Source organism: Peribacillus cavernae, assembly GCF_003989135.1.
Classification (GTDB): domain Bacteria; phylum Bacillota; class Bacilli; order Bacillales; family DSM-1321; genus Peribacillus; species Peribacillus cavernae.
The window spans coordinates 1-49,015 of sequence record NZ_RYZZ01000049.1 but is presented as its reverse complement, the minus strand read 5'-3'; the positions used below and the strand labels follow the sequence as shown (position 1 = coordinate 49,015).

Below are 49,015 nucleotides of genomic sequence, written 5' to 3'. Positions count from 1 at the left end.
GAGCCAGGATCAAACTCTCCGAAGAAATGTCTGATTGCTCATTACAATTTTTTGAAGTGTTTGCTCACTTTTAAAATAAACGTTGGCGCTTTGTTTTGTTCAGTTTTCAAAGAGCAATTATTTCGGCTAATCAAAAAGTATAAGTAGATATTTTCTGACCGTTCCTCTCGGAAGCGACTTTAATAATATATCATATTCTATTAATCAAGTCAACAAGTTATTTATCCTTTTTTTGCTGACTTAGTTATTATATCGACTTTTTTTTCTGAAATCAAGGCTGAAAAATAAATTCGCAATTTTAAATTATATTTTTAAGAAAATCACAAAAGCCCGTTGTCCACAACGGGCTTTTGTGATTGATTAGAGTGCTTCTTCAATGAATATCTCCCTGTTTTTTCCCAGGTGGATGATTTCTCCGGTATCCAGGAGCTTGACCATCGGCCTCGTTGGGCCATTGGACTCAATGAAGATAATTTCGGCTGTATATCCGTTTGATAGCTTAACCTTGCTTCCAATTGAAAAGTTTGTAATTCCTGATAATAATGTTTTGACCGCGCTTATATCGAATTTCCCAAAGTCATCTTGTAAAATCATCTCCATTACTTTAAAAGGAGATTGCTTTATCCGGTAGTTTCTCTCGGATGTCATGGCATGATATACATCAGCTACTGCGACAATCCTCGAGAATGCATGAGGTGACTGCCCCCTTCTTCCGGAAGGATATCCGCTGCCGTCCAATCTCTCATGATGCTGGAGAATTGCATATTTCACAGCCTCCTTTAGGAGAGGACTGTTCTGGAGCATTTGAAGGCTGTAAATCGGATGCCTTTTCACTTCTTCAAATTCCTCAGAAGACAGGCTTGTTTTCTTTTCGAGGATTGTTGGCGGTACTTTCGCCATCCCACAGTCCACCAGACAACCTGCCATAACTATCTGAAACATATCACCCTGTTCATAGTTTAAATTTTTTGCAAGATAACCGCTTATCAAGCCAACAGAAATCGCATGGTGGAATAGATAATCAGCTTTTGTACTGTAATGATGAAGCAAGAAAAGTTGTGACTGGTTTTGCATTACCTTATTGAATAAGGGGATAATCAACTCCCTTACTTTTGACACTTCGATTGAACTTCCTGCCTGCCAATTCCTGAACAGCTTTTTATAGCTTTGAACAGTTCTCAAGTAGGCTGAAATGAAATGGGAATCGTCCGCTTCCTTTTCCTCTTCTTCGTCTTCGATCATTTCTTTCGGAACAAACGGCAGGCCGTTGATTAATGTTTTCTCAACACTAACTTCCGCAATCAAAAAAGCTTTTAATACTTCCAAACGATCATGATTTATGATTGTTTTACTGGCCATAATTGGACGGTTGGCCAAGCCAGGTATATCCTTTGCGAGGATCGTGCCTTCTACTAGATCATCTGTTTTAACACGCAAACTGCCCACCCCTGTAACAGCTTAAATTTTAATGATTACCATAATATTACTGTACTTTCCTAATAAATTCTAGTTCAAATAGAACAAAAGCGCAAGCGCCTAAAAGGAACGTTGACTAACATCCGCCACGTCCTGTGGCGAACGTCGGCGTCAGCACATCCTGTGCAAGTCCGACAAGCATAAGACGAGCAGCTGTATGGGGAGCGGTTTTCTCCCCATCAGATGATTGGCTTATGACCTCGAGGCCGACTAAAATTGCCACGTCCTCATGTCTTCGTCGGCACTAGCACGTCCTGTGCGTCGGGGCTAGGCGCTGGAGCTGGATGTAGATAATCAAAATTAAGTTATCCACATAAAATTCAATCTATAGTTTCCTTTACAGTAAAAAAGGAAGCATCCAAATAGGATGCTTCTTTTTATTCCCCATCTTCGTTTTCGTCTTCAGTGGTGGATTCTTCTTTATCGGCAATTTCATCCTTGAAAGGCTCTACAGGCTGCGTTTCTTCGATTTCATTGAGGATTTCTTTTTCTTCTTCTTTTTCAACCATTGCCACCGTAGATACATATTCATTATCACTTGTCTCGAGACGGATCAATTTGACACCCTGTGTGTTTCGTCCTGTTCTCGAGATATCGTTTACATCCATTCGGATTAGGACACCGCCTGCAGTGATCAGCAATAAATCCTCTTCTCCAGTCACCGTTTTAACTGCAACAAGTTCCCCATTTTTTTCTGTTACATTACATGTTTTGATTCCTTTTCCGCCGCGGCTTTGAATACGGTATTCTCCAGCAGGGGTACGCTTGCCAAACCCGTTTATCGTAACGATCAGCACTTCAGAATCCTCTTCCAGGATTTCCATGCTGACGACTTCATCGTTGTTGCGCAAGGTAATCCCTTTAACTCCGGTGGCTGTACGGCCCATTGAGCGGACATCCGTTTCTGGGAAACGGATCAGCATACCGTGTTTTGTTCCGATAATCATATCTTTCTTTCCATCCGTTAAGCGAACAGAGATTAATTCATCCCCTTCACGTAATCCTAAAGCGATCAGCCCATTGTTGCGGATGTTTGCAAAAGAAGATAGCGGAGACCGTTTTGAAATGCCTTCTTTCGTGGTAAAGAACAGGAACATATCATCGCCAAATTCCTTGACTGGAATAATCGCATTTACCCATTCGCCTTTCTCGACTTCGAGAAGGTTAATGATCGGCAATCCTTTAGCCGTTCTTCCATATTCGGGAATTTCATATCCTTTGGCACGGTATACCTTTCCTTTATTTGAAAAGAAAAGCAGGGTATCGTGCGTCGAGGTGGTAAGGAGATGTTCTACAAAGTCATTCTCATTTGTACCCATTCCCTGAATTCCCCTACCGCCGCGTTTTTGGCTGCGGTACGTCGATACTGGCAGGCGTTTGACATACCCGTTGTGGGTTAGCGTAACAACGATGTTCTCAACGGGAATAAGATCTTCATCTTCAATATTTTCTAGTCCGCTGACCACGATTTCTGTACGGCGCTCATCATTGAAGCGATCTTTGATTTCTGTAAGCTCTTCACGAATAATAGCTAGGACCTTTTCATCATCAGCCAGGATTCCTCGCAATTCAGCGATCAAGGCTACCAGGGATTGGTATTCTTCCTCAATTTTCTCGCGTTCCAGGCCTGTCAACCGCTGTAAACGCATGTCAAGGATAGCCTGTGCCTGTTTTTCAGAAAGGTTGAATTGTGTCATCAATCCTTCTCGCGCAATATCCGTTGTCTGTGAACTGCGGATTAAGTTGATCACTTCGTCTAAATGATCAAGAGCGATACGCAAGCCTTCTAAGATGTGGGCTCGAGCTTCCGCTTTACGAAGCTCGTATTCTGTTCTGCGCCGAATCACAACTTGCTGGTGATCAAGATAGTACTGTAAACATTGCTTTAAATTCAATACTTTTGGCTGGCCTTCTACGAGCGCTAACAGGTTGATGCCAAAGCTTGTCTGCATGGCTGTATGTTTATAAAGGTTATTTAACAATACATTCGCATTTGCATCCCTGCGTACTTCGATAAAAATGCGCATACCGTTTCGATCGGATTCATCACGGAGATCTGTAATTCCCTCAATACGCTTGTCACGGACCAGTTCGGCAATTTTTTCAATCAGCCGTGCTTTATTGACCTGATACGGTAATTCATTAACAATGATTACCTGTTTCCCGTTTGACTTTTCTTCAATCTCGACTTTTGCCCGCAGGGTAATCGAACCTCTCCCTGTTTCATAAGCCCTTCTAATTCCGCTGCGGCCTAAAATGAGGCCAGCCGTTGGAAAATCAGGACCTGGAATGACTTCCATCAGCTCAGGAATGGAAATGTCCGGGTTTTTGCTGACTGCCAATACCCCGTCGATAATTTCACCCAACTGATGAGGCGGGATATTCGTTGCCATTCCTACTGCAATCCCTGAAGAACCGTTTACTAAAAGGTTAGGAAAACGGGCAGGGAGAACAGCTGGTTCTTTTTCCGAGCCATCATAATTTTCTTTGTAATCAATGGTGTCTTTATTAATATCACGGATTAGTTCCATGGATATTTTAGACATTCTCGCCTCGGTATAACGCATCGCTGCAGCAGGGTCTCCGTCGACGGATCCGAAGTTGCCGTGGCCATCTACAAGCATATAGCGATAGTTGAAGTCTTGCGCCATGCGCACCATTGTCTCGTATACAGCTGAATCACCATGCGGATGGTACTTACCGATCACTTCTCCGACAATACGCGCTGATTTTTTATAGGCTTTATCAGACGTCATCCCTAAATCATTCATCGCATATAAAATACGGCGGTGAACCGGTTTCAATCCATCTCTTACGTCAGGAAGGGCGCGCGAAACAATGACACTCATCGCATAATCTAAAAATGAAGTGCGCATTTCATGGCTAAGATTTATTTCTTGAACGTTTGGTTTCTCTATTTCAGACATGGAGCAACCTCCTATTAGAAGTGCATTTTAGACAGGGAAGACACCAAACATCTACCCTGTTTTCGATTAAACAAAAGAAAGTAAAACTTCTTGAACTTCGAAAGGTGTTCAGCGCAAGCAGCCTAGCCCCTCGAGGGCATAAGGCAATCACAGCAAGAAGGGAAGAACGCCTTCTTGCTGGATTGCCTTATGCTTGTCGGACTTGCGCAGGATGCGCTGACGTCGACGTTCCTTTTTACAAGGCGCTTGCGCTTTTCTTAGATATCCAGGTTTTTAACATAGATTGCATTTTCTTCAATGAATTCCCGCCGCGGCTCTACCTTATCTCCCATGAGCATATCAAAGGTTGAATCGGCTTCAATGGCATCTTCTAGTTTGACTTGAAGAAGAGTCCTCGTTTCCGGGTTCATTGTGGTTTCCCAAAGCTGTTCCGGATTCATTTCCCCTAACCCTTTATAACGCTGGAGTCCTGGCTTGGGCTGGCTGGGAAGCTGAGCTATGATCTCATCAAGCTGGCGGTCGTTGTAGGCATATTCTATTCGTTTGCCCTGCTGCACTTTGTATAACGGAGGCTGAGCGATGTAGATATAGCCGGCATCGATGATTTGTCTCATATAACGGAAAAAGAAGGTTAATAATAACGTTCTGATATGCGCACCATCTACATCAGCATCGGTCATGATAATAATTTTATGATATCTCGCTTTCGAAATATCAAATTCCTCACCGATTCCCGTGCCAAGGGCAGTGATAATTGTACGAATTTCCTGGCTCGAAAGGATTTTATCCAATCTTGCTTTTTCTACATTGAGGATTTTCCCTCTAAGTGGCAGGATAGCCTGGTTGTGCCGGCTGCGTCCTTGTTTCGCAGATCCTCCGGCCGAATCACCTTCAACGATATACAGTTCACTGATAGATGGATCCTTAGAAGAACAATCAGCTAATTTACCAGGCAAGCTTGAAATCTCTAAGGCGCTTTTTCTTCTCGTTAACTCACGGGCCTTCTTGGCAGCCAAACGGGCTCTTGCCGCCATTAACCCTTTATCAACAATTTTTCTAGCAACTGAAGGGTTTTCAAGCATGAACGAATCCAGTTTTTCAGATAATATCGAATCTGTGATCGTACGAGCCTCTGAGTTTCCGAATTTCGTCTTCGTCTGGCCTTCAAATTGTGGGTCCGGGTGTTTAATCGAAATAATCGCCGTCAGGCCTTCACGTACATCTTCACCCGAAAGATTTGCATCATTATCTTTAACAATGCTGTTCTTTCTTGCATAATCGTTGATGACACGAGTCAGGGCCGTTTTAAAGCCTGATTCATGGGTTCCCCCTTCGTACGTGTGGATATTGTTAGCGAAGGAGTAAAGATTAGTTGTATAGCCTTCATTGTACTGAAGCGCAATTTCGATCGATATTCCTTCTTTTTCTCCTTCGATGGAGATTGGCTCTTCATGGAGAGCTTCTTTGGTACGGTTCAAGTGTTCTACATACGACTTAATACCGCCTTCATAGCAATATTCGTTGGAACGCTCTTTTTCTTCACGCTTATCTTCAATGATGATCTTGATTCCCCTGTTTAAGAATGCCAACTCCCTTAATCGGGTAGCGAGGGTTTCATATTCAAACTCAAGCGTTTCGGTAAAGATTTCACCATCCGGCGTAAAATGGATCGTGGTTCCGGTATGGTCTGTTTCTCCAATGATTTTCAAGTCTTCCTGCGGGACTCCACGTTCGAATTTTTGATAATAAACATTGCCCTCACGATGGACAAATACCTCTAATACGGTGGAAAGGGCATTAACAACAGAGGCCCCTACTCCATGCAGCCCACCGGATACCTTGTAGCCGCCACCTCCGAACTTACCGCCCGCATGCAATACTGTCATGATTACTTCCACAGCTGGGCGTCCCATTTTTTCATGGATGCCAACGGGAATTCCACGTCCATTATCAATGACAGTGATACTGTTATCACTTTCGATAATGATTTTGATTTCATCACAAAATCCAGCCAGAGCTTCATCAATACTGTTATCGACGATTTCCCAAACCAAATGGTGAAGACCCCTGGCAGAAGTGGCACCAATATACATTCCTGGTCGCTTACGTACAGCCTCTAAACCTTCCAATACCTGTATCTGGTTTTCATCATAATCCATGGCTTGAGCTTCTCTTTGTTCCATTGCCACACCAACCACCTACACTTTTCTATTGGCATATTATACCGATTGTAAAGATTTCTAACAATCCAGTTCCTCTGAAATCTATGATCCATTGATCAAAATCGTTTTTTGCTGTGAACGTTTCTTTAAAGTAACCGATGCAAGGGGTGAATAATATATATGTTTATTTGTAACGACAATTGATTTTATTGACCCTTTTGCCAGATTAACTGTCATTTCTTTTTTTCTATCGAGAAATTCCCGCATGATAAAAGATGATTGGAGGATCTGTTTATCTAAAATAGCAATAACCTCATCGGTTTTTACAAGTATGTCCTCACCAATATGGAGATACATCGATTCACCTCGTCATTTGATCTTTGATAAAGTGAGAACTTCGATCAGTACAGGCTCTTCATCCCCACTGATGCAAGTCAAACAAACCGGGCTCGGCGTGCAGGATGTGCCAGTGAAGACGCCGCATAATTAGCATTCGTTTCTTCCTAGTTGTCCTTCACCTGAACGTTTAATTGCTCTAAAACTTGAAGAGAAGGTCTTACTGCCCGTTAATGCGGGACAAACTGCCCTGATCCACGAAAAAGGATGAAGCTTCACGCAATGTCTGGTGATCAATGCCTTCCACTGAGGTCGTAGTAACAAATGTTTGAACCTTTCCCTGTATCGTGTTTAGGAGATGAGATTGACGGTAATCATCTAATTCCGACAATACATCATCTAGGAGCAATATCGGATATTCGCCTATTTCTGCATGGATTAATTCTATTTCAGCAAGTTTCAAAGAAAGGGCTGTCGTGCGCTGCTGACCCTGGGAACCAAATGTTTGGACATCGCGCCCATTCACAAAAAAAACCAGGTCATCTCGATGAGGACCTATCAGTGTTACGCCTCGTTCTATTTCCCTCGTTCTAATTTTAACAAAACTTTCTTGGTATTCTTCTATCATTTTCGTCAAATCTGCGGATTCTGATACATCAAGCGATGGTTTATATTGAATTTCAAGCACTTCCAGTCCTCTTGATATCCCAGAGTGGATTGGTTCTGCCCATGCCTGTAGCAACGAAAGAAACTGATATCGTTTTTTAATAATTTTCGCAGCATATTGAACTAATTGTTCCGTTAGGACATCAAGCATCGCCGTATCGGTTTGTTTACGGGTTTGAAGAAGTTTTAAGTAATGATTTCTTTGTTGTAGTATTTTTTGATATTGACTAATATCATGAAGGTAAACAGGAGAAACCTGGCCAATTTCCATGTCGATGAAACGCCGTCTAACCTGAGGACTTCCTTTTACCAGGTGAAGATCCTCAGGTGCAAACATCACTACATTCATGTTCCCGACATATTGGCTTAATCTTTGCTGTTCGATATGGTTGCTTTTAGCTTTCTTACCTTTTTTGGAAATGACCAATTCTAACGGAATAGACGTATTTCTCTTTCTTACCCTGCCTTCTATTTTAGCATATTCCGCGTCCCAGCGAATAAGATCTTTGTCATTGGATGTCCGATGGGATTTTGCCATCGCTAAAACAAAGATCGATTCCATCACATTTGTCTTGCCCTGTGCATTTTCGCCAAGGATGACATTTACTTTATTTTCAAAGGCGACGTCCAGATCCTGATAATTTCTGTAATTCTTCAGCCTGATATTTTCTATATACATAATAGGTTCTTCCCTTTATGAGCGCATGATCAAAAAATTTCCGACCTGTGGGATTTCTATTTTATCTCCTTCTCTAAGCTTTCTTCCTCTTCTTACATCCAGTTCTTGGTTAACAAATATTTCGTGCTCACTTAAAAACCACTTTGCCATGCCGCCGCTTTGGATGATGTCTGCTAATTTCAAAAATTGGCCGAGCGTAATGTATTCAGTATCAATCTGAATCTTATTCATCGCATTTCACTCATTTCTAAAAGTAGTCTCCAATACTTTATTTTACTAAATATTTGAGATTAATACAAAAGCAGTGTATTTCTTTCTTGGGAAATTCTCGTTTAGCAGAAATGGGCTAATCAGTATGTCCGAACCGGCAGGATTAATTGCAGCATTGTTTCGTCATGCAGAGAGCGGATCACGAATGGACGCATGGCGCCGGTGAAGTTGATTTTTATATCAGTGCCCTCTAATGCTTTTAAAGCATCCATCACAAATTTGGCGCTAAAGGAGATTTTTAGTTCCTCGCCTTCTATCGATCCCGCCTGTACTTCTTCGACGACTTTCCCGATTTCTGGAGTGTTTGAGGATATCTCAATGATGCCTTTATCGAATGCTGTCAGCTTTACAACGTTGTTCCTGCCCTCTTTTGCCAAGAGCGAAGCACGATCAATCGCTTGCAAAAAATCTTTTACCCGGACGGTAACATCCGTTTTGCTGTCGGTTGGAATCAGTTTTGATGTATCCGGATAATTCCCTTCAAGTAGCCTTGAGAAGAACAATAAGTTTTTTGCTTTAAACAGAACTTGGTTTTCGGTAATGATAATTTCGATCAATTCAGTGTTATCATCGATAATTTTACTCAATTCGTTTAAGCTTTTTCCAGGAATCACTACGTTGTAGCTTCCATTCACGCCGTTTTCAAGAATGGCTCTCCTCATTGCCAGCCGATGGCTGTCTGTTGCAATACAGGATAATTCCCCGTTTTCCATCTTGAAGTTTACACCTGTCAAGATTGGGCGTGTTTCTGACGTGGACACTGCGAACACTGTCTGGCGGATTAATGTTTTTAATAAGTCGGCGGGCAGCTTAAAAATATTCTCCTCCTCAATTAAAGGCAAATGAGGATATTCCTCTGCATCAAGGCCATTTAAATTAAATTGAGCTCTTCCGGAACGGATTACAGTTTGAAAGCTATTTTGCACATCTATTTCTACCATATCCATTGGAAGTTTCTTTACAATTTCACTAAAGAAACGGGCGTTTAATACAATGCCGCCTGTTTGTTTAATTTCAACCAGTTCGTTTCCGGCTTCCTCTACAGGTATAAATGACTGGATTGAAATATCTGAGTCGCTTCCGGTTAATGTGACACCTTCGTTTCCAGCCGTGATTTTAATTCCGGTTAATATCGGAATCGTTGTTCTGGACGTTACGGCTTTCATTACTTCTTGAACACTGTGAACTAAACGATCCCGCTGGATGATAAATCGCATATATAACTCCCCCAATTCGTAATATTTAATGGCCTGATGACATAGAATATTAGTTATTATTTTTTTAAAAAAGTAGTAATAGTAGTAATAGGGCCTGTTAGTATGTGGATAACCCCAAAAGCCGTAAGGAAAAACAGTCTATCCACATGTGGATAGACTGTGTGTAAGTATAAGCTCGTTATTAACACTATTCAGGTTTAGTCATACCTTTAATTGATCCTGGATATCTTTTACTTGTCTTTGCAGTTGGGAATCAGTTTGCAACAGCTTTGAAATTTTGTCATGGGCATGGATGACTGTTGTGTGATCGCGCCCGCCAAACTCATCCCCTATCTTCGGAAGCGATGAGTCTGTCAATTCCCTTGATAAATACATCGCAATTTGCCTCGGAAAGGCAACGGACTTCGTTCTTTTTTTTGCTTTAAAATCCTCAAGCTTAACGCTGTAATGCTCTCCGACAGTCCTTTGGATATCAGGGATCGTGATGATTTTCGGCTTTGAGCTTGGAATGATGTCTTTTAGTGCCTCCGCGGCAAGGTCGGCATTTATATCTTTATTTATTAAGGAGGAATAAGCGACAACCCGGATTAAAGCACCCTCCAGTTCACGGATGTTGGAATCGATTTGGTTGGCAATATACAGCATGGCTTCATTCGGAATATCGAGCCCTTCCGCTTTAGCCTTTTTGCGCAATATCGCTATCCTTGTTTCTAAATCCGGTGGAGTTATATCCGTGATGAGACCCCATTCAAAACGAGAGCGAAGGCGATCCTCAAGCGTCGGGATTTCTTTTGGAGGACGGTCACTGGAGATCACAATCTGCTTGCTTTCCTCATGCAATGTATTAAAAGTATGGAAAAATTCTTCCTGGGTTTGTTCTTTCCCAGCTAAAAATTGAATATCATCAATCAGAAGAACGTCAACACTTCTGTATTTATTTCGAAAAGCTTCCGCATTGTTATCTCGAATGGAGTTAATGAATTCATTCGTGAATTTCTCTGAAGATAAATAGACGACTTTTGCCGAAGGATTATGCTCCTGGACATAGTGTCCGATCGCATGCATTAAGTGAGTTTTTCCAAGGCCTACGCCTCCATAGATGAACAGTGGATTATAGGCCTTCGCAGGGGCCTCGGCTACAGCGAGAGATGCTGCATGGGCAAAACGGTTGCCTGATCCAATGACAAATGTATCAAAGGTATTTCTCGTGTTCAACATATGCTGCGGAAAATCATTTTGATCGACAGCCTGTTTTTTTGCTTTTTTTAACGGAGCAGGCAAATCAAAGTCATTTTCCCCGAGGTTTGGAGGAATGATGAATTTAACTTCAAGTTCTTCCCCGGTTAACTCGACTAATACAGTGGAAATAAGATGGGAGTATCTCTCTTCCAGCCAGTCACGCGCAAACTCGTTAGGTGCCGTCACTGTCAGGATATCCCCTTGCAGCTTGTGTGCTTTAGTGGATTTCAACCAAGTCTCAAAGCTTGGTTTACTAATTTTCTTCTCGATTTTACCAAGCGCCTGATTCCATAAAGCGTCGATATTCTCCAATATAGTCCCTCCTTTTCGAGATATTCTATAAAAAGATAAACAAAAATCTGGCTATACAAAAGTCAGCCCCACAGAAAAGAAGTACGTTCTTCAGGTAATTTAGATCCCATGCATATAATGCAATATTTATGCAAGATTTTTTAACAGTGCGTATAAGCCAGTATAATTATTCACCAATAGTTATACAGAAAAATATATAATAAGGAATAAAAGCGTCTTTTCGACAATATCTACTGTTTGTGGACAAATTAATCTACAACTCTTGAATAAACTATCCACAAGTTATTAACATTCTGTGGATAATCAAATCTGTTGATAAAGTTATTAAGAGTGAAAACACAAATATAATATCAGATATTTGCCTTACTTGCAATGGCTTTTAAAAGTTTATCCACAAGACGCCCAGCCTGTGGGGAAAACTTTTCCACAACCAGCTACTATGTGTAAAACTTGTCAAAGTGAGTTGTGGATAGTGAGAAATATGTCGAAAAACTATCCACAGGACCTGAAATGATTTACTGGAAGAACTTTTTGTATGGGATGTCTGGAAGGCTTCGTTTTTATGTGTTTGATTTTTCTTTTAATCTTACTGAGTAAGCTGCGGCATTTTTTTAAAAGAGAGGTTGCATTTTTCAATTATCCTCTATATAATCATAGGGACTGTCTGTAATTGTTATTCCTCGAGGGAGGTGTCATATAATGAAAAGAACTTATCAACCAAATAAGCGCAAGCACAGTAAGGTTCACGGTTTCCGTAGCCGCATGAGCACAAAAAACGGACGTAGGGTATTAGCTGCACGCCGTCGCAAGGGCAGAAAAGTATTATCTGCGTAGACCACTGAAAAGTCTCAGTGGTCTTTTTTTCCATAATGGTTACCTGTTGCAGGAGGAAGGGCGTCCTTCCCCTGACAAGTTTGAATATGTAAAGCTAAACCCAATTTATTTTATTGAGGGTGTAAGGATGAAAAAGAAACTAAGGATCAAAAAGAATGATGAATTCCAGGATGTGTTTCGAAAAGGGGAATCATTCGCCAACAGACAATTTGTTGTCTATGTCCTTGAAAAACCAAATCAGGAGTATTTTCGAATTGGTCTTTCCGTTAGTAAAAAAATTGGGAACGCTGTCGTAAGAAACCAAATCAAAAGATACATAAGACAATCTTTTTTAGAGTTAATGGAAGATGTAAAGAATGGCAGCGATTATGTTGTAATCGCAAGGAAGCCGGCAGCCGAAATGACCTTTTTCCAGGTGAAAAGCAGTCTGGTGCATGTTTTGAAACGTTCGCAGGCTTTAATGTTCAAAACCAGAAAAAAGTAATGTCACCTTTTTTTTTGAAACCAATCTATTTTTCTTTCGTATATCCGAGTATAAAAAAACGCACTGCCTCTGCACTTGGCGATATAGACAGTTCTATATAATATTTAGATGAATTGTAAGATGACAGGAGGAAAATACGGTTGAAAAAACGAATATTACTCATTATCGGACTTGTTTCCATGATGCTCGTACTGACGGGATGTATGGAGGTAAATAAGCCGATCACGCCAGATAGTACAGGGTTTTGGAACGAATATATCGTCTATCCATTATCGGTGCTGATCATCTCTGTTTCTGAATTTTTGGGTGCAAGCTACGGATTTGGGATCATTGCCGTAACCATCCTGGTTCGCCTTGCCATCCTGCCGTTAATGATTAAACAAACAAAAAGTTCCAAAGCGATGCAGGCCGTCCAGCCGGAGATGAAAGAGCTCCGTGAGAAATACAGCTCAAAGGATGCGGCTACCCAGCAAAAGCTGCAGCAGGAAACAATGGCCTTATTCCAAAAATATGGAGTCAACCCATTGGCAGGCTGTTTTCCGTTATTGGTTCAAATGCCGATATTAATCGGATTTTATCATGCTATCAGCCGTACCAGGGAAATTTCAAACCATAGTTTTTTATGGTTTGACCTTGGCGATAAAGATCCTTATTACATCTTGCCAGTCATTGCCGGGATTACAACATTCATCCAGCAAAAAATCACCATGGTCGGAATGGACAGCAACCCTCAAATGGCCGCACAGATGTCAATGATGCTATACATCATGCCGATCATGATCGTTGTTTTCGCTGTTAACTTCCCTGCTGCCCTTTCCTTGTACTGGGTAGTCGGTAATATATTCATGATCGTTCAAACCTATTTCATTAAAGCACCGGACCTGAAAAAAGCAGCTGCCGGAAATGTGGGGGGAGCAACGAAAAAGTGAAACAAATAACTGCTACAGGACAATCTGTCGAAGAAGCAGTAGAATCAGCTTTAGCTACGTTGAACACCACGAGAGACCGTGTGGAAATTGAAATAGTCGATGAAGGAAAAAAAGGATTTTTCGGCTTGTTCGGAAGCAGGCAGGCGGTTGTAAAGGTTACTTTGCCGCCTGATGCAATCGAGGAAGCAGTTAAGTTTTTAAAGGACGTCAGTGACAAAATGGCCGCCCCCGTCCAGGTGGATGTGATCCGGGAAGGAAAAAACGTCATCTTTCAGCTATCTGGCGAAAAAATTGCGCTTTTGATCGGAAAAAGAGGACAAACTTTAAACTCTTTGCAGTATCTGACACAGCTGGTGACCAACCGTTACTCCAGGCAGTACCTGAATATCACGGTGGATGCCGAAGATTACCGACGGCGCCGGAATGATACACTTATCCAGCTGGCGGAAAGAATGGCTAACAAAGCGATGCGGACTGGAAAGGAAGTTTCCATGGAACCAATGCCTCCATATGAGCGAAAGGTGATTCATACCGCTTTAATGAATTACCCGAAGATCAAAACGACATCAAATGGAACTGAACCGCACCGTCATTTAGTGATTACACCAACTAAATAAGTACAAAAAGCTCCCGATGACGCTGTCATCGGGAGCTTTTTGTGCTGGATGAAATAGAATTGAGAGATATAAACAATAGGATGATTGGAGAAATCAGGCTAACAGGCTTGGTTGTTATTCACATGTGGATAAGTTAAAATAGAATGGCATAAACATATTGGGTTTTTATATGTGGATAACTATTGAAGGGTTATCTGCTTTTTTTCAGGTTAAGACTATGATACTCTAGTCATTTAGGACAAAAGGCCGTTAAGCACTTTGTCGCGCATTAACGGACATTTAGTCCCCCACTTCAAGGCCACAAAGTCTAAGTGGGGGAAAATTGTCCGTAAATTCCCGATTTGTTCAACTAACCATCAGTGGGGAATAAAGAAAATCTCCACTGATAGAAGTTTCACTTTATATAGATAAGATGTTTGCAAGAGAGGTGAAATCTATGGAGTACGATACAATAACGGCCATATCCACTCCTATGGGCGAAGGTGCGATTGCGATTGTCCGTATCAGCGGAGATGAAGCGATCACGATCGCAGAGAAAATATACAGGGGACCAAAAGCGAAAAGTCTCATCAAGGCCGATTCGCATACGATTCATTACGGTCATTTAGCCGACCCCAAAACCGGAGAAACAATCGAAGAGGTCATGGTGTCAATCATGAAGGGCCCGAAAACATTTACCCGTGAGGATGTAGTCGAAATCAATTGCCATGGCGGAATGGTTTCGGTAAATAGAGTTCTGCAGCTCATACTTGCTCAAGGTGCCCGTCTTGCAGAGCCCGGCGAGTTCACTAAAAGAGCTTTCCTGAATGGCCGGATTGACTTATCCCAGGCAGAGGCTGTTATGGATTTAATCCGCGCCAAAACAGACAGGGCGATGAATGTAGCATTAGGGCAGATGGAGGGGCGTTTATCGAAGCTGATCGGCACTCTCCGCCAGGAAATCCTCGAGACACTCGCACAGGTCGAGGTCAATATAGATTATCCAGAATATGACGATGTAGAAGAAATGACACACCGCCTGTTCATGGAAAAAGCCCGCTATGTTCAACAGGAGATTGAGAAATTGCTCCAGACTTCTCAGCAGGGAAAAATTTTACGTGAAGGTCTGTCAACCGTAATTATCGGCAGGCCGAATGTAGGAAAGTCTTCCCTGCTAAACAGCCTCGTGCATGAAAATAAAGCAATCGTAACCGACATTCCCGGGACAACCCGTGATGTGATCGAGGAATACGTAAACGTTCGCGGTGTGCCGCTCAGGCTCGTGGATACGGCAGGCATCCGTGAAACGGAGGATATTGTCGAAAGAATTGGCGTTGAGCGCTCAAGGGCTGTTTTGAAAGAAGCAGATTTGATTCTGCTGGTATTGAACTATTCCGATGATCTTACACCCGAGGACGAAAACCTTTATCAAGCCGTAATGGGCATGGATGTGATCGTGATTGTCAATAAGACAGATTTACCGGGAAAAATTGATATAGAACGCGTGAAACGGTTATCCGAAAGTCATAGAGTCGTAACTACATCGTTATTGGAGGATCAAGGAGTCGACGAGCTGGAGGAAGCAATTGCAGATCTGTTCTTTCAGGGCAATCTAGAAGCTGGGGACATGACATATGTATCTAATTCACGACATATTGCTTTGTTAGGCCAAGCTCTGCAGGCTGTCGAAGATGCGATTACAGCAATCGAAGCGGGAACACCGGTCGATTTAGTGCAAATAGATTTTACAAGAGCCTGGGAGCTGTTGGGCGAAATCACTGGAGACAGTGTCCATGAAAGTTTGATTGATCAATTGTTCTCACAATTTTGTTTAGGAAAATAAGGATTAAGGAGGGGTAAGGATGCAATACGATGCAGGTAGCTATGACGTGATTGTAATCGGCGCTGGACACGCTGGAAGTGAGGCTGGCCTTGCTGCTGCGCGGGTCGGTGCAAAAACCCTGATGTTAACGATAAATTTGGATATGGTGGCTTTCATGCCGTGCAATCCTTCCGTAGGGGGCCCGGCAAAGGGGATTGTCGTAAGGGAAATAGACGCGCTTGGCGGAGAGATGGGTAAGAATATCGATAAAACGCATATTCAAATGAGAATGCTCAATACCGGCAAAGGGCCGGCTGTACGTGCATTAAGGGCTCAGGCGGATAAGCTTTTATATCAACAGGAAATGAAAAAAACGATTGAAAACGAACCAAATCTAACTCTCATGCAGGGAATGGTAGAACGTTTGCTTGTCGAAGACGGTGTATGTACGGGGGTTGTCACGCAAACCGGTGCCGCTTATAAAGCGGAAACAGTTGTGATTACGACAGGGACTTTCTTAAGAGGGGAAATCATTTTAGGAGAGCTTAAATATTCAAGCGGCCCTAACAATCAACAGCCTTCCATCAGACTTTCCGAGCATTTGGAGGAGCTGGGTTTTGATTTGGTCCGGTTTAAGACAGGAACGCCACCCCGTGTCAACAGCCAGACGATTGATTACAGCAAAACAGAAATCCAGCCTGGTGACGAGGAACCGAGAGCTTTCTCGTATGAAACGACAAAATTCATCACCGACCAGCTTCCATGCTGGCTTACGTATACGAGTCTCGAAACGCATCAAATTATTGATGACAATCTCCATCGTTCACCGATGTACTCTGGAATGATCAAAGGTACGGGCCCGAGGTACTGCCCGTCTATAGAAGATAAGCGCCGGCTATGCGATCGAATACGATGCGATCATGCCTACACAGCTGTGGCCGACATTGGAAACGAAAAAGGTAAAAAACCTGTATACAGCTGGGCAAATCAACGGGACTTCCGGTTATGAAGAAGCTGCTGGACAAGGGTTGATGGCCGGAATTAATGCAGGATTGAATGCACTTGATAAGGAAGAACTAATTTTGGGCCGTTCAGATGCCTATATCGGAGTATTAATTGACGATCTTGTCACAAAAGGGACGAACGAACCGTATCGTCTGTTAACTTCACGCGCAGAGTACCGCTTGCTGCTGCGCCATGATAACGCCGATCTTCGCTTAACGGAAATCGGTCATAAAATCGGCATGATCAAGGAAGAGCGCTATCAGAAGTTCCTTGTAAAAAAAGCGGCAGTTGAGGCGGAAAAGGCAAGGCTTAAATCAATCATTATCAAACCGAATGAACAGACACAGGAACTGGTTAAAGAGAACGGCGGAACGGAATTAAAGGATGGGATACGCGCCGCTGATTTAATAAAACGCCCTGAAATGAACTATTCGCATATCAGGATGCTTGCACCTTCCGAAACCGAGCTTGATAGCGAAGTAACCGAACAGGTTGAAATCCAGATAAAATATGAGGGATATATCGAAAAGTCGCTTCAGCAGGTTGAACGCCTCAAGAAAATGGAGAATAAAAAGATTCCTGAAAATATTGATTACGATGCGATAAATGGTCTTGCAAACGAAGCCCGCCAAAATTTGAAAGAAGTACGTCCGCTTTCAGTCGCACAGGCTTCCCGGATTTCAGGGGTAAATCCCGCTGATGTCTCCATTTTGCTTGTGTATTTGGAGCAAGGAAAAATTGCTCGGATTTCGCATGCGAATTGAGATAACCTTAACCAGGGGTTCTATCCATTGTGGAGATAACCGAATACAAAAAAGGATTGAAAAACCTTATGAATAAAGAACAATTCCAACAGCTGTTACTGGAGAAAGAGATTACGCTTTCTCCTTTCCAGCTTGAACAATTCGAAACGTATTATCGGCTGCTCATTGAGTGGAATGAAAAAATGAATCTGACGGCGATTACAGATAAAGAAGAGGTATATGTAAAGCATTTCTATGATTCAATCAGTGCCGCTTTTTATTTCGATTTTAAAAAGCCTTTAAGAATTTGTGATGTGGGAGCAGGAGCCGGGTTTCCGAGCATACCTTTGAAGATTTGCTTTCCGGATCTCCATGTCTCGATTGTTGATTCCCTAAATAAAAGAATTTCTTTTTTAGAACATCTTGCAAAACAACTGCAGCTTGTAAGTGTTTCCTTTTACCATGACCGTGCCGAGACATTTGGTCAAAAGCCTAAACATCGCGGGGTATATGATATCGTTACAGCAAGAGCGGTGGCAAGGATGTCTGTGCTGAGTGAGCTTTGCCTCCCGCTCATTAAGGAAAACGGAATGTTTATTGCCATGAAGGCATCGAGTACAAATGAAGAAATGGAAGCGGGCACTAAGGCGATTACAACGCTGGGCGGAAAAGTAGAGCAAATACATCATTTCCTTTTGCCAAAGGAAAATAGCGAAAGAAACATTATTTTTATTAAAAAGGTAAAGCCAACTCCGAAAAAGTATCCGAGAAAACCCGGAACTCCAAATAAAATACCGATTGAATGACAAACGGAGATCATGTATGGCTTGGTAACCGAAAGGATGATTGCTGCAGGAAATTTTAATTTCCTCTAGCGCATGCCTCCATTTTCTTTTACTATAAAAGGTAGGGGTTTTTCGGTCGGCTTATAAACAGATGTGTAACTTTGTCAAAGAGTCAAGCAGGATTTGTCGCTTGCATAGAGAATATGTAATGTGGGAGTTTCTTAAAGGTGGTGTAGGGAGATGAAGCATCCTTTTTCGCGATTCTTTGGTTTAGGCGAAAAAGAAGAGCAGCAAATTGAAGTGGAAATGGACACACCGAGCAACAATAATGAAGAAATAAAGAAAATTTCCATCTCCAATATTGTGCCGAATCGATATCAGCCAAGAACAGTATTCAATGATGAAAAGATCGCTGAATTAGCACAAACCATTCATACACATGGCATCATCCAGCCGATTGTAGTAAGGGAGTATGAAAAGGGACAATATGAAATTATCGCCGGCGAGCGCCGTTTTCGCGCCATGCAGACATTAGGCTGGGAAACAGCTCCGGCTATTGTAAAAGATTTCAACGACACTGAAACGGCTTCAGTTGCACTTATAGAAAACCTGCAGCGTGAAGAACTTTCCCCGATTGAAGAGGCTACTGCGTACGGAAAGCTGTTAGATCTTCATAGCCTTACACAGGAAGCATTGGCACAACGGCTCGGGATCGGCCAATCCACAGTGGCCAATAAGATAAGACTCCTTAAACTTCCTGATGAAGTACAGGCGGCGCTTCTGCAAAAGCAAATTACAGAGCGACATGCCCGTTCTTTAATTCCTCTAAAGGATCCGGAAAAGCAAATAAAATTGCTGCAGGAAGTTATTGAGAAGAATTTGAATGTAAAACAGACAGAAGAGCGGGTCATAAAACTGCTCGATAATTCTGAAAAACCGCCGAAACCGAAAAGAAAAGCGTTTAGCAAAGATATGAGAATTGCTGTAAATACGATTCGGCAATCATTGAATATGGTGACGGATAATGGCATTAATCTTGATTCTGAAGAAGAAGAATTTGAGGAATACTATCAATTTACAATAAAGATTCCAAAGAAAAAAGGATAATCTCCGCTTTACTTAACCCGCTTGGCAGCTGTTGATTGCCAAGCTTTTTTGTTGTTAGTAATGAAAATTCCTTCGTTTCGTAAGAAATAGCCTATTCCTTCGTTTTTTCATGATAAAATAGAAAAGGTATTTTTCTTTTGTCGGAAGGAAAAGGAAGATAATTGGACCGAAAGTAGGTGGCATCAATGGGACAGATTCTTGCTATTGCGAATCAAAAAGGCGGCGTAGGGAAAACGACGACTTCCGTTAATCTCGGTGCCTGTTTAGCATACATAGGAAAGAAAGTGTTATTAGTGGACGTCGACCCCCAGGGAAATGCGACGAGCGGTGTTGGCGTTGAAAAAGCATATGTAGAACAGTGTATCTATGATGTATTGGTGGATGACATTGAGGCAGATGAAGTAATTAAAGAAACAAAGGTTGAAAACCTTTTCGTGATTCCTGCAACTATTCAGCTAGCCGGAGCAGAAATTGAGCTGGTTCCCACAATTTCGAGAGAAGTGCGCTTAAAAAGGGCATTAGAAGAAGTGAAGGACCGGTTTGACTACATTATCATTGATTGCCCGCCTTCTCTAGGGCTGCTCACCCTCAATGCCTTGACGGCTTCAGATGCGGTCCTGATACCGGTACAATGTGAATATTACGCATTAGAAGGGCTAAGCCAGCTGTTGAATACCGTCCGTCTTGTTCAAAAACACTTAAATCACGATTTAAAAATCGAAGGAGTTCTTCTGACAATGCTTGATGCGCGTACGAACCTGGGTATTCAAGTAATTGAAGAGGTAAAAAAGTATTTCCAGGATAAAGTCTATAAAACGATCATTCCCAGGAATGTCCGTTTAAGCGAAGCACCAAGCCATGGAGAGCCAATCATTATTTATGATCCGAAATCAAGAGGTGCAGAGGTTTATCTGGACCTGGCAAAGGAAGTGGTGTCAAATGGCTAAAGGACTCGGAAAGGGGATCAATGCCCTATTTACAAACTTGGAAGCTAAAGATGATGCAGTACAGGAAATCAAACTGAGAGACATACGACCAAACCCTTATCAGCCACGGAAGGTATTTACTCCTGAAGCGATTGAAGAACTAAAGCAGTCGATTATCCAGCACGGTATTTTGCAGCCAATCATTGCAAGAAAAAGCATAAAAGGGTATGAAATCGTTGTAGGGGAAAGAAGGTTCCGAGCGGCAAAGGAAGCAGGCCTGAAAACAGTTCCGGTGGTGGTAAAGGAATTAGATGAACAGCAAATGATGGAACTGGCAATTCTCGAAAATTTACAGCGTGAAGACCTTAATCCGATTGAAGAAGCTTTGGCCTATCAAACGCTTTTGGAGAAGCTTCAACTTACCCAGGAAGAGCTGGCCAAACGATTGGGCAAAAGCCGTCCGCATATAACCAATCATATTCGACTGCTGAGCCTGCCGGAAGAGATCCAATCGAATATTTCCGAAAGCAGGATTTCCATGGGACATGGACGTACCCTGTTAGGATTAAAGAATAGAAATCAGATTAAAGACGTTGTCGATAAAGTGATCAAGGACAATATGAATGTTCGTCAGCTCGAACAATATATCAATCTATTAAATGAGGATGTTTCACGTGAAACAGTGCCAGTTGCGAAGCCCAAAAAAGATGTTTTTATTAAAGAACGGGAAAACAGTCTCCGTGAACGTTTTGGAACACCTGTTACCATCAAACAAAGCAGGAAAAAAGGAAAAATTGAGATTGAGTTTTTCTCGAAAGAAGATTTAGAAAGGATTCTGGAAATTATTGATTCGGAAAATCTATCTTCTTGAATCATCTTTACTAAGATGGTTTATTTCTTGAACTGATTTTCTGGTTGATAAACAAGACACAGGGTGCAAAGACCATGGTATTATTGGGAACAATCGTGAACGGGGTGCTGATTATCATCGGTACCCTGCTCGGAAGGGTCCTTCACCGCATTCCGCAAAAGATGAAAGACACTGTCATGTATGGGATTGGATTAGCCGTTGTTGTGTTAGGACTGCAAATGGGTTTGAAAAGCCAGCAATATTTGATTGTCATTTTAAGTCTTGTAATCGGGGCGGTTATTGGTGAAGTGATTGATTTGGACGCAAAACTGAATTTGTTAGGAAATTGGTTGGAAAGAAAGCTTGGATCAAAGGAAGGCAATTCGATTTCTCAGGGGTTTGTAACCGCAACTTTGATTTTTCTGATCGGTGCCATGGCTATCATCGGTGCGCTGGACAGCGGGATCAGGCAAGACCATGATGTTTTATACACAAAAGCGATCATCGATGGGTTTACAGCAATCATTTTGACAACTACTTTAGGAATCGGCGTCATTTTTTCTGCGATACCAGTAGTAGTTTATGAAGGTGCTATCGCGTTGTTTGCGACGCAAATAGATAAAATTGTACCAAAGGTCTTAATGGATTCATTTATTTTGGAAATGACGGCAACCGGCGGTGTCATGATTTTTGCCATAGGCCTGAATCTGATTGGGATTACGAAAATCCGGGTCGCTAATTTGCTTCCCGGGATTTTGGTTGCAGCATTGCTTTCCTGGATCTTTTATTATTTTCATATCCAACTGTAAAAACAGCCCAGCAAATTAAGGTGTTTTTTCTCGATCGAAGGCCCAGTTTAAATGAGAAATATTATTTTTCCCATGATGCTGGCTGCCCGCAAAATAAATGCCATTGGCAATGGTTCTCGCCATTTTAAGAACAAGGTTTAAACGAGTATTCTGAAGTACCATGAACTCCATGAAGCCGCTGACATTTACAATGCCTGTGATATGCGCCTCCCCAACGGCGGGGAGATCTTTATTTACGCCTGCTCCTGGCTTAACAGGCCCTTCACCGATCTGGACGATGCCCACGCTCTTGATCCTTCCTAAACAAGCGTCGACTCCGATAATAAAAGGATCCACATGCTTTGTTTTTATTTCAGCGAGTTTTTCCTTCAGGTTCATCGCATGAATAGGATCATCAAGGGTTCCGTACACAAAAAAAGGAGAAGCAGCTTTCTCTTCAAGAAAAGTTCCGACAAGCGGTCCGAGTGAATCTCCTGTTGACCGGTCTGTACCGATGCAAACAATAACAATAGGCAGAGTTCGGTCTTCAGGAAGCAGGGTAAGAAGTTCCTGAGAAATTTTTCGCACTGCATCCAAATCCTCGTGCAAGATCCGACTCATTGTATTTTTATTCTCAAAAAAGCTGGACTTTAGGTTCATCGGTACCACTCCTCCTCTATAATAGCATTAACAGTATACGGAAAAATAAGGAGTTGTATACGTGCTGTAGCGGGGAAAATTAAAGAAAGCTTCTATATCAAAATATGAAAATCAGAAGAATTGAGATGGGGTTGATAAATATGTACTGGCTGCAGGCTGATTTGAACGGTTTCCGTGTACAGAAGTTGCTTTACCTATATACCCATAGTATTTTTATATAAAAACCTCTAAATTGTTGTTACAATAATCTTTAAAGTAATGGATCGAAAAAAGAAGGTGTAAATATGGATTACTACGAAAAAATGCGTGATAAGCTTTCTGAGCAATTTTTAAATGAAAATACATGGTTGAATATTGGAGAAGGCTTTATAAAAATCATTTTAATTCTCGTTATTTCCAGTTTTGTCATCAAACTTGGCAAGAAAATCATAAAAAAATTCTTTGAAGTCAGGGAAAGAAGCCCGCTGCGGATTTCCCAGCGCAGGGAAGCAACGATACTGAGACTGCTGGAAAATATTCTTACATATGTGGTCTATTTCATTACTTTCATTATGATTCTTGAAGTAATGAATATTGATGTCAAGGCGCTGCTTGCAGGGGCCGGAATCGTCGGCCTTGCTGTAGGGTTTGGTGCACAAAGCCTTGTCAAGGATGTGATCACAGGCTTCTTCATTATTCTTGAAGATCAGTTTTCCGTCGGGGATTACATTCGCATCGGTGAATTTGAAGGAGAAGTGCTTGAGATTGGACTCCGGACCACGAAAATGAAAAGTGCAACCGGGGAATTACATGTGCTGCCAAATGGAAGTATTATCGAAGTGACCAATTTTTCTATCCTGAACAGCTTAGCAATCGTGGATGTAAGCATTCCTTATGACAGCGATGTGGGGCTTGCAGAAAGAGTCATTTCTGAATGGCTTGCGGATATGCCCGACCGTTATGAAGATATGGTGAATCCTCCAGAGTTGTTGGGGATTCAAACCTTAAATCCCACAGAAGTTGTTCTGCGAATCGTTGCTGAAACATTGCCGACTCGCCACTGGTTTATCGGAAGGGTTTTGCGAAAGGAAATAAGAGCTGTCCTGGATGAAAATGGCATTGAGAGTCCGGTGCCGCGTATGGTGATGTACAGCCGTGATGAGAAAGGCAGTATCGGCCAGAAACAAAAACAAGCGGAATAAAGGAGCGGGAGAGGAATGGAAGAGAAAGAATTTGCCATAAATGATGTAGTGGAAATGAAAAAGCCTCACCCATGCGGCACCAACCGCTGGAAAATCATTCGATTAGGCATGGACATCCGAATCAAATGTGAGGGATGCGGCCATAGTGTAATGCTCCCAAGAAGGGAATTCACCAGGAAAATGAAGAAAAGGTTAGAAAAGGATGAACAATGATCATGCTTTTTTACTCGAATAATGCAATCTGCTCCAGATGAAGTCACTTCCTGTACTTGTCTTTTTGTATAGCAAAATCTATAATTGTGAAAGGTTTATGTAGTCTATTGAAATGAAGTTTTCATCCTATAAGTATTTTTAAATTGAAATCAGGTTATCTACATCCAGCTCCAGCGCCTAGCCCCTCGAGGTCATAAGCCAATCATCTGATGGGGAGAAAACCACTCCCCATACAGCTGCTTGTCTTATGCTTGTCGGACTTGCACAGGATGTGCTGACGTCGATGTTCGCCACAGGACGTGGCGGATTTTAGTCGACGTTCCTTCAAGGCGCTTCCGCTTTTGTTATAGATAAGGGAATTTTTGAGGAGTGGAAAAATTATATGGCTTTAACAGCAGGTATCGTCGGATTGCCGAATGTAGGCAAATCGACTTTGTTTAATGCAATAACACAGGCTGGTGCCGAATCAGCCAACTATCCGTTTTGTACAATTGACCCGAACGTTGGGATCGTCGAGGTTCCTGACAGCCGTTTACGGAAATTAACGGAGCTTGTACAGCCAAAAAAAACAGTCCCGACTGCCTTTGAATTCACTGATATTGCAGGGATTGTCAAGGGTGCCAGTAAAGGTGAAGGACTGGGGAACAAATTCCTTTCACACATTCGCCAGGTAGATGCCATTTGTCAGGTCGTACGGTGCTTCTCCGATGATAACATCACTCACGTGTCCGGAAAGGTTGACCCGATTGATGATATTGAAGTCATTAACCTCGAATTGATCCTTGCCGATCTGGAATCTGTTGATAAACGCGTCGACCGCGTTGGCAAGATGGCGAAGCAAAAAGATAAGGATGCCATGTTTGAACATGAAATCTTGTCAATGCTTAAGGAAGCATTTGAAGCGGAAAAGCCTGCCCGTACAGTGGAATTTACAGAGGAACAAATGAAAGTTGTAAAAAGCTTGCACCTTCTAACCATTAAACCGGTTCTTTATGTAGCAAATGTAAGTGAAGACGAGGTCGCCAATCCGTCCGATAATGAATACGTCAAAAAAGTCCGAGAATATGCGGCTAATGAAAACGCAGAAGTCATTGTCATCTGCGCTAAGATTGAAGAAGAAATTGCCGAGCTTGAAGGAGAAGAAAAGGAAATGTTCCTCTCTGAGCTTGGCATCGCAGAATCCGGACTTGACCAATTAATCAGCGCCTCTTACAAATTGCTTGGCCTGGCAACCTACTTCACGGCAGGTGTACAGGAAGTTCGTGCATGGACTTTTAGAAACGGCATGAAGGCTCCGCAGTGTGCAGGTATCATCCACACTGACTTCGAGCGCGGCTTCATTCGCGCAGAAATTGTCTCTTATGATGACCTTCTTGCAGCAGGAAGCCATAACGCGGCTAAGGAAGCAGGCAAGGTCCGTCTCGAAGGAAAAGAATATGTCGTTCAGGACGGCGATGTCATCCACTTCCGCTTTAACGTGTAATTATAAAGCCCTGCTATAATCTGCAGGGTTTTTTTACTGTAAAGGAAACTATAGATTGAATTTTATGTGGATAACTTAATTTTGATTATCTGCATCCAGCTCCAGCGCCTAGCCCCGACGCACAGGACGTGCTAGTGCCGACGAAGACATGAGGACGTGGCAATTTTAGTCGGCCTCGAGGTCATAAGCCAATCATCTGATGGGGAGAAAACCGCTCCCCATACAGCTGCTCGTCTTATGCTTGTCGGACTTGCNNACGTTCCTTTTAGGCGCTTGCGCTTTTGTTCTTTTGTACTTGAGAAACGAAACGTGAAAGCATAATTGCAAAACCACATAAGCTGTGGTATACTTTCATCTTGTGAGTAATTAATTGATAATTGCTCCTTGCCCATTTCGGGCCGTTTAGACCAAAAGGAGGTGACAGTGATGAAAAAATACGAAATTATGTATATCATCCGTCCAAACATTGAGGAAGAAGCTAAAAAAGCTCTAGTTGAACGTTTCAACACCATCCTTACTGACAATGGTGCGGAACTGGCAGAATCGAAAGAATGGGGTAAGCGCCGTCTTGCTTATGAAATCAATGATTATCGTGACGGTTATTACATGCTTCTTAAAGTAAATTCGGAAGCTGCAGCTATTCAAGAATTCGATCGTTTAGCTAAAATTAACGAAGACATTATCCGCCATATGACAACTAAAGATGAAGAATAAACCGATATTTATATATAAACATTTCCGATATTCAGGAAAATAGGGGTTGATTCTGATGATGAACCGCGTAATTTTAGTAGGGCGTTTAACGAAAGATCCTGAGTTACGATATACACCGAATGGAGTACCTGTGGCAACGTTTACCCTTGCTGTAAACCGTAATTTTACGAATCAGCAGGGTGAACGTGAAGCGGACTTCATCAACTGTGTAATTTGGCGTAAACCTGCTGAAAATGTGGCGAATTACTTGAAAAAAGGTAGTTTGGCCGGCGTCGATGGACGAGTTCAAACACGCAACTATGAAGGACAGGACGGCAAACGGGTATATGTGACAGAGATTCAGGCTGAGAGCGTTCAATTCCTTGAACCACGAAGCAGTTCAGCGGGTGAAAGAAATGAAGGCGGTTCTTATGGTAATCAAAGAAATAACAATGATTCTCCGTACGAACAAAATCAGAATCAGAATCAACGCAATAATAATAACAACAATCACACCCGTGTAAATGATGACCCATTTGCCAATGACGGAAAAACCATCGATATTTCAGACGATGATCTTCCATTTTAAACATTCAACCGTTTTTAATGAAATAAGAGTACAAGGAGGGAATTTGATATGGCAGGCGGACGTAAAGGTGGACGCGCAAAGCGTCGTAAAGTTTGTTACTTCACAGCAAACGGAATCACTAAAATCGATTACAAAGATGTAGATCTTCTTAAGAAATTCATCTCAGAACGCGGTAAAATTTTACCACGTCGTGTAACTGGCACAAGCGCTAAATACCAACGTAAATTAACTGTTGCTATCAAACGTTCACGTACGATGGCATTGCTTCCATACGTATCTGGTGAGTAATCATGAAGGCCCTGTTTAGCTTTTAAAGCATAACAGGGCTTTTTTTGTGTGAATACCGGACTTGCTTTTTTAAAATGAGAGCGATCGGTTGAAATATGAGAAGGAAAATGGCTACAATGCTAGAGAGCCCATTTGCCATTCAGTAAATGGAGAGAGATAATATTTTGTGAAGGTTGTGGAAGTTTGAACAATGGAAGGAAGATAGCTGAAGGAGGAGCACTCTTAGCTCTTTATAGTATTTTATTGTTTTTAACGGTTCAGGTTCCCTTTTTAGGAGCGGTTTTACTTTTTTTTCTGCCCGTCCCGTTTATTTTAACGGCTGTCAAGCAGAAACTGACATGGTCAATCGGGTTCTTATTTGCCGCTTGCCTTTTGGCAGCTCTGTTCGGTACGATATTTGCGATTCCGATGGCCTTGATCACAGGATTAACAGGAATTACAATCGGCTATCTCTTAAAAAGAGACAAACCAGCGTTTATCATCTATATAAGTGCCGTTCTTACTTTTTTAGCCGGAGTATTGGTATTATATGGAGTGTCTGTCTGGTTCCTTGGCATCAATTATCTGCAGGACTTCACTGAAGTACTGAGGGAATCGATTGATAAATCGTTTGAAATAATGACGGCGATTGGACAGGAACCGCAAGAATCCGTCCAAAAAAGCTTATATGCTTCGATAGATATGCTGGATACCATACTGCCTGCCCTGTTGATTGTTTCTTCAATGGTTATGGTCGCCTTATTTTTCCTTGCTTCGCATCCCATTTTAAAGAGATTCAGCGAGAGAAAAGTTTCATGGTCTCCATTGAGAGAACTTCAACTTCCTAAAAGCCTTTTATGGTATTATTTAATTACGATGATTACCACATACTTTCTGAAACCGGAAGAAAACAGTTTTTTCTTTATGGCGGTTGCTAACCTGCTTGTTATTTTGCAGCTGTTGATGCTGCTTCAAGGATACTCGCTGTTGTTTTTTTTCAGTTATATAAAAGGCTGGGCGAAGCCAGTTCCGATTACCATTCTCGTCATCTCATTATTTCTGCCCTTGTTTCAGTCAATCATTCGTATTTTAGGGATACTGGATCTGGGGTTTTCTTTCAGGGAGACACTCCAGAAAAAGAAATAATCAAGGGATTTTTTAAAAGAGAGTATAACTTTTTCATGAGTACTGGTGTCTAGCTCCAGGGCCTAGTCCTTCGAGGTCATGAACCGCTTGCGCTTTTCTTACAGACATGCTTTTAGGAGCTGAAAATATGCCATCTTTTTTACAGAAGCAGTCTATTAGGTATCCAGTTTATGGATTAATGGCTGTGATGCTTCTCGTTTTAGGTGTTGTTGCCTACTATTCCTGGTGGATTGCGCTGATAGGCTTTGTGCTTCTATCTGTATTATTTTTTATGACATTACAAATTGAATACCAGAACAGGCGTGAAACGGAAGAGTATATCTCCACCTTATCCTATCGTCTCAAAAAAGTGGGCGAAGAAGCGCTGTTGGAAATGCCAATAGGAATAATGCTCATCAATGGCGACTATTACATTGAATGGACGAATCCCTTTTTAGCTTCCTGCTTTGATGAGGATTCGCTGGTAGGAAGGTCGTTATATGACGTTGCAGAATCGATTGTCCCGCTAATCAAACAGGAAGTGGAGACAGAGACGATCACGCTCCATGAACGGAAATTTAAAGTAATCCATAAAAGAGAAGAACGGCTTTTGTATTTTTTCGATGTGACCGAACAGGTGGAAATCGAAAAGCTCTATGAAGATGAACGAACAGCGCTCGCGTTTATTTTTCTGGATAACTATGATGAACTTACACAGGGAATGGATGACCAGCGAAAAAGCAGTCTGAACAGCCTGGTCACTTCGAACTTGGATAAATGGGCAAAGGTCAACGGAGTGTTCTTAAAACGGACTTCCTCAGAACGATTCATTGCCGTTTTTAATGAAAGTATCCTTCAACTGCTTGAGAAGGGAAAATTCTCGATTCTTGATGAAATCAGGGAGGCGACGGCAAAACAAAACGTACCGCTAACATTGAGTATTGGTGTCGGTTCTGGAGTTTCTTCTCTGCCTGAATTAGGGTCGCTGGCACAGTCAAGCCTCGATCTGGCATTAGGAAGGGGCGGAGACCAGGTAGCCATCAAATTATCAAATGGCAAGGTGAAGTTTTTCGGCGGGAAAACCAACCCGATGGAGAAACGGACAAGAGTACGCGCCCGTGTGATTTCTCATGCTCTGAAAGATATCATTCTTGACAGCGACAAAGTGATTGTCATGGGACACAAGCATCCAGATATGGACGCGATCGGCTCCGCGATTGGAATATCGAAAGTAGCCCAGATGAATCAACGGGAAGCCTATATTGTCATAAATCCTCAGGAAATCGATACCGGCGTCCGCCGGCTGATGGACGAAATCAAAAAAAAGCCCGAGCTTTATACGAGATTTATCACAACAGATGATGCGTTTGAAATGATTACAGATGAGACCCTGCTCGTAGTTGTCGATACCCATAAACCGTCGATGCTTATCGAGGAACGCCTGTTAAACCGAATTGATAAGGTGGTTGTCATAGATCACCACAGGCGGGGTGAAGAGTTCATTACTAACTCGCTTCTCGTGTATATGGAACCTTACGCTTCGTCAACGGCAGAACTTGTGACCGAGCTTTTGGAGTACCAGCCAAAGCGGGGGAAAATAGATATGCTTGAGTCGACCGCATTACTTGCAGGAATTATCGTCGATACAAAAAGCTTTACGCTCCGCACCGGAACGCGGACCTTTGATGCGGCTTCTTACTTGAGGGCCCACGGAGCAGACACGGTTCTCGTCCAGAAATTCCTCAAGGAAGATGTCGAAACGTATATTAAGCGCTCAAAATTAATTGAATCTGTCTCTTTTTACAAGAACGGTATTGCAATTGCAAAGGGAAACCCTGATCAGATACATGAACAGGTTTTAATTGCCCAGGCGGCAGATACCCTTTTAACTATGGATGGGGTTTCAGCGTCCTTTGTCATTTCGGGGCGTTCTGAGGAAATGGTCAGCATCAGTGCACGTTCACTCGGCGACATCAATGTCCAGGTGATTATGGAAACCCTGGATGGCGGAGGGCATTTAACAAATGCTGCTACTCAGCTTTACATGTCCATTGATGAAGCGGAAGAACGTTTGCAAGCATCGATTGATGAATATTTAGAAGGAGGACAAACTGCATGAAAGTAATTTTTCTGAAAGACGTCAAGGGAAAAGGGAAAAAGGGCGAAATGAAGAACGTAGCGGACGGCTATGCACATAACTTTCTCCTTAAACAGGGGATGGCTGTGGAAGCATCCAACGCAAACATGAAAACATTAGAAGCCCAAAAGAATAAAGAACAGAATCTGGCTGCCGAAGAACTCCAGCATGCCAGGGAACTAAAGGAAAAGGTGGAAAAGCTGACAGTTGAACTTGAGGCTAAAGCGGGCGAAGGAGGCCGTCTTTTCGGTTCGATCACCACAAAGCAAATTGCTGCCGAACTGCAAAAGAAGCACAACATCAAGATCGACAAGCGCAAAATGGAGCTTAGTGAAGGCATTCGTGCGCTTGGCCATACAAAGGTCCCTGTAAAGTTATACCCGGAAGTGACGGCAACCTTAACTGTCCATGTCAAGGAAATTAACTAATTTTAGTTCTTTCTTATCTGAAACAAACTAGCTAAAATAGAAGGTAGAGAAAAATGTGATAGGGCGTTTGGTCCCATCACTTTTTTTCTGCATCCAATCGGTTGAAACCAGCGGCTTTTTGCTGTGAATATAGGCTATTTTAGGTGACTCATCGTTTTACGTTACCAAAAATCCCTTCTGAATAGGAGGTTACAGGATATGAATGAAATATTTCAAGACCGGATTCCGCCCCAGAATATAGAAGCAGAACAGGCCGTATTAGGAGCGATTTTTTTAGAGCCTTCCTCGCTTACCCTTACTTCTGAAATCTTGATTCCGGAGGATTTTTACCGGAGCACACACCAAAAGATATTCAATGTGATGATCAACTTGAACGATCTTGGAAAAGCGGTTGACTTGATCACAGTAACCGAAGATCTTGCTGCTTCGAGAAACCTTGAAGAGGTTGGCGGCGTTTCGTATTTAAGCGAACTGGCAGGGTCGGTTCCTACTGCCGCCAATATTGAGTATTATGCCCGCATTGTCGAAGAGAAATCACTATTGCGCAGGCTGATCCGCACCGCCACCAATATAGCCCAGGAAGGCTACAGCAGGGAAGATGAAGTAGAAAGCCTGCTAGGCGAAGCGGAAAGAAACATAATGGAAGTGGCACAGAGGAAAAATACCGGCGCCTTTCAGAATATCAAGGATGTATTGGTTAAAACCTATGATAATATCGAAGTATTGACGAATCGGAAAGGCGAAGTAACCGGTATCCCTACAGGTTTTGCGGAGCTTGACCGAATGACAGCCGGCTTTCAGCGCAACGATTTAATCATTGTGGCGGCCCGTCCATCGGTAGGTAAAACGGCGTTCGCCTTGAACATTGCCCAAAATGTGGCAACGAAAACGGAAGAGAACGTAGCCATCTTCAGCCTGGAAATGGGGGCCGAGCAGCTTGTCATGCGTATGCTGTGCGCAGAAGGCAATATCAACGCTCAAAACCTTCGTACAGGGTCGCTGACTGATGAAGACTGGCGTAAGCTTACAATGGCGATGGGCAGCCTGTCGAATGCCGGTATTTACATCGACGATACGCCGGGAGTGCGCATCGGCGATATCCGCTCTAAGTGCCGCCGCCTGAAGCAGGAGCAGGGCCTGGGGATGATTTTAATTGATTATCTCCAGCTTATCCAGGGGAACGGGCGGTCAGGGGAGAACCGGCAACAGGAGGTTTCCGAGATTTCCCGTTCCTTAAAGGCACTTGCACGTGAGCTGCAGGTGCCTGTCATTGCCCTATCCCAGCTTTCCCGCGGCGTTGAACAACGTCAGGACAAACGCCCGATGATGTCCGATATCCGGGAATCAGGAAGTATTGAACAGGATGCCGATATTGTTGCTTTCTTATATCGAGATGATTACTATGATAAGGAATCTGAGAATAAGAACATTATTGAGATTATCATAGCCAAGCAGCGTAACGGACCGGTTGGCACAGTTTCGCTCGCGTTTGTTAAGGAATATAACAAGTTCGTTAACCTTGAGCGGCGCTTTGATGATTCATCGATGCAGCCGGGAGCTTAAAGCATTTGCCATTCTTTCTTTTTAGAAGGAGTGGCTTTGTATTTTATTCCTCAGGTCCGTTAGTTCCGTGATTTGTGTCGAAAGTTTTTACAAGCGAAAGAACATAGATTTAAGCGAAAAATTAGATAATTAAGCAAAAAACATGGGATTTAAGCGATATTTAACTAAATATAAGCGAAACTACTAATGATGCTCTCAAGTTGATTGAAAGGGAGATCCCGGACATTCATCAATGGAAAAGCATTAGTAAGATAGAGGAAGCAATTACGAACAAATCAATAATCACACATATATAATGTTCGGGTTTTTATTGACTTTTTCATCGATTACCTGATAAAATGAGTTTGCTTAATAAGAACCGGGTGACGAGTGTTGCCGGTATTACGTGAATCTTTGGAGGTGCTTGGTATGTCATCTGTTGTAGTAGTAGGAACACAATGGGGAGACGAAGGAAAAGGGAAGATTACTGACTTTTTATCAGAGAATGCGGAAGCGATTGCCCGTTATCAGGGGGGCAATAATGCCGGCCATACAATCAAATTTAATGGTGAAACGTATAAGCTGCATCTTATTCCATCGGGGATTTTTTATAGCGATAAAATCTGTGTGGTTGGAAACGGCATGGTTGTCGATCCAAAAGCATTAGTGGAGGAACTGGAGTATCTGCACGGTCATGGAATAAAGACTGATAATCTGCGAATTTCAAACAGGGCGCATGTGATTCTTCCATACCATCTAAAGCTTGATGAAGTGGAAGAAGAACGAAAAGGCGCGAATAAAATCGGCACAACAAAAAAAGGGATCGGACCTGCCTATATGGATAAAGCGGCAAGAATCGGCATCCGAATGGCAGACCTTTTAGATCGAGAAACTTTTGAGGAAAAGCTTGCTCACAACCTCGAAGAAAAGAACCGCCTCCTCGAGCGTTTTTATGAAACGGAAGGATTTAAGCTGGAGGATATTCTAGACGAATATTACGAATACGGACAACAGGTTAAACAGTACGTTTGCGATACGTCCGTAGTCCTGAACGATGCGCTTGACGAAGGACGCCGTGTTTTGTTTGAAGGGGCGCAGGGAGTCATGCTCGATATCGATCAGGGAACCTATCCGTTTGTAACTTCATCCAATCCGGTTGCAGGCGGTGTTACCATTGGTTCAGGCGTCGGCCCTTCAAAAATCAATCACGTTGTCGGAGTTTGTAAGGCGTATACAACTCGCGTAGGCGACGGACCTTTCCCGACTGAATTGGATAACGAAATCGGCCATCAGATTCGGGAAGTCGGCCGTGAATACGGAACGACCACAGGACGAGCGCGCCGTGTTGGCTGGTTTGACTCAGTGGTTGTCCGCCACGCACGCCGAGTGAGCGGTATCACGGATCTCTCCTTGAATTCCATCGACGTGCTGACAGGAATTGAGAAACTCAAAATTTGTGTGGCTTATAAATATCAGGGAGAAATCATCGAGGAATTTCCAGCAAGCCTTAAGGTGCTTGCTGAGTGTGAACCGGTATATGAGGAACTTCCGGGGTGGACGGAGAATATCACAGGCTGTAAAACACTTGGCGAACTGCCTGAAAATGCCCGTCACTACCTTGAACGCGTCTCTCAGTTAACAGGCATCCCATTATCTATTTTCTCAGTGGGTCCTGACCGTACGCAAACAAATGTAGTAAAAAGCCCTTGGCGCCAAGTATAAAAATTCGGGAACTGCCTTTTGGCAGTTCCCTTTTTAATGCTTTATTTTTGAAACCCTTTTTTTGGTTGTGCGTATTACATAGCAAACGGAAATGGAATCGAGGTAGGTAGCGTGGAAAAAGCAGTGCTGGAATACCGGCTTTGGAAAGGCAATGAGCAGTATGAAGCGATTTACCATTTTGATAGGATAGATTACGAGCAAGTATTTTCCAGAAGAGAGTGCGAGTTTTTTGTGAAGGAAGGTATTACTTATAAACAGGTTTCTTCGGCAAAGGAAGAAGAGATGTTTATCATCTATGTGGAGATATTTGAAGAAGCTGCTCCCGAGGAAATTGATTTGTCAGGGAAGGGCAGCATGAAACTTGAAATTCGGGAATACAATCCGCTTAGGGACCATCCTGTTATGGAGTCGCTCTACCTTGATAACCATATGCAGGTACTTGGTTATATTGGATCGACGTTCACTTATTTCCATGGCAAGGAGTGGAAAAGGGATTCGGCTGAAATTGATGAGGACCGCATGGTATATGCTCTTTATGTAACGGCTACTGGCCTGGACACTTACACATAAAAGATCAGGACAGGGATTTTGTGCGAGGGGAGGCACACACGATGAATAAGACGAAAAAAATGATGAGCGGGGTGGCTGCTGCTTTGTTTGCTGTTTCAGTCACCGGATGTTCGGAAAGCAGTGCCCGTCCTGCTAAACCTTCTGACAAGGGCTGTGATGACTGGGAATTCGATAAAGATACCGGCACTTATTATTGTGACGATTCAAGTTCGGGACATCACGGAGCATATTATTATGGCGGGCGTTACTATAATTCTAAGTCAGCGTTAAAAAAGTCCAGTGGCTTTGCGTCCTATCAAAAAAGTTATAAATCAGGGATTGGCAGCAGCTCAAAAGGCGGTTCTTTTGGTGGATAACCATAAATATACCACTCACAAAAACAGCCGTCAGGAGTTATACTCACAGATTCCTGATTTTTGGCCGGATTTATACGAAAGCGAGTACGCCCTTCTGGATATAAAATTGGATTCGCAGGAGCGGATTCATGCGATAAGGTCTGCAGCAGAGAAGGCAGGAAGGATTTTTTTCAAGAGTGCGGATTTGCTGCGCCAGCTTGACGATAATACGTTGCTCCAGCTCGGATTTCCAGTGGAAAGCCTGCCTTTCATTCGATTAAAGACCATCGATGAGGAGACAGTCATCGCACGTATTGATTTCGCTGTTACTGATCAAGAAATAAAAGTAATGGAAATTAACTCGGATACACCTACATTTATTAAAGAAACCTTTCATGTAAACGATTTTGTCTGCAGCCACTTTAATATGGAAGATCCAAATAAAGGATGCAATCAGGAATTGGCAAAAGCAATTCATCGAGCCATTTCAGCCGAATTGAACCGGCTGAACAGGCAAACGGCACCAGTGATTGTTTTTACTTCCCATCAGGAACATGAAGAAGATTACCTGACCGCGATTTATTTATTAGAGAACTGCGGCTTCAGGGCGCGGTATATTCCGCTTACGGATTTAAGGCTTATCGAGGAAGATATCATGGATGACGGTGAATGCATTTTATCCAGGGGGCTTTACACACCTGAAGGAAACAGGATTGATCTCCTTTACCGCCAGACATATCCAATTGAAAGTTTGGTGGAGGATAAAGACCCAAATACGGGAGAAAGTGTAGGAATGCTGCTGCTAGAGCTTGTTTCAGAAGGCAGGTTGGGTATGATAAATCCTCCGTCCGCCTTTTTATTGCAGTCGAAAGCCATTCAGGCACTTATCTGGGGGTTACATGAAGAAAGGAATGCTTTTTTTACCGAAGAGGAGCATGAAGTTATCAAGAAACACTTTTTGCCTACCTATTTGGAACCGGATTACTTTATGCAAGCGTCTTGCCCTTATGTAAAGAAACCATCATTCGGCCGTGAAGGGGATACGGTCGTAATATATGACGAACGGGGGAAGATCCGAATGCAGGACAGCGGGAAAACGTATGAAGAATCGATGCCGGTTTTTCAGGGATTCATTTCACTTCCTGAATATGAAATTGCTACAGAAAAGGGAAAGGAAAAATGCCGGATTATGTATGGCTGTTTCCTGGTGAATGGGAAAGCGAGCGCAGTAGGCATTCGTGCTGGCGGCCAGATTACCGGCAATGAGTCCTATTTTTTACCCATGGGAATAAAAAAGGAGGGAAATAATGAATGAGTGAAATTATAACGCTATCAGCATTTTTGAATTTTTTGGCGCATGCCTTTACCGGATTTGCTCTTATTATCCTAGGTCTCATCGTCTTTGCATTTACAACAAGATTTTCTGAACGGCAATTGATTAAAGAAGGCAATCTGGCTGTAGCTTTAAAGCTTTGGGGCAAAGCCATTGGCCTTGCCATTGTTATTTTCACAGTTTGGTCAGGAAGTGTAAGTTTAGTGGATGCTTTTATCTGGGGCCTGGTTGGGATGGCAGCCCAGGTGATTGCCTACTTAGTATTCGAATATATTCTCACTCCTAAAGTGGATCTGGCAAAGGAAGTTGAAGAAGGCAATCTGGCTATTGGTTTCAGCCTATTTTCCGCTTCGATTGTAGTGGGGATTGTTGTAGCAGCAAGCCTGACTTATTAGCTTACGACAAAGGTGCATTGGATCGATGTCTCCATGTACCTTTTGTTTTGAATCTGCCAGGAGAGAAATAAAACTATATTTTAGAATACTATTGCTTTCATCTTTAAATCTATGATATTATCAAAAGCGTCGTCACAAATGATACATAATGTGAATAAGAGCCATTAGCTCAGTTGGTAGAGACGAGCATAGCCTCTGTGAACAATCTGCGAGTTGCGGAATTTGCGTCTTGGAAAGAGGTAAATGGAGCACATCTTTGAAACGTAAGCAGCGGCACCAACTTCATATACCGAGCCATTAGCTCAGTCGGTAGAGCATCTGACTTTTAATCAGAGGGTCGAAGGTTCGAGTCCTTCATGGCTCACCATGTTTTCTCTGGCCCGTTGGTCAAGCGGTTAAGACACCGCCCTTTCACGGCGGTAACACGGGTTCGAATCCCGTACGGGTCACTTTTCTTTTGCTCAGGAACCTTGCTTTCATGTTGCCTGGAGAAAGATTTGGAGTTTCGCTTAAATAAGTCATGTTTTCGCTTAATTATTGTTTTTTTCGCTTAATTAAGGGGAGCTTTCGCTTAATTATTGAAAATTTCGCTTAAATCATCATGCTTTTCGCTTAAATTATATTTCTTTGCCATTTTATTATTGGTCCCGTGGTGTAGCGGTTAACATGCCTGCCTGTCACGCAGGAGATCGCGGGTTCGATTCCCGTCGGGACCGCCATTTCAATTACATCTAATTTGGCTCGGTAGCTCAGTCGGTAGAGCAAAGGACTGAAAATCCTTGTGTCGGCGGTTCGATTCCGTCCCGAGCCATCCTGAAAAAACCTGTGTAAAGTTTTATTTAAGTGGTTATTTATATAGTTTATAAGAGTATGAGACAGTCTTCGAGTGATTTCGAAGGCTGTTTTGCTATTGAAAAGAGCAATCTACTGCTCTGGTAAATATTCTATGGAGGAGATTTACTGTTAAAGATGAATTAAACTCTATAAAATGGTAAAGTAGAATAGAGAATTTATGTCTTAACTAGAGGGTTATTTTAATAATGAACAAAAGGCCTGTCAATCAAGTGGGGCCATCGCATATAAGCAAAATACCAGTAGATTATACATAAAAGGAGAAAAATCGATGGAAAAGAAAATCCTTGTTGTTGACGATGAGAAGCCGATCGCGGATATATTACAGTTCAACTTAAAGAAAGAAGGCTTCGAGGTTACTTGCGCATATGACGGCAATGAAGCCGTCAGGTTAGTGGATGAGATTCAGCCTGATTTAATTTTACTTGACATCATGCTGCCTCAGCGCGACGGCATGGAAGTCTGCCGTGAGGTTCGAAAGAAATATGACATTCCAATTATCATGCTCACGGCAAAAGACTCCGAGATTGATAAGGTACTGGGACTTGAGCTTGGGGCAGATGACTATGTCACGAAGCCCTTTAGTACACGAGAACTGATCGCCCGTGTTAAGGCCAACCTGCGCCGCCAGCAAGCAGTTGCTGCACCGGATCCAGAGCAGGAATCGAAGGAGATTTCGATTGGTACACTCGTCATCCATCCGGACGCTTATGTCGTTTCGAAACGAGGCGAAACGATTGAATTAACCCACCGTGAGTTTGAACTGCTCCATTATCTTGCCAAGCACATCGGACAGGTCATGACACGTGAGCATTTGCTTCAGACGGTATGGGGATATGATTATTTTGGTGATGTGAGGACGGTCGATGTTACCGTACGCCGTCTCCGTGAAAAAATAGAAGATAATCCAAGCCATCCCGGCTGGATTGTAACAAGAAGAGGGGTAGGTTATTACCTTCGTAACCCTGAACAGGAGTAAGATACATGAAAAAGGTAGGCTTTTTCCGTTCAATCCATTTTAAATTCGTACTCATCTATGTTCTGCTCATATTGGTAGCTATGCAAATCATTGGTGTGTATTTTGTAGGGAAACTCGAACAAAAATTAGTCAATAACTTCAAAAGTTCAATCTCAGGCAACATTGAACTGCTCACTTACAGCCTTGGCGAAGAGATGAAAAAGCATATGGAATCGGATGCGTCGGCAGATTCCGGGGATTCTACCCTAGAGGAAGACATCCGGACAATTTTGGAGGACAATTCCTACAATGATATTTCTGAAGTGCGTGTGATTGATAGCAGCAACAGGGTTATCGTAACTTCGAATAATGAGAACCAGGAAATCGTAGGGAAAAAGGCAACTGATAATCTGGTGATTAGGGCCCAATCGGGATCGCCGGGTGATGAAACGCTGCGTGACCGAAAAACGGGAAACCGCATGTGGGTCCTTGCGACACCGATTAAGGGCATAGACGATAAAGTGATTGGTATCGTGTATTCAATCGCCGAGATGGAAAATGTGTACAAACTCATGAAACAAATTAATCAGATTTTTATTACCGGAACGGCTATCGCCCTGGGCATTACGGCGATTCTTGGTATACTCCTGGCGCGGACGATTACCAGGCCAATGTCTGACATGCGGAAACAGGCATTGGCATTGGCAAAAGGGAATTATTCAAGAAAAGTAAAAGTATATGGGAATGATGAAATCGGCCAGCTGGCGGTTACATTTAACAACCTGACAAAAAAACTGCAGGATGCCCAATCGACCACAGAAGGGGAAAGACGGAAACTATCGTCTGTTCTTGCATACATGACAGACGGGGTGATTGCGACAGACCGGCGAGGAAGAATCATCCTGATCAATGCACCTGCGGCCAAATTATTGGATGTTTCACGTGAAACAGTGTTATCGCAGCCAATCATTAACCTGCTTGGTCTTGAGGAAGAATATAGTTTTGAGGATCTTCTCGAGGAAAGGGAATCGGTTATCCTCGATTACAGTACGCAAAAGGAACCGTATATTTTACGGGCAAACTTCTCTGTCATCCAAAAAGAGACAGGGTTTGTCAATGGTCTGATTACCGTCCTGCATGATATTACTGAGCAGGAAAAAATAGATGAAGAGCGCCGCGAGTTCGTTGCAAACGTCTCGCATGAGTTAAGAACGCCACTGACGACGATGCGAAGCTATCTGGAGGCACTGGCAGATGGGGCATGGAAGGATGAATCGATTGCACCCTCCTTCTTAAACGTGACACAAAATGAAACGGAGCGGATGATAAGACTTGTAAATGATTTGCTGCAGTTATCCAAAATGGACAGTAAAGATTATCGCCTTACGAAAGGCTGGGTGAATTTCACCAAGTTCTTCAATCATATTATCGACCGTTTTGAGATGACGATAACAGAACATATCACCTTTTCACGGGATATTCCATCAGATTCCATTTTTGTGGATATTGATGAAGATAAAATTACCCAGGTTCTCTACAATATCATCTCGAATGCAATTAAATATTCTCCTGAAGGAGGCCAAATCACGTTCGGGGTTAAGCAAGAAATAGAGGAAATTGTCATCAGCATCAGCGACCAGGGAGTAGGAATTCCTAAAAACAACCTGAATAAAGTCTTCGAAAGGTTTTACCGTGTCGATAAGGCACGCGCCAGGAATCTTGGAGGAACAGGTCTTGGCCTGGCAATTGCTAAAGAAATGGTACTGGCCCATGAAGGGGAAATCTGGGCTGAAAGCAGGGAAGGAAAAGGGACAACTATTTTCTTTACACTGCCTTGTGAGCAAGAACAAGAGGATGAGTGGTCATGAGATTTGAAGGGGCAAAGAATTTCATTTTGACGATTCTTGTTGCGGCCAGTGCATTTTTGACATGGAATATTTGGACCTATCAGCCGAAATATGACAAAATTGATCAAAAAGATTTAATAGGGATTGCGAGTGATGAACAAAAGCCAGCAGAAGTAATTAAACCTGGCACTGTTTTGTTTCATAAAGATGGAAAACATTTTCAGACGAACGACGAAAACGAAATAAACAGTATTCAAACAGAGCTCACCAAGTGGACAATAAATAACTTTAAAGATGTGTCCCGTCTCGTTAAACAAAAAAGGTTCACTTCTTTTGTTCATGCGGACGGTAATACAGAAGTGATTTTTCCAGATGCTGTTCCACTTGATTTATTTGTATTAGATATAGACGATCAACAACTTCCAAGGTTGTCCTTCGACCGGATTGTTGTTACAACGGGTAGTGGCGGCAATGAAGGAAAGGTTTATTTTATTAACTACAAACATAAGCAAATATTTCAGTCCGAGGTTAGTGCTTCTAATTTAAGGAATTTCAGCCGTAGATTTGCACAACAGGCGGAGAAATACCCGGAGTATATCTCCAAAGAGGTCAATGCTAACCGCATGCTGTTTTTGCCGAAGAAACCTGTTCAATTGACGCCAATGAAATATTATATTAACTATCTGGACATTGATGAAAATTTCAAAGTGACTTTGTTTAGTGACCCCGAGAAGGTCAAGCAGGAAAAGGTTTCCCGCGGAAGAGAGTATACGGATGGATCGAGCCTTCTATCTGTCATTGATGATTCTTCAACCATTAAATATGTAAATCCCGCCCAAAGGAGCGATATCGGCTCAAGTCAGGGCTATTTATTGCAAAAAGGTATTAATTTTATAAACAATCACGCCGGTTGGGATGATAATTATCAATACGCCGATATTAGTGCAGATGAACAGAAGGTTACCTTTCGCTTATTTATTGACGGATATCCGGTTTTTAATGAACAGGGTATGTCTGAAATAAAGCAAGAATGGGGGAATGAAGAGGTTTATCGTTACGAGCGCCCGTATTTTACACTCGGTTTTAAGGTACCACCCGATAATCAATATAAAGTGACCCTGCCTTCCGGGGAACAAGCCATGGAATTGCTGAAGCAAACAAGTAATTTTGAATTGTCTAATTTAGAAGATGTAAAGGTAGGCTATAAATTATCAAAGGATGCCGTGTATCCGAAATTAATTCATTTTGAGCCTTCCTGGTATTACCGATATGGCGGCACATGGACCGCTTTGCGACCTAACAGACCGGGAGGCGAAAAGAGTGGATTGGAGTAAGACAAAAACCATATTTATCATGGTATTTCTCGTCCTGGATATCTTTTTGCTTTTTCAATTTCTTCAGAATAGAGATGCAAACAAATTCGGATTACTTTCCGAAACTTCAGCGGAAGACCAGATGAAGGAGGAAGGAATCACCTATCCCGAATTACCAAATGAAAAGATAAAGGAAAGTATTCTATTAGCAAAAAGAAAAGAATTTTCAAAGGAAGACGGCAAAAACCTGAAGAACCAGCAAGTGATCCTCAATGAAAAAAACAAGCTGGCTGCAACCCTGGAAAAACCGATTATTGTCAGCAAAGACTTCGATCCCAATGAACTAGCTGGATTTCTAAAAGAAAATATTTATGAAGGTGAAAACTACGAATTCTGGTCTTTTGATAAAAAAACCAATACAATTGTTTATTATCAACGCTTTGGAACTAGGGTCTTCTATAATAATACGAATGCGAAATTAACTTTGCTGCTGAATGAAAACGGGGAAGTTGTCTCCTATGAGCAAACCTTTCTGGAAGACATCAAGCCAATGAATAAAAAAGAGGAAGTTTTGCCGGCCATCAAGGCGATTGAAACGCTGTACAATAATGGTGATTTACCTGGCAAAAGTAGGATCACAAAGGTGAAACTTGGATTTTATAACTTGCTGAAATCTTCATCTGCCTCTTACTTATTGACGCCGACATGGTGGATCGAAGTGAACGGCAAGGACATGTTCGTAAAAGCTTTCGACGGAGAAATCATCGAACCAGATACTGAAGAAAAAATAATATTGGAGTGAGTTTCATGACGATGCATTTTAGTGTTCTCGCAAGCGGGAGTACGGGAAATGCCTTTTATGTAGAAACAGAGGAGCAGGCATTTCTCGTGGATGCAGGCTTGAGCGGCAAACAAATGGAAGCACTGTTCACCACCATCGGGCGAGATATGTCCAAGCTGTCGGGGATTCTTGTTACCCATGAGCATAGTGACCATATAAAAGGTTTGGGAGTCGTGGCCCGCAAGCATAAGCTCCCCATCTATGCGAATGAAAAGACATGGCAGGCAATGGAGCGGTCGATCGGGGAAATATCATTGGATCAGAAGTTCACGTTCGATATGGAAGAGGTGAAAACGTTTGGAAGCCTTGATATTGAATCTTTTGGTGTGTCCCATGATGCCGCTGAGCCAATGTTCTATGTTTTCCATCACGAAGACCAGAAGCTGGTGCTGGTAACGGATACAGGCTATGTAAGCGACCGGATGAAAGGCATCATTTCAAATGCGGACACCTACATCTTCGAAAGCAACCATGACGTTGGCATGCTGCGGATGGGAAGATACCCATGGAGTGTCAAACGCCGGATTCTAAGCGATATCGGCCACGTCTCCAACGAGGATGCAGCGGTCGCCATGAGTGAAGTCACAGGCGATCGGACAAAGCGAATCTATCTGGCCCATTTAAGCATTGATAACAATATCAAGGACCTGGCAAGAATGTCGGTGGAACAAACGCTGCAAACAAAAGGCATTATAACCGGCGAGCAATTCTCTTTATTCGATACTGATCCAAAAAAACCAACAGAACTGGTAATGGTATAGATAGCGACGAGGAATGAAAGGCATTTGTCTTTTCATTCCTTTTTATTTTGTCTCAAAAAGCTTATGCCATATACATTGTTTGTATGTGAACGATTAAAATAATTGAAAATAGTGCTTTTTTTTAGAAGTTTGATCTTGAATGAGTATAATAAAGGGTATAAACAAACACTAGTGATTGCTATTATTTACATGTAAAAAGAGAGGGTGACAGGCTTGGGATATTATGATCAGGATTCTGAAAATCGAAGTCAGCGAAAAAGAGGAAGCCGTGCAGGCTATTTTCTTGCTGCATTAGCAGGGGTTATTATCGGAGCCATCCTTGTTATGGTTGCATTTCCGAACCTGGGGATTGGCGATGAAAATCAAACCACGATCACAGAAGATGCAACCGGAGGTAATAATGGGAGTAACGATATCCAAAATCTATCGGTGGATGTCAATACAGCTGTAACAAAGGCTGTTGATAAGGCAAGCGATGCGGTTGTTGGCATCACAAATACCCAGAGTTCCGATTTTTGGGGACAAGGTGAAGGACAAGGTGAAGGTGAAGGCGAAGGCGGAACAGCCGGCAGCGGTTCCGGGGTAGTCTATAAAAAGACGGACGGAAAGGCATGGATTATTACCAACAATCATGTTATTGAAGGAGCAAACGAGCTCGAAGTTACATTAAATGATGGCACAAAATTACCTGCCGAGGTAAGAGGCAGCGATCCGTGGACAGACTTAGCTGTCATTGAAGTCGATAGCGAAAAGGTAAAAACCATTGCAGAGTTCGGCAAGTCATCAGCACTTAAGCTGGGCGAGCCGGTTATTGCGATCGGCAATCCATTGGGGCTTCAATTTTCCGGCTCCATCACCAAGGGAATCATCTCAGGTTTGGAACGTACGATTGAAATAGATATCAACCAGGATGGGGAAGTGGACTGGAATGCAGAAGTCCTTCAAACGGACGCAGCCATTAACCCTGGCAACAGCGGCGGAGCATTAGTCAATTTAAGCGGCCAAGTCATTGGGATTAACTCGATGAAAATAGCCCAGGAAGCAGTTGAAGGAATTGGCCTTTCCATTCCGATTGACTCTGTTATTCCAATCATTTCTGATATTGAGAAATATGGGGAAGTGAGACGCCCTTACATGGGTGTAAACTTAGCTTCTGTTAAGGAAATCTCCCAATACCATCAGCAAAATACATTAAAGCTGCCTAAGAATGTAACAACAGGTGTGGCAATCACTGGGGTACAGCCTAATTCACCGGCTTCGAAAGCAGGAATAAAGGAATTCGATGTTATTGTTGAAATGGATGGAGAGAAAGTTGACGACGTCGTTAAGCTGAGAAAGTTCTTGTACAATGAAAAGCAAATCGGTGAGAATATCGAAATCACTTACTACCGAAACGGCAAAAAAGAGACAACAACATTCGAACTATCAAGAGAAACTATGTAGCAAAATGAAAGGCAGAAGGGCTTGAGCTTTCTGTCTTTTTTGTTTGAAAACTAATTTGGAAAAAGGGGTGGATTGTGGATAAGATAGAATAGATAATTATTATAAGGTTTTACTATGCAATCTCAATATAAAAAGGAGAAAATATAAATGATTTATTGCTGTCAGGAACACGTTGAATTAGTGCTGGATGTAGTGGTGGATGAGTATGAAACCTACCCAATCCTAAACGAAATTCCGAAGGAAAAACAATTATCAACAGGCTGTGAATATTGTCTAAATCCGGCTATATATATGGTAGGGAACTAATATTCTCATACAAGATGTGGATAGAAAATGTGGATATGTGGATAAGTTATGTGGATAACTTGTTTGTAAACTGTTTGTAAAGTGAGGATAAAGTATGAACATAACTATCATAACCGTAGGAAAATTGAAGGAAAAATATTTAAAGCAGGGAATCGATGAATACCTAAAACGACTTTCGGCTTACGCAAAAGTAGATATTATCGAACTTCCCGATGAAAAGGCACCTGAAACATTAAGTGATATCGAAGTGCTGCAAATCAAAGAAAAAGAAGGGGAACGGATCTTGGGAAAAATCAGCCAGGATGCCCACGTCATCGCCCTTGCGATTAAAGGGAGAATGAAATCTTCCGAGGAACTGGCCGACACCTTCGACAAGCTTGCCACTTATGGGAGAAGCAAAGTGGCTTTTGTGATTGGTGGATCTTTGGGGTTGAGCAAAGAAGTGATGCAGCGAGCCGATGAAGCCCTTTCCTTTTCGAGGATGACATTCCCGCATCAGCTTATGCGGCTGATTTTGGTGGAGCAGGTTTATCGGGCTTTTCGGATTAATCGGGGGGAACCGTATCATAAGTAAATGAGGTTAATAAAAGAGCAAGAAGAGTTATTCTTCTTGCTCTATTTCTATATATTTATTGATTTTTGAAAGGAAATCTACCAAAGTATTTTCGACATAAGAGAGTAAAGAAATGTCTAAATTTATACTATATTTTTTGTTAAAGCTAGATATTAATTTTTCTCTAAATCCTAATATTTTATTACTAGTAATAAAATTAGAATTATAAAGTACAATTATATCAATATCATTATATGATTGCTGATTTATAAAAGAACCGAAAAGGATAATTTTAAAATCAGAATGCAGATTCATTTCTCTTCTTATTCTCTTCACGTTCATACGGAGGAATGTAATTAAGGAATGCTTTTCTACTGGCACAATTTAATGCTCCCATAAACTCTTTTATTTGGAATAAGCCAATTTTATGTTCTCTTGCTATTTCTTTTGCAGATTTTGCATTTTCATTCCACATACTAATATTGATTATGGCATCTATATTCGAATATCTTGACATTAAATCTAGAATTTCAGCATCCCCTATAATGTATATGTCTACCAATAGTGCTTTAAGAGTATCACCATTTGTCTTATCAATAGAAAATAAAGGAACTCCAATTTGTTCAATATTTTCAACTTTTGAGTGGTTTGAAATAATATTAAAGAAAAATTCTCTACTATCTACTCGTGGTGTTTGTGATTGTAATAAGTGGTTTTCCATATCAATTTCCTCCTTTACTAATCAAAAATATTTTTAATTGAAGTAGGGAATGTTGGAACATCTTGAGATGGATAAGACGAGAGATGATTATTCTTAAACCCTTCAACATGAGTTTTATAGAGTTCAAGTATATCTCTCTTTTCTTTAGGTACCATTTCTATATTTTCCAGAATAATAGATAATATTTTTTCATTATTGGGTATAATTTCTTCAATACATTTTAATTTCCAAGTTTTATGAAGATCTGAAATAGGATTACTTAATGCTATTAGAGATTGTGGACCATATTGTTTCCATATTCTTTCGTTTTCATTAAATAAAGCAACCAATTCTTTTTTTACAGTTTCAATATTAGTATGTGAAAAGGTAATAGATTTATTATATTGATGAATTAGTTTTCCATCTATCATTTTCCTCCCAAGATTGTTATTAGTAGTCCAATATTTATGTTCGGAGTTCCAAATATATTGAGTGATATAGTAAGTTGATTCATCAATTAGAATATCTACAAAACCACTTTGAGTATAGCCATCAAAATGTAGTCCTGAGCATACAATCATTAAAACTTCATTATAATGATCGGCTTCTAGTTTGTAATGTGCTTTATGAACGTGACCAGATAAATATAATTTGACATTAAAATCATCAAACATAGTTAGTACTTCGTTTTTTTCCACCAAAGTAAGACAGTCAAGGGTATGGTGCCCCATAGCTATTGTTGGCTTTTCAGGAGAAGATATTTTTTGTAGACATTCAAACAGTTCAATTTTAGCTATTAAAAGAGAGCCTTCTTCGCCGGCATGATTACATATAATATTTGTATTACATAGAATTAAATTAAATTTTTCTAGTTCAATTAAGTGATGTAATTCATTTTGAGGGTATTGTTCATTCTTGATTAATTCATAAAACTTTTCGAATTCTTTAAATGAGGAAAGTAATATTTCTTTTTGTGCAGATACCATAAGAGTTTCATCTAGATAATCGGAAGGGTTCTCATGCGCTTTTATTTTTTCTATTAACTCACTTCTATCTGAATTTCTTACTAAGTCATGATTTCCGGGGATAATAATTAACTTGTTTGTGTCTAACTCAAGAGTATTCATTAGATCTTCTATAAGTTTTTTTGTATTTTCGTTAAAAGCTTGTCCTTGATGTGATATATCGCCGCTTAAAAAGATATAATCATAATTATTCTCAGTGTGTAAGTCTGTAATTTTCTTCATAAAACTATGTCTTAAGCGTTTTGTTTGAAAGTTATTTATTTGAGCATGAATATCGGAAATTTGTAAGATTCGCATTTTATCACCCAAACTAATTTTACCATAAAAAACCTCAATTCGGTCTATCATGGAGAACCGTATAATAAATAGAGGCAGTTTTTTTATTAATATAGTGATTTGAGGCAAGTATCGGAGTAAAATAGACTATTAATTATTAATATGTATCCTTAAAATGGGAAGCGTTGTTTAAAGTATTAATAACTTTAAGACGCTTATGATAGTAAGGAGAGAAGAATAAATGGAAGAATATAAGTACGATAAATTACCTATAACCCCTGCAATCATAGAGGAATTAATTATTGCGTTGTTTAATGGTAAAACGACTAAACGGGATGAAATCGTAAATACAGTACTAGAATATCATAAAAATAAAGGTGGATTATCCCCCTCGGCTAGAGATTTTCCAAGATCAGTTAAAAAGGCTCTTGAAAATTTGTCAAAAAATGGTTGGTCATCAAATAAGTCCTATGGATTCTGGAAAGTACATAAAGAAGATTCACCGGTAATAGAAGATAATGAGGAACAGGAAGAGGATGCTACTAAAGAGGTGGAAATTCCTGCACATGCCGTGTATGGAAATGGTAGTTCTGCGGTGTATTTATATTACTTTGAAAACTATAAAAAACTTGCCCTATTACAGAACAATCTTACCGGCCATGTAAGATTGGAAGATCAGATAGAGACCCATTAATTCGAATACTATCTCAAGTATCAACGGCATTACCAGAAATGCCCACTATTGAATACATAATTAAAACTAGTGATGCGTCATTATTGGAAACTATGCTGCATTCAATCTTGAAAATAAGAGGTAAAAAAATTGAAAATTCCCCTGGCTCAGAGTGGTTTGATACAAATCCGGAAGAGGTAATTGAATTAATCGAATTTGTTAACAAAAAATTGCTAGATTCCTAATATTTTCTGAATCCTATAATACTTGGCAGATAAAGCTAAACCGTTACCGCTTTTAGTTTTCAAGGTAATAAAACTGTGGCTTGATATGTGTGGTGAACCATACCACAAGTAAACACATGGGTATTATTTTTTGAAGCGTCAAGTACAACTGAATGTCTTTGACGCTTCTTTCAGTAGGGCTTGAATATTGTCATGGGATAGCCCCGGCGTTGCCATCTTTTTGAGCCGCCTCTGCCATAAAAATGACCCACAAGTGACATGGAGTGAGCCACTCCACATATAAAAGCCCTACAGATTTTATATTTCTAATATCTGTAGGACCTTCATGACTAAAGGGTTTAATTAAATTCGTTTCCAAAATACTCCATGATTATTTTTCTCGATCCCTCATAAATA

At 41.7% G+C, this 49,015-nt stretch carries 48 protein-coding genes, 4 tRNA genes and 1 pseudogene; 40 read left to right on the top strand and 13 right to left on the bottom strand.

Going from position 1 to position 49,015, the window contains the following annotated elements:
- Positions 1-360 precede the first annotated feature (360 nt).
- From ELQ35_RS21760 to dnaA, 9 genes are all read right to left on the bottom strand, one after another.
- Complete coding sequence (locus tag ELQ35_RS21760) at positions 361-1,446, bottom strand: HD-GYP domain-containing protein (RefSeq protein ID WP_307366458.1); 1,086 nt, start codon at positions 1,444-1,446, stop codon at positions 361-363.
- A gap of 106 nt (positions 1,447-1,552) precedes the next feature.
- Positions 1,553-1,699, bottom strand: a complete 147-nt coding sequence (locus ELQ35_RS22770; RefSeq protein ID WP_185861863.1) for a hypothetical protein — start codon at positions 1,697-1,699, stop codon at positions 1,553-1,555.
- Positions 1,700-1,853: 154 nt separating this feature from the next.
- Entirely contained in the window at positions 1,854-4,403 is a 2,550-nt protein-coding gene (gene gyrA / locus ELQ35_RS21755) for a DNA gyrase subunit A (protein ID WP_126867271.1), read from the bottom strand.
- A gap of 257 nt (positions 4,404-4,660) precedes the next feature.
- Positions 4,661-6,586, bottom strand: coding sequence for a DNA topoisomerase (ATP-hydrolyzing) subunit B (gene gyrB / locus ELQ35_RS21750; RefSeq protein WP_126867270.1), 1,926 nt, complete (start codon positions 6,584-6,586; stop codon positions 4,661-4,663).
- Between the two features lie 81 nt (positions 6,587-6,667).
- On the bottom strand, positions 6,668-6,922 hold the full coding sequence (gene remB, locus ELQ35_RS21745) for an extracellular matrix regulator RemB (protein ID WP_126867269.1): 255 nt from the start codon (positions 6,920-6,922) through the stop codon (positions 6,668-6,670).
- A gap of 199 nt (positions 6,923-7,121) precedes the next feature.
- Positions 7,122-8,246, bottom strand: a complete 1,125-nt coding sequence (gene recF, locus ELQ35_RS21740) for a DNA replication/repair protein RecF (RefSeq protein ID WP_126867268.1) — start codon at positions 8,244-8,246, stop codon at positions 7,122-7,124.
- Positions 8,247-8,261: 15 nt separating this feature from the next.
- Positions 8,262-8,477: a S4 domain-containing protein YaaA gene (yaaA, locus tag ELQ35_RS21735; RefSeq protein WP_126867267.1), complete on the bottom strand. Its 216-nt coding sequence runs from the start codon at positions 8,475-8,477 to the stop codon at positions 8,262-8,264.
- Between the two features lie 119 nt (positions 8,478-8,596).
- Positions 8,597-9,733 (bottom strand): DNA polymerase III subunit beta, encoded by a 1,137-nt coding sequence (dnaN, locus tag ELQ35_RS21730; RefSeq protein WP_126867266.1) that lies wholly within the window; start codon positions 9,731-9,733, stop codon positions 8,597-8,599.
- A 201-nt stretch (positions 9,734-9,934) separates the two neighbouring features.
- A complete protein-coding gene (gene dnaA, locus ELQ35_RS21725; RefSeq protein WP_126867265.1) occupies positions 9,935-11,284 on the bottom strand; it encodes a chromosomal replication initiator protein DnaA in 1,350 nt (449 codons plus the stop codon).
- A 699-nt stretch (positions 11,285-11,983) separates the two neighbouring features.
- Here dnaA and rpmH point away from each other — a divergent pair.
- The 11 genes and pseudogenes from rpmH to ELQ35_RS21670 all read left to right on the top strand — a co-directional run bounded on the left by rpmH (position 11,984) and on the right by ELQ35_RS21670 (position 22,174).
- Entirely contained in the window at positions 11,984-12,118 is a 135-nt protein-coding gene (gene rpmH / locus ELQ35_RS21720; RefSeq protein WP_083392281.1) for a 50S ribosomal protein L34, read from the top strand.
- 127 nt (positions 12,119-12,245) lie between these two features.
- A complete protein-coding gene (rnpA, locus tag ELQ35_RS21715) occupies positions 12,246-12,602 on the top strand; it encodes a ribonuclease P protein component (RefSeq protein ID WP_126867264.1) in 357 nt (118 codons plus the stop codon).
- Between the two features lie 140 nt (positions 12,603-12,742).
- Positions 12,743-13,531 (top strand): YidC family membrane integrase SpoIIIJ, encoded by a 789-nt coding sequence (spoIIIJ, locus tag ELQ35_RS21710; RefSeq protein ID WP_126867263.1) that lies wholly within the window; start codon positions 12,743-12,745, stop codon positions 13,529-13,531.
- Positions 13,528-14,148 (top strand): RNA-binding cell elongation regulator Jag/EloR, encoded by a 621-nt coding sequence (jag, locus tag ELQ35_RS21705; RefSeq protein WP_126867262.1) that lies wholly within the window; start codon positions 13,528-13,530, stop codon positions 14,146-14,148. The genes spoIIIJ and jag overlap by 4 nt, the downstream gene beginning before the upstream one ends.
- A 436-nt stretch (positions 14,149-14,584) precedes the next feature.
- Entirely contained in the window at positions 14,585-15,970 is a 1,386-nt protein-coding gene (gene mnmE, locus ELQ35_RS21700) for a tRNA uridine-5-carboxymethylaminomethyl(34) synthesis GTPase MnmE (protein WP_126867261.1), read from the top strand.
- A gap of 19 nt (positions 15,971-15,989) precedes the next feature.
- A pseudogene (locus ELQ35_RS21695) lies at positions 15,990-17,718 on the top strand (tRNA uridine-5-carboxymethylaminomethyl modification enzyme MnmG/GidA).
- 68 nt (positions 17,719-17,786) lie between these two features.
- On the top strand, positions 17,787-18,503 hold the full coding sequence (gene rsmG / locus ELQ35_RS21690) for a 16S rRNA (guanine(527)-N(7))-methyltransferase RsmG (protein ID WP_126867274.1): 717 nt from the start codon (positions 17,787-17,789) through the stop codon (positions 18,501-18,503).
- A gap of 219 nt (positions 18,504-18,722) precedes the next feature.
- The gene (gene noc, locus ELQ35_RS21685) at positions 18,723-19,589 is read left to right on the top strand and encodes a nucleoid occlusion protein (RefSeq protein WP_126867260.1); all 867 of its coding nucleotides are present in this window, start codon (positions 18,723-18,725) and stop codon (positions 19,587-19,589) included.
- Between the two features lie 185 nt (positions 19,590-19,774).
- Positions 19,775-20,536, top strand: a complete 762-nt coding sequence (locus ELQ35_RS21680) for a ParA family protein (RefSeq protein WP_126867259.1) — start codon at positions 19,775-19,777, stop codon at positions 20,534-20,536.
- A complete protein-coding gene (locus tag ELQ35_RS21675) occupies positions 20,529-21,386 on the top strand; it encodes a ParB/RepB/Spo0J family partition protein (RefSeq protein ID WP_126867258.1) in 858 nt (285 codons plus the stop codon). The genes ELQ35_RS21680 and ELQ35_RS21675 overlap by 8 nt, the downstream gene beginning before the upstream one ends.
- Before the next feature lie 74 nt (positions 21,387-21,460).
- Positions 21,461-22,174, top strand: coding sequence for a DUF554 domain-containing protein (locus ELQ35_RS21670; RefSeq protein WP_126867257.1), 714 nt, complete (start codon positions 21,461-21,463; stop codon positions 22,172-22,174).
- Between the two features lie 15 nt (positions 22,175-22,189).
- Here the strand turns inward: ELQ35_RS21670 and yyaC are convergent, their stop codons facing one another.
- Entirely contained in the window at positions 22,190-22,813 is a 624-nt protein-coding gene (yyaC, locus tag ELQ35_RS21665; protein ID WP_126867256.1) for a spore protease YyaC, read from the bottom strand.
- Between the two features lie 284 nt (positions 22,814-23,097).
- Between yyaC and ELQ35_RS21660 the strand changes: the two genes are divergently transcribed.
- The 27 genes from ELQ35_RS21660 (at position 23,098) to rlmH (ending at position 45,721) form a co-directional block, all read left to right on the top strand.
- On the top strand, positions 23,098-23,994 hold the full coding sequence (locus tag ELQ35_RS21660) for a mechanosensitive ion channel family protein (protein WP_126867255.1): 897 nt from the start codon (positions 23,098-23,100) through the stop codon (positions 23,992-23,994).
- Between the two features lie 15 nt (positions 23,995-24,009).
- Positions 24,010-24,207, top strand: a complete 198-nt coding sequence (locus ELQ35_RS21655; RefSeq protein ID WP_126867254.1) for a DUF951 domain-containing protein — start codon at positions 24,010-24,012, stop codon at positions 24,205-24,207.
- A 382-nt stretch (positions 24,208-24,589) separates the two neighbouring features.
- Positions 24,590-25,690 (top strand): redox-regulated ATPase YchF, encoded by a 1,101-nt coding sequence (gene ychF / locus ELQ35_RS21650; protein WP_126867253.1) that lies wholly within the window; start codon positions 24,590-24,592, stop codon positions 25,688-25,690.
- 426 nt (positions 25,691-26,116) lie between these two features.
- The gene (gene rpsF, locus ELQ35_RS21645; protein ID WP_126867252.1) at positions 26,117-26,404 is read left to right on the top strand and encodes a 30S ribosomal protein S6; all 288 of its coding nucleotides are present in this window, start codon (positions 26,117-26,119) and stop codon (positions 26,402-26,404) included.
- A 55-nt stretch (positions 26,405-26,459) separates the two neighbouring features.
- Complete coding sequence (gene ssb, locus ELQ35_RS21640; RefSeq protein WP_126867251.1) at positions 26,460-26,972, top strand: single-stranded DNA-binding protein; 513 nt, start codon at positions 26,460-26,462, stop codon at positions 26,970-26,972.
- Positions 26,973-27,020: 48 nt separating this feature from the next.
- Positions 27,021-27,260: a 30S ribosomal protein S18 gene (gene rpsR / locus ELQ35_RS21635; RefSeq protein WP_117306187.1), complete on the top strand. Its 240-nt coding sequence runs from the start codon at positions 27,021-27,023 to the stop codon at positions 27,258-27,260.
- 183 nt (positions 27,261-27,443) lie between these two features.
- Complete coding sequence (locus ELQ35_RS21630; RefSeq protein ID WP_185861862.1) at positions 27,444-28,385, top strand: YybS family protein; 942 nt, start codon at positions 27,444-27,446, stop codon at positions 28,383-28,385.
- A gap of 127 nt (positions 28,386-28,512) precedes the next feature.
- Positions 28,513-30,483 carry a DHH family phosphoesterase gene (locus tag ELQ35_RS21625; RefSeq protein ID WP_126867249.1) on the top strand — a complete coding sequence of 657 codons (1,971 nt, stop codon included), beginning with the start codon at positions 28,513-28,515 and terminating at the stop codon, positions 30,481-30,483.
- Positions 30,480-30,929 (top strand): 50S ribosomal protein L9, encoded by a 450-nt coding sequence (gene rplI, locus ELQ35_RS21620; protein ID WP_126867248.1) that lies wholly within the window; start codon positions 30,480-30,482, stop codon positions 30,927-30,929. Before ELQ35_RS21625 ends, rplI begins: the two co-directional genes overlap by 4 nt.
- Before the next feature lie 198 nt (positions 30,930-31,127).
- Complete coding sequence (gene dnaB, locus ELQ35_RS21615) at positions 31,128-32,492, top strand: replicative DNA helicase (protein ID WP_126867247.1); 1,365 nt, start codon at positions 31,128-31,130, stop codon at positions 32,490-32,492.
- Between the two features lie 408 nt (positions 32,493-32,900).
- Positions 32,901-34,193 carry an adenylosuccinate synthase gene (locus ELQ35_RS21610; RefSeq protein WP_126867246.1) on the top strand — a complete coding sequence of 431 codons (1,293 nt, stop codon included), beginning with the start codon at positions 32,901-32,903 and terminating at the stop codon, positions 34,191-34,193.
- A 111-nt stretch (positions 34,194-34,304) separates the two neighbouring features.
- Complete coding sequence (locus ELQ35_RS21605) at positions 34,305-34,763, top strand: hypothetical protein (protein ID WP_185861861.1); 459 nt, start codon at positions 34,305-34,307, stop codon at positions 34,761-34,763.
- 41 nt (positions 34,764-34,804) lie between these two features.
- A complete protein-coding gene (locus tag ELQ35_RS21600) occupies positions 34,805-35,119 on the top strand; it encodes a hypothetical protein (protein WP_126867245.1) in 315 nt (104 codons plus the stop codon).
- The gene (locus ELQ35_RS21595) at positions 35,112-36,413 is read left to right on the top strand and encodes a glutathionylspermidine synthase family protein (RefSeq protein WP_126867244.1); all 1,302 of its coding nucleotides are present in this window, start codon (positions 35,112-35,114) and stop codon (positions 36,411-36,413) included. Before ELQ35_RS21600 ends, ELQ35_RS21595 begins: the two co-directional genes overlap by 8 nt.
- Positions 36,410-36,826: a DUF350 domain-containing protein gene (locus ELQ35_RS21590; RefSeq protein WP_126867243.1), complete on the top strand. Its 417-nt coding sequence runs from the start codon at positions 36,410-36,412 to the stop codon at positions 36,824-36,826. Before ELQ35_RS21595 ends, ELQ35_RS21590 begins: the two co-directional genes overlap by 4 nt.
- A gap of 291 nt (positions 36,827-37,117) precedes the next feature.
- Positions 37,118-37,193: transfer RNA gene (locus ELQ35_RS21585), tRNA-Lys, on the top strand.
- Positions 37,194-37,203: 10 nt separating this feature from the next.
- Positions 37,204-37,275: transfer RNA gene (locus tag ELQ35_RS21580), tRNA-Glu, on the top strand.
- Between the two features lie 194 nt (positions 37,276-37,469).
- Positions 37,470-37,545, top strand: a tRNA-Asp gene (locus tag ELQ35_RS21575).
- A 19-nt stretch (positions 37,546-37,564) separates the two neighbouring features.
- Positions 37,565-37,637, top strand: a tRNA-Phe gene (locus tag ELQ35_RS21570).
- 312 nt (positions 37,638-37,949) lie between these two features.
- Positions 37,950-38,657, top strand: a complete 708-nt coding sequence (gene yycF / locus ELQ35_RS21565; RefSeq protein ID WP_126867242.1) for a response regulator YycF — start codon at positions 37,950-37,952, stop codon at positions 38,655-38,657.
- 5 nt (positions 38,658-38,662) lie between these two features.
- A complete protein-coding gene (walK, locus tag ELQ35_RS21560) occupies positions 38,663-40,504 on the top strand; it encodes a cell wall metabolism sensor histidine kinase WalK (RefSeq protein ID WP_126867241.1) in 1,842 nt (613 codons plus the stop codon).
- Positions 40,501-41,817 carry a YycH family regulatory protein gene (locus tag ELQ35_RS21555; RefSeq protein ID WP_126867240.1) on the top strand — a complete coding sequence of 439 codons (1,317 nt, stop codon included), beginning with the start codon at positions 40,501-40,503 and terminating at the stop codon, positions 41,815-41,817. Before walK ends, ELQ35_RS21555 begins: the two co-directional genes overlap by 4 nt.
- On the top strand, positions 41,804-42,598 hold the full coding sequence (locus ELQ35_RS21550; RefSeq protein WP_185861860.1) for a two-component system regulatory protein YycI: 795 nt from the start codon (positions 41,804-41,806) through the stop codon (positions 42,596-42,598). The genes ELQ35_RS21555 and ELQ35_RS21550 overlap by 14 nt, the downstream gene beginning before the upstream one ends.
- Positions 42,599-42,603: 5 nt before the next feature.
- Entirely contained in the window at positions 42,604-43,398 is a 795-nt protein-coding gene (locus ELQ35_RS21545; RefSeq protein WP_126867238.1) for an MBL fold metallo-hydrolase, read from the top strand.
- 213 nt (positions 43,399-43,611) lie between these two features.
- Positions 43,612-44,841 (top strand): S1C family serine protease, encoded by a 1,230-nt coding sequence (locus ELQ35_RS21540; RefSeq protein WP_126867237.1) that lies wholly within the window; start codon positions 43,612-43,614, stop codon positions 44,839-44,841.
- 147 nt (positions 44,842-44,988) lie between these two features.
- A complete protein-coding gene (locus tag ELQ35_RS21535) occupies positions 44,989-45,147 on the top strand; it encodes a CxxH/CxxC protein (protein ID WP_126867236.1) in 159 nt (52 codons plus the stop codon).
- Between the two features lie 94 nt (positions 45,148-45,241).
- Positions 45,242-45,721, top strand: a complete 480-nt coding sequence (gene rlmH, locus ELQ35_RS21530) for a 23S rRNA (pseudouridine(1915)-N(3))-methyltransferase RlmH (protein WP_126867235.1) — start codon at positions 45,242-45,244, stop codon at positions 45,719-45,721.
- A gap of 27 nt (positions 45,722-45,748) precedes the next feature.
- Here the strand turns inward: rlmH and ELQ35_RS21525 are convergent, their stop codons facing one another.
- From ELQ35_RS21525 to ELQ35_RS21515, 3 genes are read right to left on the bottom strand one after another with little or no spacing between them, the layout of a single operon-like run.
- The gene (locus ELQ35_RS21525; protein ID WP_185861859.1) at positions 45,749-46,015 is read right to left on the bottom strand and encodes a hypothetical protein; all 267 of its coding nucleotides are present in this window, start codon (positions 46,013-46,015) and stop codon (positions 45,749-45,751) included.
- The gene (locus ELQ35_RS21520) at positions 45,999-46,421 is read right to left on the bottom strand and encodes a hypothetical protein (RefSeq protein ID WP_126867233.1); all 423 of its coding nucleotides are present in this window, start codon (positions 46,419-46,421) and stop codon (positions 45,999-46,001) included. Before ELQ35_RS21520 ends, ELQ35_RS21525 begins: the two co-directional genes overlap by 17 nt.
- Before the next feature lie 17 nt (positions 46,422-46,438).
- Positions 46,439-47,773 (bottom strand): metallophosphoesterase family protein, encoded by a 1,335-nt coding sequence (locus tag ELQ35_RS21515; RefSeq protein ID WP_126867232.1) that lies wholly within the window; start codon positions 47,771-47,773, stop codon positions 46,439-46,441.
- Between the two features lie 169 nt (positions 47,774-47,942).
- Here ELQ35_RS21515 and ELQ35_RS21510 point away from each other — a divergent pair, with 169 nt between their 5' ends.
- Positions 47,943-48,395: a hypothetical protein gene (locus ELQ35_RS21510; RefSeq protein WP_126867231.1), complete on the top strand. Its 453-nt coding sequence runs from the start codon at positions 47,943-47,945 to the stop codon at positions 48,393-48,395.
- On the top strand, positions 48,338-48,619 hold the full coding sequence (locus ELQ35_RS23875) for a GIY-YIG nuclease family protein (protein ID WP_126867272.1): 282 nt from the start codon (positions 48,338-48,340) through the stop codon (positions 48,617-48,619). The genes ELQ35_RS21510 and ELQ35_RS23875 overlap by 58 nt, the downstream gene beginning before the upstream one ends.
- The last annotated feature ends 396 nt before the right edge of the window (positions 48,620-49,015 follow it).

Coding starts and splice junctions, on each gene's coding strand:
- rlmH (WP_126867235.1), top strand. CDS start 45,242: ATGAACATAACTATCATAACCGTAGGAAAATTGAAGGAAAAATATTTA.
- ELQ35_RS21555 (WP_126867240.1), top strand. CDS start 40,501: ATGAGATTTGAAGGGGCAAAGAATTTCATTTTGACGATTCTTGTTGCG.
- rsmG (WP_126867274.1), top strand. CDS start 17,787: ATGAATAAAGAACAATTCCAACAGCTGTTACTGGAGAAAGAGATTACG.
- ELQ35_RS21625 (WP_126867249.1), top strand. CDS start 28,513: ATGCCATCTTTTTTACAGAAGCAGTCTATTAGGTATCCAGTTTATGGA.
- ELQ35_RS21600 (WP_126867245.1), top strand. CDS start 34,805: ATGAATAAGACGAAAAAAATGATGAGCGGGGTGGCTGCTGCTTTGTTT.
- ELQ35_RS21510 (WP_126867231.1), top strand. CDS start 47,943: ATGGAAGAATATAAGTACGATAAATTACCTATAACCCCTGCAATCATA.
- ELQ35_RS21610 (WP_126867246.1), top strand. CDS start 32,901: ATGTCATCTGTTGTAGTAGTAGGAACACAATGGGGAGACGAAGGAAAA.
- dnaN (WP_126867266.1), bottom strand. CDS start 9,733: ATGCGATTTATCATCCAGCGGGATCGTTTAGTTCACAGTGTTCAAGAA.
- ELQ35_RS21660 (WP_126867255.1), top strand. CDS start 23,098: ATGGATTACTACGAAAAAATGCGTGATAAGCTTTCTGAGCAATTTTTA.
- recF (WP_126867268.1), bottom strand. CDS start 8,246: ATGTATATAGAAAATATCAGGCTGAAGAATTACAGAAATTATCAGGAT.
- rpmH (WP_083392281.1), top strand. CDS start 11,984: ATGAAAAGAACTTATCAACCAAATAAGCGCAAGCACAGTAAGGTTCAC.
- ELQ35_RS21670 (WP_126867257.1), top strand. CDS start 21,461: ATGGTATTATTGGGAACAATCGTGAACGGGGTGCTGATTATCATCGGT.
- dnaB (WP_126867247.1), top strand. CDS start 31,128: ATGAATGAAATATTTCAAGACCGGATTCCGCCCCAGAATATAGAAGCA.
- rplI (WP_126867248.1), top strand. CDS start 30,480: ATGAAAGTAATTTTTCTGAAAGACGTCAAGGGAAAAGGGAAAAAGGGC.
- mnmE (WP_126867261.1), top strand. CDS start 14,585: ATGGAGTACGATACAATAACGGCCATATCCACTCCTATGGGCGAAGGT.
- ELQ35_RS21655 (WP_126867254.1), top strand. CDS start 24,010: ATGGAAGAGAAAGAATTTGCCATAAATGATGTAGTGGAAATGAAAAAG.
- ELQ35_RS21545 (WP_126867238.1), top strand. CDS start 42,604: ATGACGATGCATTTTAGTGTTCTCGCAAGCGGGAGTACGGGAAATGCC.
- gyrA (WP_126867271.1), bottom strand. CDS start 4,403: ATGTCTGAAATAGAGAAACCAAACGTTCAAGAAATAAATCTTAGCCAT.
- remB (WP_126867269.1), bottom strand. CDS start 6,922: ATGTATCTCCATATTGGTGAGGACATACTTGTAAAAACCGATGAGGTT.
- ELQ35_RS21525 (WP_185861859.1), bottom strand. CDS start 46,015: ATGAATCTGCATTCTGATTTTAAAATTATCCTTTTCGGTTCTTTTATA.
- ssb (WP_126867251.1), top strand. CDS start 26,460: ATGATGAACCGCGTAATTTTAGTAGGGCGTTTAACGAAAGATCCTGAG.
- walK (WP_126867241.1), top strand. CDS start 38,663: ATGAAAAAGGTAGGCTTTTTCCGTTCAATCCATTTTAAATTCGTACTC.
- yaaA (WP_126867267.1), bottom strand. CDS start 8,477: ATGAATAAGATTCAGATTGATACTGAATACATTACGCTCGGCCAATTT.
- ELQ35_RS21675 (WP_126867258.1), top strand. CDS start 20,529: ATGGCTAAAGGACTCGGAAAGGGGATCAATGCCCTATTTACAAACTTG.
- rpsR (WP_117306187.1), top strand. CDS start 27,021: ATGGCAGGCGGACGTAAAGGTGGACGCGCAAAGCGTCGTAAAGTTTGT.
- noc (WP_126867260.1), top strand. CDS start 18,723: ATGAAGCATCCTTTTTCGCGATTCTTTGGTTTAGGCGAAAAAGAAGAG.
- ELQ35_RS21535 (WP_126867236.1), top strand. CDS start 44,989: ATGATTTATTGCTGTCAGGAACACGTTGAATTAGTGCTGGATGTAGTG.
- rnpA (WP_126867264.1), top strand. CDS start 12,246: ATGAAAAAGAAACTAAGGATCAAAAAGAATGATGAATTCCAGGATGTG.
- gyrB (WP_126867270.1), bottom strand. CDS start 6,586: ATGGAACAAAGAGAAGCTCAAGCCATGGATTATGATGAAAACCAGATA.
- yycF (WP_126867242.1), top strand. CDS start 37,950: ATGGAAAAGAAAATCCTTGTTGTTGACGATGAGAAGCCGATCGCGGAT.
- yyaC (WP_126867256.1), bottom strand. CDS start 22,813: ATGAACCTAAAGTCCAGCTTTTTTGAGAATAAAAATACAATGAGTCGG.
- ELQ35_RS21515 (WP_126867232.1), bottom strand. CDS start 47,773: ATGATAGACCGAATTGAGGTTTTTTATGGTAAAATTAGTTTGGGTGAT.
- ELQ35_RS21680 (WP_126867259.1), top strand. CDS start 19,775: ATGGGACAGATTCTTGCTATTGCGAATCAAAAAGGCGGCGTAGGGAAA.
- ELQ35_RS21520 (WP_126867233.1), bottom strand. CDS start 46,421: ATGGAAAACCACTTATTACAATCACAAACACCACGAGTAGATAGTAGA.
- ELQ35_RS21590 (WP_126867243.1), top strand. CDS start 36,410: ATGAGTGAAATTATAACGCTATCAGCATTTTTGAATTTTTTGGCGCAT.
- rpsF (WP_126867252.1), top strand. CDS start 26,117: ATGAAAAAATACGAAATTATGTATATCATCCGTCCAAACATTGAGGAA.
- ychF (WP_126867253.1), top strand. CDS start 24,590: ATGGCTTTAACAGCAGGTATCGTCGGATTGCCGAATGTAGGCAAATCG.